Annotated in this window: 45 protein-coding genes, 1 tRNA gene and 1 pseudogene; 24 read left to right on the top strand and 23 right to left on the bottom strand. The window is 60.3% G+C overall.

Features of this window, described 5'->3' with window-relative positions:
• Window positions 1-25 precede the first annotated feature (25 nt).
• Entirely contained in the window at window positions 26-334 is a 309-nt protein-coding gene (locus tag FJ398_04125; protein MBM3837141.1) for a hypothetical protein, read from the top strand.
• Between the two features lie 12 nt (window positions 335-346).
• Window positions 347-781: a DUF4832 domain-containing protein gene (locus FJ398_04120; GenBank protein ID MBM3837140.1), complete on the top strand. Its 435-nt coding sequence runs from the start codon at window positions 347-349 to the stop codon at window positions 779-781.
• A gap of 147 nt (window positions 782-928) precedes the next feature.
• Here the strand turns inward: FJ398_04120 and FJ398_04115 are convergent, their stop codons facing one another.
• Window positions 929-1,837, bottom strand: coding sequence for a LysR family transcriptional regulator (locus tag FJ398_04115; protein MBM3837139.1), 909 nt, complete (start codon window positions 1,835-1,837; stop codon window positions 929-931).
• Between the two features lie 90 nt (window positions 1,838-1,927).
• On the opposite strand from FJ398_04115, the pseudogene FJ398_04110 reads away from it, so the two are divergent.
• The 12 genes and pseudogenes from FJ398_04110 (at window position 1,928) to FJ398_04055 (ending at window position 15,434) form a co-directional block, all read left to right on the top strand.
• Window positions 1,928-4,177, top strand: a pseudogene (locus tag FJ398_04110) (restriction endonuclease subunit R).
• A 175-nt stretch (window positions 4,178-4,352) separates the two neighbouring features.
• Window positions 4,353-6,068: an SAM-dependent DNA methyltransferase gene (locus FJ398_04105; GenBank protein MBM3837138.1), complete on the top strand. Its 1,716-nt coding sequence runs from the start codon at window positions 4,353-4,355 to the stop codon at window positions 6,066-6,068.
• 104 nt (window positions 6,069-6,172) lie between these two features.
• Window positions 6,173-6,454, top strand: coding sequence for a hypothetical protein (locus FJ398_04100; protein MBM3837137.1), 282 nt, complete (start codon window positions 6,173-6,175; stop codon window positions 6,452-6,454).
• Window positions 6,432-6,881, top strand: coding sequence for a VapC toxin family PIN domain ribonuclease (locus FJ398_04095; protein MBM3837136.1), 450 nt, complete (start codon window positions 6,432-6,434; stop codon window positions 6,879-6,881). Before FJ398_04100 ends, FJ398_04095 begins: the two co-directional genes overlap by 23 nt.
• 370 nt (window positions 6,882-7,251) lie before the next feature.
• On the top strand, window positions 7,252-8,544 hold the full coding sequence (locus FJ398_04090) for a hypothetical protein (GenBank protein ID MBM3837135.1): 1,293 nt from the start codon (window positions 7,252-7,254) through the stop codon (window positions 8,542-8,544).
• A gap of 9 nt (window positions 8,545-8,553) precedes the next feature.
• Window positions 8,554-8,769, top strand: coding sequence for a type II toxin-antitoxin system HicB family antitoxin (locus tag FJ398_04085; protein MBM3837134.1), 216 nt, complete (start codon window positions 8,554-8,556; stop codon window positions 8,767-8,769).
• Window positions 8,770-8,819: 50 nt separating this feature from the next.
• Entirely contained in the window at window positions 8,820-10,532 is a 1,713-nt protein-coding gene (locus FJ398_04080; protein MBM3837133.1) for a hypothetical protein, read from the top strand.
• 341 nt (window positions 10,533-10,873) lie between these two features.
• Window positions 10,874-11,476: a hypothetical protein gene (locus FJ398_04075; GenBank protein ID MBM3837132.1), complete on the top strand. Its 603-nt coding sequence runs from the start codon at window positions 10,874-10,876 to the stop codon at window positions 11,474-11,476.
• A 139-nt stretch (window positions 11,477-11,615) separates the two neighbouring features.
• Window positions 11,616-11,798, top strand: a complete 183-nt coding sequence (locus tag FJ398_04070) for a hypothetical protein (protein ID MBM3837131.1) — start codon at window positions 11,616-11,618, stop codon at window positions 11,796-11,798.
• A gap of 262 nt (window positions 11,799-12,060) precedes the next feature.
• Window positions 12,061-13,128, top strand: coding sequence for a right-handed parallel beta-helix repeat-containing protein (locus tag FJ398_04065; GenBank protein MBM3837130.1), 1,068 nt, complete (start codon window positions 12,061-12,063; stop codon window positions 13,126-13,128).
• Entirely contained in the window at window positions 13,043-13,294 is a 252-nt protein-coding gene (locus FJ398_04060) for a hypothetical protein (GenBank protein MBM3837129.1), read from the top strand. The genes FJ398_04065 and FJ398_04060 overlap by 86 nt, the downstream gene beginning before the upstream one ends.
• 457 nt (window positions 13,295-13,751) lie before the next feature.
• Complete coding sequence (locus FJ398_04055) at window positions 13,752-15,434, top strand: amidohydrolase (GenBank protein ID MBM3837128.1); 1,683 nt, start codon at window positions 13,752-13,754, stop codon at window positions 15,432-15,434.
• On the opposite strand, the gene FJ398_04050 is transcribed toward FJ398_04055, so the two are convergent.
• The 8 genes from FJ398_04050 to FJ398_04015 form a co-directional block, all read right to left on the bottom strand.
• Complete coding sequence (locus FJ398_04050) at window positions 15,410-15,895, bottom strand: DUF4058 family protein (protein MBM3837127.1); 486 nt, start codon at window positions 15,893-15,895, stop codon at window positions 15,410-15,412. The genes FJ398_04055 and FJ398_04050 overlap by 25 nt on opposite strands.
• A 95-nt stretch (window positions 15,896-15,990) precedes the next feature.
• Window positions 15,991-16,605: a CDP-alcohol phosphatidyltransferase family protein gene (locus tag FJ398_04045; protein ID MBM3837126.1), complete on the bottom strand. Its 615-nt coding sequence runs from the start codon at window positions 16,603-16,605 to the stop codon at window positions 15,991-15,993.
• Between the two features lie 255 nt (window positions 16,606-16,860).
• Window positions 16,861-18,087: an MFS transporter gene (locus FJ398_04040; protein ID MBM3837125.1), complete on the bottom strand. Its 1,227-nt coding sequence runs from the start codon at window positions 18,085-18,087 to the stop codon at window positions 16,861-16,863.
• Between the two features lie 33 nt (window positions 18,088-18,120).
• Window positions 18,121-18,717, bottom strand: a complete 597-nt coding sequence (locus FJ398_04035) for a sigma-70 family RNA polymerase sigma factor (protein ID MBM3837124.1) — start codon at window positions 18,715-18,717, stop codon at window positions 18,121-18,123.
• Window positions 18,695-19,192, bottom strand: a complete 498-nt coding sequence (locus FJ398_04030; protein MBM3837123.1) for a periplasmic heavy metal sensor — start codon at window positions 19,190-19,192, stop codon at window positions 18,695-18,697. The genes FJ398_04035 and FJ398_04030 overlap by 23 nt, the downstream gene beginning before the upstream one ends.
• A gap of 6 nt (window positions 19,193-19,198) precedes the next feature.
• The gene (locus FJ398_04025; protein ID MBM3837122.1) at window positions 19,199-19,564 is read right to left on the bottom strand and encodes a hypothetical protein; all 366 of its coding nucleotides are present in this window, start codon (window positions 19,562-19,564) and stop codon (window positions 19,199-19,201) included.
• Between the two features lie 18 nt (window positions 19,565-19,582).
• Entirely contained in the window at window positions 19,583-19,918 is a 336-nt protein-coding gene (locus tag FJ398_04020; protein MBM3837121.1) for a hypothetical protein, read from the bottom strand.
• 192 nt (window positions 19,919-20,110) lie between these two features.
• Window positions 20,111-20,992, bottom strand: a complete 882-nt coding sequence (locus tag FJ398_04015) for a hypothetical protein (protein ID MBM3837120.1) — start codon at window positions 20,990-20,992, stop codon at window positions 20,111-20,113.
• 641 nt (window positions 20,993-21,633) lie between these two features.
• Between FJ398_04015 and FJ398_04010 the strand changes: the two genes are divergently transcribed.
• Window positions 21,634-22,635, top strand: a complete 1,002-nt coding sequence (locus FJ398_04010; GenBank protein ID MBM3837119.1) for a hypothetical protein — start codon at window positions 21,634-21,636, stop codon at window positions 22,633-22,635.
• 12 nt (window positions 22,636-22,647) lie between these two features.
• On the opposite strand, the gene FJ398_04005 is transcribed toward FJ398_04010, so the two are convergent.
• Genes FJ398_04005 through FJ398_03995 form a run of 3 tightly spaced genes read right to left on the bottom strand, consistent with a single transcriptional unit; the run spans window position 22,648 to window position 26,793 of the window.
• The gene (locus FJ398_04005) at window positions 22,648-23,580 is read right to left on the bottom strand and encodes an ABC transporter ATP-binding protein (GenBank protein ID MBM3837118.1); all 933 of its coding nucleotides are present in this window, start codon (window positions 23,578-23,580) and stop codon (window positions 22,648-22,650) included.
• On the bottom strand, window positions 23,474-24,919 hold the full coding sequence (locus FJ398_04000; protein ID MBM3837117.1) for an ABC transporter ATP-binding protein: 1,446 nt from the start codon (window positions 24,917-24,919) through the stop codon (window positions 23,474-23,476). Before FJ398_04000 ends, FJ398_04005 begins: the two co-directional genes overlap by 107 nt.
• Window positions 24,916-26,793 carry a hypothetical protein gene (locus tag FJ398_03995; GenBank protein ID MBM3837116.1) on the bottom strand — a complete coding sequence of 626 codons (1,878 nt, stop codon included), beginning with the start codon at window positions 26,791-26,793 and terminating at the stop codon, window positions 24,916-24,918. The genes FJ398_04000 and FJ398_03995 overlap by 4 nt, the downstream gene beginning before the upstream one ends.
• Before the next feature lie 115 nt (window positions 26,794-26,908).
• Between FJ398_03995 and FJ398_03990 the strand changes: the two genes are divergently transcribed.
• The 3 genes from FJ398_03990 (at window position 26,909) to FJ398_03980 (ending at window position 30,431) form a co-directional block, all read left to right on the top strand.
• Window positions 26,909-27,208, top strand: coding sequence for a hypothetical protein (locus FJ398_03990; GenBank protein ID MBM3837115.1), 300 nt, complete (start codon window positions 26,909-26,911; stop codon window positions 27,206-27,208).
• A 1-nt stretch (window position 27,209) separates the two neighbouring features.
• Complete coding sequence (locus FJ398_03985; protein MBM3837114.1) at window positions 27,210-28,724, top strand: amino acid permease; 1,515 nt, start codon at window positions 27,210-27,212, stop codon at window positions 28,722-28,724.
• A gap of 201 nt (window positions 28,725-28,925) precedes the next feature.
• Window positions 28,926-30,431 carry an amino acid permease gene (locus FJ398_03980; GenBank protein MBM3837113.1) on the top strand — a complete coding sequence of 502 codons (1,506 nt, stop codon included), beginning with the start codon at window positions 28,926-28,928 and terminating at the stop codon, window positions 30,429-30,431.
• A 92-nt stretch (window positions 30,432-30,523) separates the two neighbouring features.
• Here FJ398_03980 and FJ398_03975 read toward each other — a convergent pair whose 3' ends face one another.
• The 6 genes from FJ398_03975 to FJ398_03950 all read right to left on the bottom strand — a co-directional run bounded on the left by FJ398_03975 (window position 30,524) and on the right by FJ398_03950 (window position 38,229).
• The gene (locus tag FJ398_03975; protein ID MBM3837112.1) at window positions 30,524-30,739 is read right to left on the bottom strand and encodes a CopG family transcriptional regulator; all 216 of its coding nucleotides are present in this window, start codon (window positions 30,737-30,739) and stop codon (window positions 30,524-30,526) included.
• Window positions 30,740-31,083: 344 nt separating this feature from the next.
• A tRNA-Met gene (locus FJ398_03970) sits at window positions 31,084-31,160 on the bottom strand.
• Between the two features lie 438 nt (window positions 31,161-31,598).
• Window positions 31,599-33,773 (bottom strand): catalase/peroxidase HPI, encoded by a 2,175-nt coding sequence (gene katG / locus FJ398_03965; GenBank protein MBM3837111.1) that lies wholly within the window; start codon window positions 33,771-33,773, stop codon window positions 31,599-31,601.
• Window positions 33,774-34,132: 359 nt separating this feature from the next.
• Window positions 34,133-34,561: a gluconate 2-dehydrogenase subunit 3 family protein gene (locus FJ398_03960; protein MBM3837110.1), complete on the bottom strand. Its 429-nt coding sequence runs from the start codon at window positions 34,559-34,561 to the stop codon at window positions 34,133-34,135.
• Entirely contained in the window at window positions 34,558-36,183 is a 1,626-nt protein-coding gene (locus FJ398_03955) for a GMC family oxidoreductase (protein MBM3837109.1), read from the bottom strand. Before FJ398_03955 ends, FJ398_03960 begins: the two co-directional genes overlap by 4 nt.
• 501 nt (window positions 36,184-36,684) lie before the next feature.
• Window positions 36,685-38,229, bottom strand: coding sequence for a LamG domain-containing protein (locus FJ398_03950; GenBank protein MBM3837108.1), 1,545 nt, complete (start codon window positions 38,227-38,229; stop codon window positions 36,685-36,687).
• A gap of 23 nt (window positions 38,230-38,252) precedes the next feature.
• On the opposite strand from FJ398_03950, the gene FJ398_03945 reads away from it, so the two are divergent.
• Window positions 38,253-39,101 carry a hypothetical protein gene (locus tag FJ398_03945; protein MBM3837107.1) on the top strand — a complete coding sequence of 283 codons (849 nt, stop codon included), beginning with the start codon at window positions 38,253-38,255 and terminating at the stop codon, window positions 39,099-39,101.
• Between the two features lie 104 nt (window positions 39,102-39,205).
• Here the strand turns inward: FJ398_03945 and FJ398_03940 are convergent, their stop codons facing one another.
• Complete coding sequence (locus FJ398_03940) at window positions 39,206-39,703, bottom strand: Crp/Fnr family transcriptional regulator (GenBank protein ID MBM3837106.1); 498 nt, start codon at window positions 39,701-39,703, stop codon at window positions 39,206-39,208.
• 347 nt (window positions 39,704-40,050) lie between these two features.
• Between FJ398_03940 and FJ398_03935 the strand changes: the two genes are divergently transcribed.
• Window positions 40,051-41,175, top strand: coding sequence for a hypothetical protein (locus FJ398_03935; GenBank protein ID MBM3837105.1), 1,125 nt, complete (start codon window positions 40,051-40,053; stop codon window positions 41,173-41,175).
• A 118-nt stretch (window positions 41,176-41,293) separates the two neighbouring features.
• Here FJ398_03935 and FJ398_03930 read toward each other — a convergent pair whose 3' ends face one another.
• The 3 genes from FJ398_03930 to FJ398_03920 all read right to left on the bottom strand — a co-directional run bounded on the left by FJ398_03930 (window position 41,294) and on the right by FJ398_03920 (window position 43,250).
• Window positions 41,294-41,752: a universal stress protein gene (locus tag FJ398_03930; protein MBM3837104.1), complete on the bottom strand. Its 459-nt coding sequence runs from the start codon at window positions 41,750-41,752 to the stop codon at window positions 41,294-41,296.
• 443 nt (window positions 41,753-42,195) lie between these two features.
• The gene (locus FJ398_03925; GenBank protein MBM3837103.1) at window positions 42,196-42,468 is read right to left on the bottom strand and encodes a hypothetical protein; all 273 of its coding nucleotides are present in this window, start codon (window positions 42,466-42,468) and stop codon (window positions 42,196-42,198) included.
• A 263-nt stretch (window positions 42,469-42,731) separates the two neighbouring features.
• A complete protein-coding gene (locus FJ398_03920; protein MBM3837102.1) occupies window positions 42,732-43,250 on the bottom strand; it encodes a hypothetical protein in 519 nt (172 codons plus the stop codon).
• On the opposite strand from FJ398_03920, the gene FJ398_03915 reads away from it, so the two are divergent.
• From FJ398_03915 to FJ398_03900, 4 genes are all read left to right on the top strand, one after another.
• Complete coding sequence (locus FJ398_03915) at window positions 43,249-44,154, top strand: prepilin-type N-terminal cleavage/methylation domain-containing protein (protein MBM3837101.1); 906 nt, start codon at window positions 43,249-43,251, stop codon at window positions 44,152-44,154. The two genes, FJ398_03920 and FJ398_03915, sit on opposite strands and share 2 nt — an antisense overlap.
• A 236-nt stretch (window positions 44,155-44,390) precedes the next feature.
• Window positions 44,391-44,600 (top strand): hypothetical protein, encoded by a 210-nt coding sequence (locus tag FJ398_03910; GenBank protein MBM3837100.1) that lies wholly within the window; start codon window positions 44,391-44,393, stop codon window positions 44,598-44,600.
• Window positions 44,601-44,603: 3 nt separating this feature from the next.
• Complete coding sequence (locus FJ398_03905) at window positions 44,604-44,849, top strand: hypothetical protein (GenBank protein ID MBM3837099.1); 246 nt, start codon at window positions 44,604-44,606, stop codon at window positions 44,847-44,849.
• Window positions 44,850-44,991: 142 nt separating this feature from the next.
• Window positions 44,992-45,666, top strand: a complete 675-nt coding sequence (locus FJ398_03900) for a hypothetical protein (GenBank protein ID MBM3837098.1) — start codon at window positions 44,992-44,994, stop codon at window positions 45,664-45,666.
• Window positions 45,667-46,808: 1,142 nt separating this feature from the next.
• Here the strand turns inward: FJ398_03900 and FJ398_03895 are convergent.
• Window positions 46,809-48,047, bottom strand: coding sequence for a hypothetical protein (locus FJ398_03895; protein MBM3837097.1), 1,239 nt, complete (start codon window positions 48,045-48,047; stop codon window positions 46,809-46,811).
• Window positions 48,048-48,440: the final 393 nt, after the last annotated feature.

The raw sequence follows: 48,440 nt of genomic DNA, 5'->3' as shown, positions 1-48,440 counted from the left end.
TGACGACGATAAGAATCTCCAAGGCTTGCCCAGCGCGAGCGCGTATTTCCGATTTTACTGGCGCGAGATCGAACCGCGCGACGGCGAGATCGATTTCGACAGGTTCGACGAATTACTCGCGCACGCCCGGCGCGCCGGCCAAAAGTTCGCCTTCCGGATCATGTGCACCGGCTCCGGCCAATACAGAGAAAAGGGAATGAAGCGCACGGTGAAGGACAGGCTGGGGTGGCGCGCGGATTGCCTGGGGGACATGGGTGGATTTTCCAAGACCTGGAATCACATGGACCATTTTTATCTGCAACAGTTGGCCAAGACCGGGGCGCAGGAGGCCTAGAAGACCGCGCCCGTGGCTTTCGAGAGTTGTTGGGATATGCGCAAATGGAAGCAGGAAGGTTGGGACATCAGTTACATCTTCGACTACGCCTTGCGCTGTCATGCCAGTTACGTGAACAACAAGTCGGCGCCCATCCCTGAAGGCGCGCGGCCGGAGATTGAGAAATTTCTACGACGGTTGGGTTATCGTCTGGTCGTACGAAGCCTCGAACACCTCGCCACCGTGCGCGTCGGGGACGAACTTCCGCTCACTGTCACTTGGGAAAACATCGGTGTCGCGCCGCCCTACCGCGATTATCGCGTCGCCTTTCGCCTGACGAAGCGCGGCGGGTCCACCACCCGGCTCCTCACGTTCGTTTCTGAGAATTCCATTCGCGGCTGGCTGCCCGGCCCGCGAACCACCGAATCGGCTGTCCAAGTCCCGGCCGGAACTGAGCCTGGCGAATAGGAATTGTCCCTCGGCCTCGTGGACCCGGCAACGCACACGCCCGCCGTGCGCCTGGCCATCGACGGACGCGACGCGGAAGGCTGGTATGCGGTGAGCCATTTGAAAGTGAGGCGTTGACTGTGACCGGCAATCCGGACTCCACAGCCGTCAGAAACGGCATAACTGCGACAACACAGCAGCGACTTGGCCAAGTACCGGCCGGATGCGGATCAACCGCGCATTGGTCGCCAGACACATTGGACGTGAGAAACGCTTCAAGAAGGGGAGCGCGACAGCATTGACTCCCGCCTCGAGCAAATCTTCTTCGGCGATATTCGGAAGGATGGCGGCCACATTTCCTCTGGCGACGAACCGCGCAAGCAGCGGGAAGGACGAACACTCGACCTGAAGGTTGAACGTTATTCCTGCCTTCTTCGCCAAAGCGTTGAGCTCGGTGCGAAAGCTTCCTTCGCCTTCAAGAGTTGCCAGAGGAATTCCTCGGAGTGCCTTGACGTTGACTTCAGGTCCTGCGGCCACGCGCAAACCCGGAGGAAGAAACAGGCGGTACGTTATCTCCCCAAGGGATGTGGTCTGAAGCGGACGGGTGGCGGCGTCCTTGCGCACCAGGGCGAAATCGATCGTTCCATCTCCGAGCCGCTTCACCGCTTCGGTAGTAGGGAGGTTCAGAAACTTGAGCCGAACATTGGGCAATCGCCGGCGGAGTTCCTCAAGGCGGGGCAACAGCAGCCACTGGATGACGCTCTCGCCCGCGCCAATCACGACTTCAACAGGACGTCCTCTACAATCGCTTTTGAAGTCAGACAGAGCCGCAAAACAGTCGCATGCGATGGTGTGCAGCCGCGCGCCGTACTCGGTAAGAGCGATACCCCGTCCTTTCCGCCGGATGAGATCGGTCCCGAAGAACTCCTCCAGTTCTTTAATTTGGCGGCTGAAGAGGCTTTGCCTTGCGGGATCGCCCTTTGCGGCCTTCGTGACGCCACCAGCCTGGGCGACCCGGCAAAAACTCTCCAATCGATCAAGGGACAAACCGCTCTCGCTGAGAAGTTCTGAAAACATGACCGCCAAGTTATGGGCTTTGCGATTTTTAGCCTAGAAGGATTGTCTGGTGGAAGCAATACTGGCGGCAGATTTGAGAATGGCGTTTAGATCAGCAACCAAAACTCGGAGGCGGATGCGCGAATTTTGATCGACGCGTTGCTGCGGCAAGCAGGGTGGGACCCGACGGACAAGTCACAGGTCCGAGCGGAAGTCTCCGTTTCCGGTGCCGAACCACTTCACGATTTTGAGTCTGGCGTTCCTGGAGCGGAGGTCGAACAGTCAAGGCGGACTGACTACGTTCTTCTGGCAACGAACGGCCGTCCGCTTGCCGTTGTCGAGGCCAAGCGAGCCCGGATCGACCCCTACACTGCCAAGCACCAAACGTTGCCGATGGCTAAATACATCGGCGCGCCGTTCATCTTCTTATCGAATGGCGAACTGACCTATTTCTGGGATTACGAAAACGACGACGCCCGGGTCGTCAGTTCATTCTACTCCCGACGGGATTTGGAACGCCTTCTATACTTGCGCAAGGAAGCCAAGCCGCTGGCGACCATTCCGATTCCCGACGATTACCTTCGCGTCGGCGAACCGCGAATTGTGCGCCCATACCAGAAGGAAGTCCTCCGTGCATTGGATCACGCGGTTGAGCTTGGCAAGCGCCGCTTCCTCATCGAACTGCCGACCGGCACCGGGAAGACCGACATCATCTGCCTCCATGCCAGGCGAATGTTCAAGGCGGGGCGCGCCGAGCGGCTTCTCTTCCTGGTTGACCGTGAACAACTGGCCGAGCAAGCCATCGGGGCTTTGCAGGACCTCTGCCCCGAATACAGCAGCTACTGGCTCAAAGCCGGCATGGCCACGCAGCAGAAGCAAATCACCGTTTGCCTGCTGCAAACGATGATCTGCCGCTACCACGAGTTTACCAGTGGTTACTTTGATATCGTGATCGCTGACGAATGCCACCGCTCGATTTATGGAGCCTGGCAAGCAGCATTCACGCACTTCGACGCCCTCCATATTGGCCTCACCGCAACGCCTGCGGCCTACATCGACCGTAACACGTACCGGTTCTATCAGTGCAAAACGGGGTAGCCGGATTTCGCCTACTCGATCGTGAAGGCGTTTGAGGATGGCCACCTGGTCCCTTACCGGTTTGCCAAGCGCATCACACAACTGATCGCGGCCGGCACGACGATTAACGGCGAGAACTACGATCCGGCCGAATTTGAGCGCGCGTGGACCAATGAGGACACGAACCGCAAGATGATGCAGGAGTTCGACCGGCTCGCGTGGGAAAGTTACAAGGAACTTGCGCCAGCGCAGCAGGATGACCCTGGCAAGGCGATCGTGTTCGCCCTTACGAAGCATCATGCCTCACGGTTGGCTTACTATCTCAACCAGCTTCATCCCGAACACGCCGGACATTACGCTGAGGTGATTACCTCGGACATTCACGCCGCCGACGCCGCCATTCGGCGCTTCAAGAAGGAGACCTACCCAATGGTGGCTGTGAGCGTGGACATGCTCACGACCGGCTTCGATTGCCGCGAAGTCCTACACGTTGTTCTTTGCCGCAGGATTTTCAGCCCGATCCTCTATCAGCAGATTCGCGGACGCGGCACGCGCACTTGCCCGAAAATCGGCAAAAAACGCTTCGTCATCTACGACTTCTTCCGCAACCACGAGTATTTCAACGACAGTGAGACCGACATTTTTGAAGGTCCTGCGGGCGGCAGCGGAAGTAGCGGTGGCACACGCCCGCCCGGCCCGGCTGGCGAATTGGTCGAGCTCGGCATCCAGGATGATTGGTTGGACGCCCTCACGTATGTCGAAGTCGGCCCTGCGGGCGAACGCGTTGACAAGAAGGTCTATGTCACGAACTGGGAGGAGTCCATCCGCGCCGCGGCGCAGAACGATCCGCTGATCCAGAAAATCAAAGACGGACAACCGTTGACTGAATCCGAAGAGCACGCCCTTGCCGAAAAGCTGAATCGTCCGGAGAACTACTTCAACGAGGAGAATCTCCGTCTGGCGTATCGACGCGCGGCCGGGAACCTCATCGAATTCGTCCGGCACGCGCTCGGTTTGGAGAAGCTCAAGAGCAAAGACGACGAGATCACCGAGAATTTCCATGCCTGGCTGGTCTCAAAGAACGTCACGCCCGAACAGGCCCAATACCTCGCGCTGCTCAAAAACCGCGGCCTCGCCACTGGCAAAGTCGAGTTGGAGGATCTATTCGAACCACCCCTGTCAGTGTTGAACGCCGCCGACGTCGGCATCGAACTCTTCGGCGAGCAAGGCTTGCAGGACATCGTGGCCGATATGAACCAGACGCTTTTCCGGAAGACGGCGTGAACGCAACCATGCGAACGGAGATTTCGCTCAACCTTTTCATGGGCCTTCTGCTTGTAGTCCTGCCTTTAGGCGGCCTTGGTGTGTCGGACCGGCTGAAGCCGGGACTCCATACCTTGTCGTCGGCCGCTCGAATGGGATATCACGTACCCGGTGGAACGCGTCCTTACCACAAACAATGAATCCCGAAATCCGCAGCAAACTCGACCGCATCTGCGACATTCTCTGGTCCGGCGGCCTGGCCGTTCCAACGCTCTTCGTCGAACAAATCTCCTACCTGATTTACCTCAAGCTCCTCGACGAACGCGAAGCCGAACTCGAAGTGAAAGCACGGCTGCTCAAGGGAAAATCGGGCGGCAACGGCAAGCCCCTGTTCCCAGACCAGGCCAGCCGTTACCGCTGGAGCAACTGGCGCTTCAAAAGTGGCAATGACCTCCGGGACTTCCTGCGCGATGAAGTGTTCCCCTATATGGCGTCGCTTCTCAAAGAGGAGCCGCAAGTGGCCATTTACTTCCAGGATGCCAAGCTGGAGATTGACGATGCCCACGTGTTGAAGGAAGTCATCGACGGGCTTGACTCCTTCAACTTCACCAAGCTGGGGCCGGACGTAAAAGGCGACATCTTCGAGTATCTGCTCCAGTACCTCTCGCGTCAGCCGCAGTCGGACATGGGACAGTTCCGCACGCCCCGCCAGATTCGCAAAGCCATGGTGGAAATGCTCGACCCGGACCTGGGCGATTCCATTTTTGATCCCGCCTGCGGTACGGCGGGATTCCTGATTGATGCGCTCGAGCACATCCTCTCCAAGTATTCCACCGAACCGAGCGAGGTGCCGATTTACGGCGAGGAATGGCTGGAAAAACGCGGCCTGACGCTCCCCCAGGCGAAGAAGGACATGCCCAACCTCCAGACCTACCGCAAAGGCCCCGGCGAGAAGGTTCCCGATTGGGAACTGCTCGAACGTTCCATCTACGGCATCGAAGTGTCGCGTCAGATGATGCGTATCTCGATGATGAATCTTGTCCTGCACGGCATCCGCAACGCCCGCGTGAAGCGCGCCAATGTGCTGTCCGAAATGGGCGGCCTGAGCGACGAGGACGTGAACCGCCGTTACCGAGTCGTCCTCTCGAATCCGCCGTTTGCCGGAATGTTGCCGACGGAATCCATTCGCAAGGACCTCCCGACGCAATCGAAGAAGAGCGAACTGCTGTTCCTCGGCCTGGCGATGGAATCACTCGCGCCCGGCGGGCGCTGCGCGATCATCGTGCCGGAGGGCGCCCTCTTCGGCTCCACCAGCGCGCACGTCGAACTGCGCCAAAAGCTGGTCGAGGATTTCGATTTGCTGGCGGTGATTTCGCTCCCGGCCGGCGTCTTCAAACCCTACGCCGGCGTGAAGACCGGCATCCTGGTTTTCCGAAAAGCGTCCGAGTCTTCTCCCTCGCCCCTCAGAGGGGCGAGGGCCGGAGTGAGGGGTGAAAAGGCCGACGCGACTACGAAAGCGCGCAAAACCTGGTTCTACGAAATCAAGAACGACGGTTACGACCCGGACAAAATCACCGGCGGCGGACGTCCGGAGACACCGGAGCGAAATGATATCCCGGCGATGCTCCGGCAATGGCGCATCTACAAGGACTCCGGTTTCAAGAAGCCGCCCGGCGTCGAGGCCGGGACGCTGCTTCCTCCGGAAAGCGACGAACCGAAGTGCTGGTGGGCCTCGTTGAAGTCGGTCGCAGAGAATGATCACAATCTCGCCGCCGGCCGGTACAAGCCGCAGGTTGGCGAGAAACCTCCGGAAGAAGACCCGGCGGAGCTCATCACCAGGACCTTGAAGCTGGAGCGCGATATTGCCGCGGGTCTGGAGAAACTGCTGAAGGAAATCGAAGCGGACAGGTGAGCGATGCCGATTAGTCGAGCAACTCCCGCGGCCATCAAGCAGATCGCAAACACACAAGGAGCATCGAATTGACACAGAGTGGGCAAACCGAGAAGCTGGAAAACATGAAGACGACCATCGAGTTGCCGGATCAGGTGTTCCAACAAGCCCGCGAGCAAGCTGAGCAGCGTGGAGTCGATGTGAACGAGTTTATTTCAGCGGCGGTGTCGAAACTGATTCAATCCGGCACTCCGACCGCTTCCCTCGCCGTTGAGCGCCGCGTAGAATTCCCGATCATCCAGGGCAAACCGGACGCACCAACGCTTACGCAAGAAGCAGTGAACCGAGCCGAGGAGCAGATTCTGAAGGAGGAGGCGGAATACTATGCCAAGTTTATGCGACGTTAACTTCCTCTTGTCGCTCTGTCATGGACAGCACCAGCACCATTCGATTGCGAAGACGCGGCTGTCCGAAATCACGCCGCCCGGACAGTTGGTGGTCTGTCGCGCCAGCCAGTTGGGCTTGCTGCGCTTGCTCTCTAATCCAGCCGTGATGAAAGAAAGTGTCTGCACAACCGATAGCGTTTGGCAGGTTTACGACACGATGATGAGCGACGACCGGTTCATCTATCGCGACGAACCGGCGGGTCTGCAGGCCAAGTTGCGGGAGTTCACCAAAGGCTTTCCCTTTTCGCCGAAGCTCTGGCAGGACGCCTATCTGGCGGCGTTTGCTGTCTGTTCGGGTCAGAGCTTTCTGACGTTTGATCACGGCTTCGACAAGTTTCCGGGATTGCGGCCCGAAATCCTGGAAGTCCCGCAGGACCGGGCACGATGAATCCAATAGGACAATGCCGGCAGCTTAAAAGACGACGCGGTGCGACGATTGCCCTCGTCACGGCGCGCGAGTCCCAAATCGATTATGCGAATCCCGATGGGATTCCGGCCCTCAGCCCAGGGTTGGCGTGGTGCGCCTACCCTGGGAAGCCTGTCCCGCAGACCCGCCAACCCCGAAGGGGTTGCGTCCCGACCGGCGTTCTCTGTGGCGCAACGCCGTTGGGGTTGAGAACGTTTTCGACCCGATTACCCAGGGTAGCTCGTGCCTCGCAACCCTGGGCTTTGTTGCGGAATCCCTTCGGGATTCTGCCAATCGAGCCGCTGACATCCATTGAAGCCCTGCAGGCGCGCCCGCTGGCGGAGGTGGTGCTATGAAGTGGTATCCAGTCGCTATCGCCCAAATCTGCGTCAAGACCGAGCAACGCGACCCGACGCTTTCTCCGGACATTCCTTTTCACTACATCGACATCTCTGCCATTGACAAAGACGCAAAGCGAATTGTCGCCGCCCCCGAGGTAATGGGGGCCGATGCTCCCAGCCGCGCTCGTAAGGCGGTCCGTTCCGGCGACGTGCTTGTGTCCACGGTGCGTCCGAACCTGAACGCCGTTGCGATCGTACCACCGGAGCTTGACGGGCAAATCGCATCCACCGGCTTCTGCGTCCTGCGTGCCAATTCAGCTTTGGCTGAAGCGAAGTTCATCTTTTTTCGCTGCATGACACCGGATTTCGTCAACGGCCTTGTTTCGCACATGCGGGGTGCGAATTATCCAGCCGTAAGCGATGAAATGGTGAAACGGCACAAGACGCTCCTCCCGCCACTCAGAGAGCAGCGGCGGATCGTGGAGTTGTTGGAGCAAGCAGATGAGTTGCGGCGGCAGCGCGCGGAAGCGGACAAACTGGCCGACCGCATTCTCCCCGCCCTTTTCCTCAAAATGTTCGGCGACCCGGCCGCTAACCCAAAGCGGTGGACCCGCGAGAAGCTGGGGCTCTTGCTGGACGGGATTGAGAGCGGGTGGAGTCCGGTCTGTGAGAATCGCCAGGTACGGCCCAATGAGTGGGGAATCTTGAAGCTTGGCGCTGTCACCACAAACCGCTATCTCGATCGCGAAAACAAGGCGCTTCCGGATGACGAAGAACCACAACCGGAACTTGAGGTCAAACCGGGCGATTTGCTTTTCAGTCGAAAGAATACTCGGGAACTTGTCGGCGCATGTGTTTACGTGAGGATGACACGCCCCAAGCTGATGTTAAGTGATCTGATCTTCCGGCTTCGTTTGAAGACCGACGCGGAAGTAAATCCACTTTATCTGTGGGCGCTTTTGACTAATCCAGGGAAACGGCCTGCAATCGAGGCGCTCGCGGGCGGCTCCGCCGGATCAATGCCAAACATCTCCAAGTCTAGGCTTGAATGCATGGAGGTCGAGAAACCGCCCAAAAGCCTCCAAGACCAATTCGCGCACTCAGTCGTTGAGTTGGACTCGCTTCGTGGGAACATGGGCACAGTGCATGAGAATCTCGAAAGTCTCTTCTCAGTAGTCCTGCATCGCGCGTTCACCGGCGAGTTGACGGCAAAATGGCGTGAAGCGCACCTGAAGGAATTGCTGGCCGAGATGGAGCAGCAGGCGCGGCTGCTCAAAGTTTCTCCTGACTCGGACGCCGATTGAATGTCACGTATGAAGAACACGAACTATGAGCTGATCATTTGGTGGAGCAAAGAAGACGAGGCGTTCATCGTGGATGTGCCGGAGCTTCCCGGCTGCATGGCCCACGGCAAGACGCGCGCTGACGCAGTGGCGAACGCTGAGGAGGCCATTCGGTTCTGGATCAAAACCGCGAGGGAAGACGGAATCTCCGTTCCCCTGCCGAAAGGTCGGCTCATGCTTGCGTGAACTGACCGCGATTGGCGGCGATTCAAAATTCGGGATACAACCTCTCATCAATGCTCACCTCTCTCCAGATGGGCGGCTTTAAGGCATTCTTGGAGCCTCAGCTATTGCCCATCAAACCGCTGACCCTGATTTTCGGCGCCAACAGTTCAGGCAAGTCGAGCTTGATTCATGGGTTGCTGCTGGCCCGGCACGCAATGGACACGGGCGAATTGAACACATTTAAGACTGAAGTCGGTGGCAGTTCAGTTGACCTTGGGGGATTCGCCCAGTACGTCCATCGCAGAAACCTTGAGAACCGAGTCCATTTTCGGTTTGAAATCGACACAGGTGATTTCAGCAAGCGGTTAGCGGATCTGCTGACTCCCGCCACGAAGCTGGCTCTTGAACTATCGATCGGGTCTGAAGTGGATGATCTGGGCAGGGTGGTTCGGGACGGACGGCCTCACGTCGTCACCGCAGCTTTGTTCGCGGGTAACGAGGAAATCCTCCAGTTAAGCCATCGAAAGCCGCGATCGACAGCAGCGCTCGCCGAGGAACTGAAACGTCTGCAAGCGTTGCCAAAAGAAGCGCTGCCGCGAGAGTTCCCATTTCGTGAGTACAGGATGGACCGAGTCAACCTGCAGCACGCCGCCATCAGACGGGCCGTGGAAGCTGTGGTCTTGTCCTCCACCACGGCGAGGGAAGCCTCGGAAGCTGATCTCAAACTGGCCGACGATGTTCTAGCAGAAGTCTTGCCTCGACTCGTAGTGGAGCGTATTCGGCTTTTGCCAGCAAGGGTCGTTGATGCCGCGTCGAAATCCTCTTCCTGGCCAGCTTTAACACCGATCAGCCGGGGCCGGCGCGTGGAGGAATTGAGAGCTGCGCTGCGCTTAGTCCTTCCTCGTATCTTGGGCGAACTTCTTCAACACGCCGAAGCCGCGTTGGCCGGAGCCATGAGGCAAATGCAGTACCTCGGCCCATTGCGCTCCTATCCACCCAGACACCTTGTCGCGGTCGAGGAACGTGATCAGAATTGGATTGCTGGCGGCGCGTATGCGTGGGACATCGTCCGACGGAACGAGGATGTAAGAGGGCGCGTAAATGCGTGGCTTTCTTCGCCTCAAAGGCTGCAAACCCCCTACCGCTTCCGAGTGGAACGATTTATTTCTCCGTCGCAAGCGGAGTCTATCCTTGCTGATAAGCTGGATGAAGAGGTCGAAGCCACTGAACTGAGCGACATCTCACACGATGAATACGATAGTGAAGCCGAAGCGAAAGAATTGGTCGAGAGACTCCTGAAGAATCAGGATTTGGATCACCTGGACGAACTTGTTTTGATCGACCAACGTACCGAGACTGCGGTTTCACACCGCGATGTCGGAATTGGCATCAGCCAGGTTCTGCCGGTGTTGGTGCACGCGTACGCCGACCGGAATCAGATGATTGCCATTGAACAGCCGGAGATTCACCTGCATCCCGCGCTTCAAGCCGAACTTGGGGAGGTTTTCATCGAGTCCGCTCTCGGTGACAACAAGAATACCTTTCTCCTGGAGACCCACAGTGAACACTTGATTCTGCGGATTCTCCGGCGCGTTCGCGAAACGACGGAGGGAAAACTGGAATCGGGAAAAGTCCCCGTGCGTCCTGAGGACATCAGCGTCGTGTTTGTTGAGCCGACCGCGAAAGGGTCGGTGGTCCGGCTTCTCCCGGTCACGCCGGACGGTGACTTCGGCGCGCCGTGGCCGGGCGGGTTCTTTGCGGAGCGCTTGAGCGACTTGCCATGATCAAGGAGATCGCTGTCGAACCCGAAGTCATGGCGAACTGGAGCCACTTCCGCGAGTTGTAGGAAGACTGCGGAGTGAGCCGTGGACGTTTGATCTCTGAGTTTCCTTCAGACTGGCGCGAGATCGTATGCCGCCGTGCCTACGACGTGAGTTCGACGAAGGCGGCCAGTATCGCGGCGCGGTTGAAGCCGTCGCCGGGCCTTGCATCGGTGAAGAAATGGATTCCAACAAGCCGCGCTTTCGACAGAGGCAAGGACTGGCTGTCCAACGCTGAGAGGCACGAATCGTCACGACCTTTTGACGTAATTGTGGCGCGCAAAAATCCGCGGGATAAAGGCTCTGTGCTTGTCGCGGGAGAGTTCGCCAAGGACCAGCCGCCTTGGAAAACCAACACGCAGAAAGAAGTGCCTCGCACGGCTGAAAGCTTGTTGGATTGCGTGAGACTTTTGTTTCAAGCGTCGAACGAACTCATGTTGGTGGATCAGAACTTCGACGCCGCAGAGCCTCGGTTTCGGGACCCGTTTGCTGCCTTGGTCGGCGCAAGGGACGGAGCCAAGCCGTGGCAACGGTGCGAACTGCACGTGGGCCATCCGCTCACCAAACAAGGATCGCTCGACAAGGCGGTTTTGGGGAACCGAATTCACCACATGCGATACCACCTTGCCGCGCTGGTGCCAAAGGGCAGCACGCTTCGCGTGTGTTTCTGGTATCGGAAGTCGGGCGGGAAGAAACTGCATCCTCGGTTCATTTTGACTGAGTACGGCGGGGTCCAAGTTGACTACGGCCTGGATGAAGGCGACAGCGGCGGTGATACGACGATCGTCAGCCTGATGGACCACGATCTCTGGCAGGTCGTGCGCGGGGATTACGGCCTTGGTCCTGGGCGCGCCCCGGCGTTCGAAACGGCTTCGGACTGTATTTGCGAAATCGCCGGGGAAGGGTGACGTCGATCTCGAGTTGATCTTCATCAAGGCCACAACCGGCGGACGGAAAGAAGGTGGCTGTGGCGCATGCAGCCTCCACTGTACAACTGAATGCCGTAGCAACACAGCGATCCTCAGCTCGAATGAAAGGAACTTCGCAATGTCAGATCTGAACCTGCAATCTGGTTGTCTCGTCCGCCGCCTTTTGTGCGTCGCCGCAGCCTTCTGGCCCAATCTCGGTTGGACTCAGACGGCGGTGCCGACGTTTGAGTGCATCGGACTGTATTGGAAGCCCGGTGACGTGGAGGGACGCGCCGCGAGTGGCGTTTTGCCGGAAGCCTAAGTTCGCTACCGCGCGCCTGGAGACAGCAATTGGCGACAAGGCTACCCGTTGTGTTATGACGAACGCGACCAGGAATTCCGCGGGAGTTTGGTTCAGCTTCAGCCCGGCACGAGCTATGAAATCGAACTGACGGCGCCGTCGGGCAAAAAGGCTTCGCTCATGGCCGCCACGCGCAACGAGCGGTTCCCGATCGGTCAGACAACCCATCTCCCAGGTGGCGAACTGGACAAGCCGCTGCGGATTGTCCAGTCGGGTACGGCAGATGCGTGTGCATTTGGTGACGCCGGCGCCAGGTTCGAAGACTGTGATCGATGTTTTCAACCTGCACGACAATTGCATCGAGGTCACCGCGAACTATGTCGTCGTTCGCGGGTTGGAATTGAAGAACGCCGGGCAACACGCGGTCCTCATTCGCAAGGGCGTGCAGAATGTGGTCGTCGAAGATTGCCGCATCACCGGATGGGGCCGGGTGGGCGGCGCGCGGGTCTGGGGCGTTTTTCACGGATCGGACAGCGCGGTCTATGGCGAATCAGGAAGCGGCGGGATCGTGATTCAGGGCAACCTGATCGAACATCCACGCAGCGGCTCGAACGATTGGGAATCGGGCCACCCGGACGGCCCACAGTCAATCTCCCTGGTTAATTCGTCAGGAGGAAACATCATTCGGTACAACACGATTCGTTCGACGGAGGATCATGGGTACAACGATGGCATCGGCGGCGCGAGCAACTTCAGCTTCGAGGGCAGCCCCAATCGCGATTCTGATATCTACGGCAACATCGTCGCCAATTGCTGGGACGACGCCATCGAGAGCGAGGGCGCGAACATGAACGTGCGCATCTGGAGCAATTACCTGGACAAGACTTTCGTGTTTGTCGCCACCGCCAGCACCTCGAAAGGGCCGATCTACATTTTCCGAAATTTATTCGGCACCAGCCGGGTTTCGCACCAAGATGCCAGCGGCGGGATGATCATCAAAACCGCCGGCCCCCGAAGATTCCTGACGCTCAACGGCGAGCAGGTCCCCGGCGATCAGGGGCGGCGCGTTGAACGTGTTCAGCGATCACGGGCTCGCGAATGCCATCTCGCGGAACAATATCTTCCGGGTTCGCGGGCGTGTTTATCCCTCGGCGAAAAACGACGGTCCGCCGAACGACCTGCGCGGCGACCTGACGAGCGGTTACCTCGCCGGCGGATTTGTCAGGTCGATGTTCGTGCCCTCCGAGCGGCTCGAATGGTTCTTGATGCCGACGGTGCCAACGATCAAGTGGGGCCGAGTCGAGTACTCGCGAAGCGGAAAGAATTTCGCGATTACGGACCCCGTCGTTGAGGCGCCGAATCCTGCGCTCGACAAAGGCGCGCGTCTGCCGGGTTTCAACGACGATTTCCAGGGCGCCGCGCCGGACATTGGCGCGTTCGAGAACGGCAATCCGCCGCTGCGATTTGGCCGCGAGGCCGCCCCCGGCTTTACCCGCGCGCCGTGGGAGACGCATTGATCAAGAGTAGGGCAGGCGTCCTGCCTGCCCCAACAGTTAGGAAGGTAATCCACCGCTCGTATCGAGTGTCGTAAACCAATCGTAAACTTGATCGAAGGCCGCACGTAGTCCCGGCTTCAGCCGGCCCGGGCGGGAAAACCGCCAGAAAGCCGGTTAAAACCGGGACTACGTGCGGGTCATTTTTCAACGCCAGGGCCAAAATGAGACTGCCCCGAACATTTTTGCGCGCATTGCGCCCATGAACCGAAGTTGTGCGCGCCAGCGTCTTGGAGTGCGGCAGTCCTCTACCGCATTTGCAGGGTCCGGCGGTTCCGAAAGCGCCAGAGGACTGGCGCACTCCAAACCTGACGGCGATTTCGCCGGTTCATGGGCAGAATTGCTGTCAAAGGGCGCGCTCGTCTTGGCTGGCTCGCTTCATCAGGATACGCGCGTGAAGCATTTACGATTGCACTTACCAATGACTCTCGCTTTCGCCGGCACATTCCTCTCCATTTCTTTTGGCGCCGATGCGCCGTCGCTCAAGCCGACGCTGGTCATTGTCAACGCCAACGTCCGCACGATGGACGCCAATCGCCCTCGAGCCGAAGCGGTGGCGGTTTATGGCAATCGCATTGCCGCGGTGGGGTCGTCGGCAGAAATTCGCAAGCTGACGGCGGCAGACACACGCATCATTGACGCGGCCGGGCGATTGCTCCTTCCCGGATTCAACGATGCGCACGTCCACTTCCTCAGCGGCGGTTCCCAGTTGTCGAACATCGATTTGCGGGACGCAAAAACGCCGGCGGAATTCGCGCAGCGGATCAAAGACTTTGCGCGGAACGTTCCTCGCGGCCGGTGGATCACGGGCGGCACCTGGGACCACGAGAGCTGGCCAGGCGCCCCGCTGCCCACGAAGAAGTTGATCGATGCGGACACGCCGGAAACGCCGGTCTTCGTCAGTCGCCTGGACGGCCACATGGCGCTGGCGAACAGTTACGCTCTCCAGTTAGCGGGGGTGACTCGCGAGACGAAGGATCCTCCCGGCGGCCTCATCGTGCGCGATCCACAGACCGGCGAACCGACGGGCATCTTGAAAGATGCAGCCATGGACTTCGTGAGTCGCGTCATCCCGCCGAAATCCTTTGAAGAAAAGCTCGCCGCCGCGCGCGCCGCCACGGATCACGCGGCCAGTCTTGGCGTCACCAGTGTGCAAGACATGTCCGGCAACACCGACCTCGCGGTGTATCAGGAACTCGCCCGGAGGGGTGAGTTGAAAACTCGCGTCTATGCCATCGCGCCGCTTCCGTCCTGGGATCGGCTGGCCGAAGTGGGATTCCACGCGCCGTTTGGGGACGATTTGATTCGGATTGGCGGGCTGAAAGGATTCGCGGACGGCAGCCTGGGATCGAGCACCGCTTATTTCTTCGAGCCTTACCAGGACGCGCCGCACACGCATGGTTTGCCCGGGGATCAAATGTTTCCCGAAGGCGCGATGTTGCGCCGAGTGCAGGAAGCGGATCGCGCCGGCTTGCACGTCATGGTCCACGCCATTGGCGACCGGGCGAATCACGAGATGCTGACAATTTTCGAGCAGGTCACGCAAACGAACGGTGCCCGCGACCGCCGATTCCGCATCGAACACGCTCAGCATTTGCGGTTGCGGGATATCGCGCGCTTTGCCCAAGCAAAAGTCATCGCGTCGATGCAACCGTATCACGCGGCCGACGACGGACGCTGGGCGGAGAAGCGTATCGGATCGGAGCGCGCGAAAGGGACCTACGCGTTCCGCTCGCTCCTCGATGCCGGCGTAACGCTGGCTTTCGGTTCGGATTGGCCGGTCGCGCCGCTGGATCCGCTTCAAGGAATTGCCGCCGCGGTCACGCGACGGACTCTGGATGGCAAGCATCCGAACGGTTGGGTGCCCGAACAGAAGATTCCAGCCGAGGAAACGGTGCGCGCGTTTACCGCGGGTTCGGCTTACGCGGAGTTTTCGGAGAACGCCAAGGGCACGATCACGCCGGGCAAATTGGCGGATCTCGTGATCCTGAGCCACGACATTCTGAGTTCTGATTTTGATTGGGCCAAATCGGGGCAGGTTCGTGTGGTCCTGACCCTCTTTGACGGGCGCGCGGTTTATCAAGCGACCGACTCCGGACGCTGACGCCAGACCGACAGGATTGAGGAACGGACCGCCACCAAATCTGCAATCTGTTTCTGCAAATAGAGTTTTTGCCCTTCGCCACCGGCCTTCTTGGCCGGGCTGAGAAGTTCAATGACCGTGATCACTTTGCCGCCGCCACGCTCGCGGATTTCGATGTAACCTTCGGTGACCGCTTCGTCTTCGAGGAGGAAAAGCAACGGTTCAGCAACGGCCACCCCGCTGTCATGGAGCACTGAGGAAGCAGGGTGCCTCGGAGGGTATTGAGCGACGTGCAGGTCGGGAACGATTCGGCGGATTGGCTCCACCTGGGTCTCGACGAAGACGCGTTCTTCGACGCGCGCGCGAAGGTCGGGTGGAAGCTGGGATTGCAGTGCATCCCGGGCATACGTGATCAGGCTTTGATGCACGTCACCCCAGCGGGTTTCCAGGTACGGGTCCATTCCGGGAAACGGGCTTCTCATGGCGACAGTGTAGGACAGCGTTGCGGGCTTGTCACGACACAGACGGACCTGGACTGAGCATCTGCTCCCGAGAACAGAGATCCATAAGTACACTTTCAGGAGGGCGGGTCGTGCGAAATGCGGCTCGGGGATTGATTGGGGGAAGCGGCGCTGATCGGGCTGACGCTCAATTGCCGGATGCCCTCCCACACATAAACCAGCCCGGAAATCGCCGTGCAAACGCCGGCGCCCCACAGCCAGACGGGCAGCCACGCCTCGGGCCACTTGAGCAAAATCCAACCCACGGTGATCATCTGGAAGACCGTCGCCGCCTTGCCGATCAGAATCGGGCGCACTACCACCTTGCCGCACGTGTAGTGAATCACTCCCAGGCCGATGGTGAGAATCACATCGCGCCCGAGGATGGTCGCAGTCAGCCAGAGTGGAATGCGATCGAGACGGTGTTCGTTGGGGAAGCTCAACAGCACGATCGCGGACACCAGCAAGAGTTTGTCCGCGAGCGGGTCGAGGATCGCGCCCAGTTCACTCCGCTGATTGCACCGCCGCGCGATATACCCGTCCACGCCATCGCAAAGAGCCGCGACGACAAACGTGGCGAACGCCAGCATCCGATGATTCTCGCTCCCCCTGTCGATATAGTACAACACCTGGACGATGAAAAAGGGGATGAAGAGGATGCGAAGGATGGTGATTTTGTTCGCCGTTGTCATGCCTGCCGCAAACCAGTCTCCCTGTTCCCTTCGCAGGCGTCAATCTCGGCGGGTCGCGGGTCAACTGCAGAGGTGCATCCACAAGTTGGCGGTGAAGCGTAGCGCAGATTTTCAATCTGCTGTATCGCTGACTTGCAGTCAGCTACGCGACAAACTCACCCGACCGCGCCGGCTTGGCCGGCGTGCCGCAGATTCCAAATCTGCGGTACGGCAGAGTGCAACTCTGCGCTACAAGTTGGCGCGACCTGTCCCCATTCAGAGAAGCGCCTGGGAAGTAGCTTCGTTCCGCCGCTTGCGGCACACGAACCACCCAAACCACACCGTGCCCAGCACGCCGCAGAACGCAGCTCCAACGAAATTCGCCTGCGGGCTGAGGCTCCAAAGCCAGGCGCCGATCAAGGATCCTGATGTGACGACACAGTCGCGAATCAGATAGTACGCGCCAAAGGCCCGCGCGCGAAATTCGATCGGAGCTTTGCCAATGATCAGCGCCTTGCGGGCGGGCTCGCCGAATTCCTTCAAGCCACGAATCACAAACGCCACACACAGCGCTGCGAAATCCGTGGCCCAGAGCAGCATCAAGGGAAAGCAGGTGAAGAAGACAAACGTAATCAAAACGAACGGGCGCCGTCCGTATTTGTCGGCGAGATGCGCCACCGGCACGTAGCACAACATGGCGGCCGCCATCTCGATCGCGACGAGGATGCCGAATTGTTGAGCGGTGACGCCGCCGTGGTTCAGCGCCCACAAAATGACGAAGGCGGAAGGAATGCGTTCGCAAAAGCGAATCAGGATGTCGCTGACCAACAATTCCCGCAGCGCCGGACTGAAGGATCTCACGACGCCGACGAAATTTGCGGACGGGTTCGGAGTTGCTTTGGACGCGGTTGGCTTGGGATCGACCATGAACCACTGGAACACCGTAGCGCACAACGTCAGCGCGATGCATCCCAGCAAGGCGCAACGCACGCCATCGCCCCATCCGTAATGTGTCACCAGCCAGCCGCCGGCCAGCGGGCCGAGCATCATGGGCACGCGCCGGACCAGCGACTGGACGCCAATACCCATGGTGTGCTGGTTTGACGCCAACGAACTGGCGACGACGGTGAACGTCGCTGGCAGGGAAAGGCCGCTCCAGGCCAGGAACAGCACGGAGCCCAAAACCAGCGCCAGCCAGTGTTGCCAGAGCAAAACCAGGACGTAGCCCGCGAGCGCGATGACATTGAAGAACAGGAGCGAACGCCGTTGCCCCCAACGATCTGTCAGCCAACCGCCTGGATACGCGTAGAGGGCGCCCAGCAGCGTTTGGAGTCCGTCGAACAGGCCGATGATGGCGACGCTCGCGCCGAGGGTTTGGAGATACTTTGGAGCAAAGTTCAGCCAGAGACGCTCGCCCATGAGCGCCAGCAGGAGCGTCACTAACAAGAGTGAAGTGTTCCTCCGCAGGGCCAGGAAGCTTGCGACCGATCGCAGCCAATTCATCGCCCGCCGTTTAGCAATTCCTTGGCGGAATGGCTACTCCGAAGCTTGCAGCAGTTTGCTGAGTTTGTTCTTCAACTGCTGCCGCGCCCGGTAAAGTCGCATCTCGACTGCCTTCGCGGAACAATCGAGGATCGCGGCGATTTCCGATTGCGACTTCCGCTCGTACTCGAAGAGAATCAACGGCACGCGCAGATCGTCCGGCAAGCTCCTCACGGCACTGCGCACCAGCTCAGCCCGCTCGTCCGCCAGAATGGACTCGCTCGGCGATGCGCGCCCATCGGCAATGGTCTCCCGAAAGTCATGCCCGGTTTCCGGGTTTTCCGCTTCGAGAGAAACGTGCGGTCGCCGTTTGCGCCAACGGTATTCCGAGCGAACCAAGTTCGTGGCGATGGTGTAGAGCCAGGTGGAAAAGCGGGCCTGGGGGTTGAATCGGGTCCGGTGCTGATAGACGCGGACGAAAGTCTCCTGAGCCAGGTCGCTCGCGTCATCTTCGTTTTGCAGGAGGCGAATGAGGTAGTGGAAAAGCCGCTCGCCATGCCGCGCCATCAATCCATCGAGCGCGGCGTCTCGACCGGCCGCCAGGCTTGCCATGTCCGCGGCATCCTCCTCATCGCTCGGCCGCGTGCTCATGGACTTGCCCCGCCTCTTGCTCGCCCGCCATGCCGTGATCCGGCAGAAAAGTCTTTTCCTGAACCCAGGCCAGGTAGCGTTTGCCCTGATCCGGCTTCATCGTTCGGCTGACCTCGTAGAAATGCTTGAGCATGTTCTTCTGACATTCGAGCCGAAGCTGGGAAGCTTCGGTGAGCTTGGCTTCAATCTCGGCGGTCAGCACATTGGTCTGGCTCAGCAGCGCTTTCAGTTCCGCGTCCTTGGCCGCGATGCGAGCGCACATCTGGGTGCATTGCGGAAGGTAGCCGTCGTGGAGGCGGGAGACGCGCTCGAATTCCGCATCGCTCAAGTTGAATTCGTTTTTCAACCAGAGCAATTCGGGAGTCTGGCTGTGGAGCATTTCCCGGCGCGACGACGTGCCGGCAAAATATAAACCCAGGTACGCGCCGACTCCCACAACCAAACCCGCCGCCAAAACGGTGATGCTCCGGATCATGGCTGGCTAACGCGTTCTTTGGTACGGATCGATCCGTTGGACGTAACGCTGACCGAGTAGCTCGTGCGTTTGGCTCTTGTCCCGCTGGGCTTGAAACCAGCCGAGAACCGAACCGCCGACCAGGAGCGCCATCAAATAGGTCAGCGCGACTGAAGGCTTGATCAAGGCGTGGTCCAAAAGATTCGTCAGCCAGTGGATGGCAGTCTGATCCTGCGGTCTTTGCGTGCGTTCGATGCGACGCCAGACTTCGCTGCTGAAACCGGCTGGCAATGGCCCCTTCACTTCCCAGCGTTGCAACACCTGGCGCAGCGCCTCGTCGTTGTTGTCAGGTTTGCCGGTGTTCATGGTTCGATGCCACCCCATATCACTCATTGAAGAGTTTCGCCACAACTACTTGAGCGGGGCGATTTCAAACTTCTCAGTCTTCGCGCCGAAGACGGCGAGATGTTTGGGAGTGAACAACGGTTGCGGCTTGTGTGCCAGGTCCACGTCATTCCGGAAACCGGCCACCCCCGGATGCCGGATCGCCAAGCTCCGTGGTGATGCGATGGGGAGCGCATTGGCGTGGACAAAATCCACATCGCTGCCAATGCCGCTGACGCGTTTGATCTGATTGGCCTTCGCCCGGGGCGAGGCGAGAGGTTCATCTGCGGCACGCGCGGTAGGCACGGCTGCGAGCGTGGTGAGGAGAGTTGCGGCCAGTAAGAATCGGTGAATGGTTTTCATAAACTTGTTTGTTCGAGTGGGATTGCCCACGTGGTTTTTGTTTTATCCACCTCCTTACTACGCCACGGATGTCCGAATCCCTCCGATTTCCATGTTCAAAGTTTCAGGTTTGAAAGTTCAAGGCGTTCCAAGGCGTTCCTCACGGGACAAAATCGAACATCGAACTTTGAACCCGAAACTTGAAACTCGCTCTTATTGCTCTTCGTCCAGAGGCCGCCTCTCCAGGATCAGACGGCCACCCTTTGCGTCCACCGTGACCCGCGCGAATCGGGAAAGGAATCCTGTTCCCAACAGTCCGCGTTCCGAAGGAAACAACTCGCGTTCGTGCAGTCCGGCCAGCACCGAATGCTTGCGGCTCCCCAGCCGGACGTTGAGCAAAGATTCCGGAATGCGAATCTCAGCCAGGCCAATAGACATTTTGAATGACTCGGCACGGGGCGGATGGTGCGAAACAACCCACTCCAACGAAGACGCGCAGCCGGTGTCCAACCGCACCCATCCCGGCGCCGCGTTGTTGACTTCGACCTGGAGCTGAAGCACGCCGCGGCGAATCTCCAGCGGGAGGATTTCGCCGTTTGTTGAGGCAACGGCGCGCTCGAACAGCCGAATCGTTTTCTTGTCAAAGTCGATCTGCACGACGCGCTCCAGGAAGAAATCCGCGCCCAACAAGCCATCGACGGAGCACACGCAGCTCTGGCTCAGGCGGCTCAAATCCACGGCGAGAAAGTTGTCCGGGAGCGCCGCGCCGGCTGCGGCAGCCGACAATGCGACTGGCCAATATCCTTCGGCCCGGGCATTGACGCCCCGAACTTCCACGCGGCGGCCAAGCTTCAAGCCGAGCCGCCGGGCCAACGAGAGATCCACGACGCTGACGTTGGCGCCGGAATCGACCAGGAAATTCAGAAGATTGGTCGATTGCGGGACGGCGACCTTGACCCAGAGCAGGCCGTCACGCCAATCGAATGGAATTTCGACCGCGGCTGGCGGCTGAGCACGCGGGATAGCAGAACTCAGCGCCAGAACAGCGACGATGAGGCAACGCAGCAGCACCGCGCTTTGCTGAGCACAGCCTATGCCGACACCTTGAAATGCCCGTCACCGACAACGGCGTGGCGGTTTCTGGACGATTCCCTTTCGCCTCAAGGAGCGTGACTGGTCCTTTTTGCGCGCGGAAGGCAAAACGCGGCAGACGCAAAGCGCCTGCCTTTCTTTGCCTGCTCCAACCGTTCATGTCTTTGCATTGAACAATTGTCTCCACTCGTTGGCTTGCGCATAGCCAGGACCAGAGGCAGACAGAGTAACTCCCACAGCAACGAGAATCCGGTGAATGAGCGATGAGGTCTTCATGATGAGAAGAGGTGTATCAGTTCCCGCGCCAACAGGCCGACGATTGGGACGAACATACGACGAGAACCTATAACACCGGTGCCGCGCACATGACGCCAGCAGAGTTCAAAAAGAAATGGTCTCGCTGCACCGGCAAAGAATCCTCCGCTTACCAGGAGAGAACGCCGCTGTCGCTGCCGCCGCGGGTGGGTTGAAGGATGGCGGTGAAACCGCTGACGGAGTGCCGGTGCAAGCGCCCATCCTGGCACATTCTCAGTTCGAGCGGCTCGAGGCCGAAGGTCAAGCGCGCGGCTATGCCTCACGCCTGCGCTGCTGAGCTGAGAACGACTTCTATTGACCGCCGCCTTTTCTGTCTCTTCACTGTTCTCATGCGCACCGCCTCTCTGATCATTCTCCTCACTCTTGATTTGACGGCATCCGCTGCCGAACTTCCCGAAGGCGTGCGGCGCGTCAAAGTCCTGAGCTACCCCGACTGCTTTAAGCTTTCGAACGCCGAGACGCGGGTCACCCTTTGCCATCAAGTCGGCGGGCGCGTGCTGGAGTATTCGTTCAAGGGGATTAATGCGCTTTACCTCGATCCGGCGGAAGCGAAATGGGGCACGCCCGGCGGGCCGCGCGCGCCGGACAGCGCGGGTCGCTTCGACATCGGGCCGGAGTATTTGATTCCACGGCGCGACAAGCTGTGGAGCGGGGAATGGAAAGCCGAGGCCATCGGGCCGCGCGCCGTCCGGTTGACGAGCCAGCCGGAGGAATCCACCGGGGTGCAGCTCATTCGTGAGTTTCGCCTCGACGCAAAAACCACGCACCTGGCCTGCACGCAAATCATCCGTAACGTGTCGAAGGAGACGAAGCGCTGGACGCATTGGAGCCGCACGTTTGCCGTGCATGGCGGAATTGGCGTGGTTCCGCTCACACCGGAAACACAGCGTTTTCCCAACGGCTGGGTGATGTACGATTTCAAAGGGGAGAGTGCGATCCTCGTGGCGCCCACGGATCCAAGCGTCCGCCGCCGCGGCAACTTTCTCGAAGTGCTCGGCCCGACGCGCCAGCCGAAGCTGGGCTTCGATTCGAACGCCGGCTGGTTTGCGTATGTGATGCCGCACCATCAGGCGTTCGTGAAACGATACCCTTCGCCGCCGGACGGCGTTTATCCTGAAATCGCCGGGCTGACGCTTTGCTTTTATTATCCGAAGGCCGAACAACTCCCCGTCTGCGAATTGGAGCCGCACGGCCCGCGCAATAACATTGCGCCGGGAGGTTCGGCTTCGTTCACCGAGGATTGGTATCTGCTGCCGCACCCGTTCCCCGCGCCTGGGACGGAGATTGACCTGGAAAAACTCGCCGCTCAGGTTGTCCGCGACGCGCGATGATTTGCATCCCGTTCAACGGTAAGCCGCCGCCTGGAGGCCGTAAAGTTCCGCGTACTGTCCGCGGTTGGCCACGAGCTCGTCGTGCGTGCCGGCTTCCACAAGACGGGCGCCGTCGAGCACGACAATGAGATCGGCCATTCGAACCGTGGAGAATCGGTGCGAGACCAGAATGGTGATGCGACCGTTGTTCGGCACCGCGCTGCCTTTGGCTGGACAGGCATTGGCGCCGCGACGGGCCGCGGCTGCGTAGCGCTCGAACAACGCGTGCTCGGTCTCGGCGTCGAGCGCGGCGGTGGGCTCGTCCAGCACCAGAAGCAACGGCTCATTGCGCATGAAACCGCGCGCCAGCGAGAGCTTCTGCCATTGACCGAAGGACACTTCCACGCCCCCAGGCCAGGTTGGACCAAGTTGCGTGTCCAGTCCCGTCTTCAGCCGCGACACGACGTCGCTCGCGCCCGCCCGATCAACGGCGGCGACCACGGCCGGTTCATCGTTGAAGCGAGGCACATCGCCCAACCCCACGGTGTGGCGCGCGCGGAATTCGAACCGGAAGAAATCCTGAAACGCCCCCGCCATTCGCGAGCGCCATTCGCGCGCCGGCATCCTCGCGAGCAGCGCGCCGTCCACCAGAATAAAACCGGACGTTGGTTCGTACAGCTTGGCCAGCAGCTTGACCAAAGTCGTTTTCCCCGCGCCATTCTCTCCGACCACGGCCACGACCGCGCCTGCGGGCAACGAAAGCGACACATTGTCGAGAACGCGCTTCGACGTGCCCGGATAGATAAACGATACTTGTTCGAGGCGAATTCCTTGGTTCAGCTTTGCCGGCACGGGCACGTCAGCCGACTCCAGGGTCGAGGCCGCATAATCCTCGAGCCAGGATCGTGTCGAAGTCGGCGAGGCTTGCGGCGCCGGCGGATTCGAGCGCGGCTCGCACCGCTTTATCCGGCGCGCCCGCGGGCGCCACGTTCTCCCGGAGAGGCAGCTCGAAACGCGTGAAATCCTGGAAAACCGCGGACAGACGCGCCCGCCAGGAAGCCAGGTCGAAGGCGCGCAAATCCACACCATCAATTTCAATCGCGCCGGATTGCGGGTCGTAAAATCGGCACAACAATTTGGCGAATGTGGTTTTGCCGGCGCCATTTTGGCCGACAATGGCCAGCGACGTGCCGGCCGGGATGACCAGATTGAAGCGCTCCAGCACTGCCTCGCCTTCCGGATACGCGAACGTCAAATCGCGAAAACGAATTTCTCGGGCCGGCAACCCCGACGCGGAGCGATTGCCGCACGTCAGCGCGCCCGCCGGCGCCATGGCGGATTCGAGGCGCAACACCGCGGCCACGGGCGCGGACGATCCGTCGAGCGCCCAACTGAGTCCGCCAAACGCGACCAGCGAAGTGCCGACCGCGCATTGAGCGAAGACGACCGCTTGCGCCAGAGTCACGTTTCCGGCAGCGACCCCATTGGCCAGCGTCCAGAAGAAAACAATGTTGGCGCCGCTGACAATCAGAAGGCTCCACAGCACCGGCTTCTCGCGGAGCCGCGTGGCTTCGTACTGCAGCGCGTGCAGGCGGGTCCGGCATTTGACAAAGCGGTCGATTGTCCAACTCGCAAGGCCAAACAAGCGCAGTTCCTTGGCCGCCGGTGGATCGACGGCCAGTTTGTAGGCGTAATCGGAATCGCGTTGCGCGCCGCGAACCTCCTCGGTGTTGCGATCCCGCCAGACCGCGCTCTCGCGCAGCAGCCAGTGCGTCCCCAGCCAGGCCCCGGCCAGAAGAATCGGCGCCCACCACGCGTATGTGGCGAGCACGATAGCGGACGCGAGGCCGGCGATCATTTCCACCAGCCCGCCCGCGATGAAGTCCATGGAAATGCTCAGCGGCGGACCGGTCATGCCGAGATCGAAGTCGCGCGCGACGGTGAGGTCGCCGGTGAGCTTCGGATTCTCGAGGTGTCCCAGGCCGGGCGGGCGAACGCAGGCTTCGGTAAGCCGATCGTAAAGCCACGCCGCCGTGCGGTCTCCGAGGTTGCTGCTGACCGCTTGATGAATGGGCGTGAGCACTTGAAGCACGACGAAGATGGCCCCAGCCACGCTGAGAGGGCCGGTCAGGTTTTCGCCGCTTTCCACGGCGCCCACGAGCGCGCCCATCGCAAAGGCGAACGCAGCAGGCAGCGCGCCCCGAAGAATTAGAATGGCCCACCAGAGGATGGCCAGAGCACAATCCGCTTTAGGCAGGACGCCGAAGAACTTCCACTCGTTTCGCTCGCGCAATCGCTGGATCAGCACACGTCGTGACGTTCAGGGAGATGGTCTCTGGCCGCGCGGAAAGCTACGATTTGCTCAGAGCGCCGGGCAAGCTCAAACGCTTGGAGCGTTACAACGAATTCGCCGAATCCGTTCGGCACGCGCAACCCGGAGCAGAAGCCTTCGGTCATGTATTGGGCAGTCGAATCCGCTGGGGAGCGCACGCGCCCCGCGTGCATCAAACCGGCGACCTCGCCGGTTCGCTTTGGAGCATCGGCTGCCGTTGGGGCATGAAGGGGTCCTCGCTCGTGAGAAGCGGCAGACGAGGCGTCTGCCGCGGCACGCGAGGCGCGTGCGCTCCCCGGAAAGGGTGAAACGCGAACGCACCAACCCATGAACGGCACATCGTAGATGGGGCGGTGGCCCGTGATCATGACGTGGAAATTCCCGGCCCCATCGAGCGCGGGACCCGTGGCGTAAGAATGGTAATTGCCGGTGTAACCCCAGCCGTCGCTAATGCACTCGAAAAAGTCAGCCTCGCCATTGGCGTCGGTATCCACGAGGCGCGTCAGTTCGCATTTCTGCGTGACATAGATGTTGCCCTGGACGACGCGCAGGCCGCCCGGCTCGTTTAACCCGCGCGCAAAGCGGCGCCACCGCGCTTGCCCGGGAGCGCCTGTGGCGCCTTCGACAATCCAGACTTCGCCTGCGTACGTGCAAATGGCCAAATCGCCGTTCGGCAGGAAATCCATGCCGCCGACCAACAGTTTGATGTCCTTCGGCACCGGCAAATGTTCGATGACGAAAGACTCGTCGGCTCCGGAAACGCGGACCACTCCATCCCGGACGTTACTCGGATAAGCCAGTGGAGGGGGACGGTGGGGCGAGGCTCTCGCCGAGCCGTTCGCCGAGGGCCATCGGCTCGTGAGGACGCTCGCCCCACCTTCACCGAAGCTATCTGGCGCAGCGGCGAGTTCTTTTGCCAGCGCGAGCGCCTCATCCCGATCGGCGCACACGGCGGTGGCGACCTCCACGACTTGCTCGACGGCGCTTGGCGGCAGCGTGAGAGTGATTTGCACTTGCGGGCCGGAGACCAGGTTGGTCACCACCGCGCTGTAAGGACCTTTGCCGCCGCGTTCACTTTGCAGGAGCACGACATGATCGGCGTCATCGCGGCGGGCGGCGAGCGCGCGCGAAGGCAACCCGCGCGCTGTGACCAGCAGGAAATCTCGCGCGCGCCGGATGGCGATGGCGTTTTGCAGGTCGGGCAACAGCACCGATTCGCCGGGACCGTGAAACGGCGACCAGCGGACTGGCTCACGGTGCGGGGAAATGCGGACGCGCCGGATGACGGCGTCGCGCGACTGAACGCGCTCGCATCGCGGCATTTCTTGCACTTGCGCTGGCGCATCCGAAGCAGGGAGGAGTTCGTAAAGGAAACTCGTCGGGCCGTTCCGCGTGCTCACGCCGAGAAAACGGGACTCCGCCACTTCGAAACGACCGCCGTCCGGGCGACCGGTTTCCCATGGCTGCCGCGGGAGGCTCGCCCAAAGCGGCGAGCCGGTAATGTCGCAGATGAACCGCGTGGCGGTATTGTTGAACGGCGGGCCGTAAAGATTCAACGGCACACCCTCCCAAACTGTGTGCGTGCGGAGCAGATGCGCGTCGAAAGCCAGGTGCAGGTTCGTCGTCAGCGAAACGACGATGCTCCGGCTGGAAGGCCCCATCGGTGCGCGCCGGAACGGGATGTCCGGCGCATCGTGCACCGGCGTCACGTTCGAGGGTCTGGCTGCCTGGAATTGTGCGACGACAGCCGTATCGAGCCCCGTCACCGCGACAAAAAACATCAAGCCGGCCAATCCGTGACGATTCCCTTCGAACAGGAGGCAACGAAGTGAACAGAGGTCGGGCATGTCTGGCCGAGGATACTCGTTGCTGATCCTGAAACAAGGCCTGCGAAGTGAACTTGCAATCGGCAATTGCTCTGGGGCAACATCCGCGCGTGCCACCTCCCTTGATCTGATTACCATGATGACTCGCCATGAACCCGGTAGGGCGAGTCCGTCCCGTCGAGCCGTTCGACGTGCGTTGAACACGTCCGACTCGGCTCGCTGGGGACAGGCTCTCCCTACCATGAGGTTCGTGGGAAGCTTTCTTGGCCCCAGGGCCATGCCCATGGCCGATGAACCGAAAACCGTGCGGACCGCAGCCTTCAGGCTGCTTCCGCGCACTCTCCGGAGTCCAGCGCTGAAGCGGCCTAAAGGTCACGGTCCGGAGGAACGGTTCATGGGAAGCCTGCTTGATGGGACGACTGGAAATTCATTTTGAAATGAGTCTCTTCCGCGTCAAGTCTCTCGATGAGCTGAACGCCGAGGCGGTGCGTCCGGAACAGCAGCTCCGGCGCGCGCTCGGTCCGGTTCAACTGACGCTGCTTGGCATTGGCGCGATCATCGGCGCGGGGCTGTTCTCGACCGTCGGAACGGCGGCTGCCGGGGGAAGCGGACACATCGGCGCCGGACCGGCGCTGGTGGTTTCGTTTGTGTTGGTCGCGATTGCCTGCGGTTTCGCGGCGCTTTGTTATGCAGAATTCGCTTCGATGGTTCCCGTGTCCGGGTCGGCTTACACCTACGCTTACGCGACGCTCGGCCAGCTCATGGCCTGGATCATCGGTTGGGATTTGATTCTCGAATATGCCGTGGGCAACGTGGCCGTCGCGATTTCCTGGTCGGAATATTTCCAAACCTTGCTGCGCGGGCTGCAGGTGAATTGGCCCGCGTGGCTCGGCGTGGATTATCGAACGGCGTTGGATGCGGCCAAAACCGCGGCGGACAACACGGATCCAGGCACGTTGTCGGATTCGTTGCTGCGCGCGGCTCGGGCTTGGAAGGAAGCGCCGCGGCTGGCTGGCGTTCCGCTCGTCTTCAATCTGCCGGCGGTGCTCATCACGGCGTTGCTCACGTGGATTCTCGTGCGCGGCATCCGGGAAAGTTCCGCGTTCAACACGATCATGGTCGTGTTGAAACTGACGGTCGTCGGACTGTTCATCGGCGTCGGGACGTTTTACATCCGTCCGGAGAATTGGAGTCCATTTTCGCCGAATGGATTTCAAGGCATCTCCAGCGCCGCCGGCGTGATTTTCTTCGCCTACATCGGATTCGATGCGGTTTCGACCGCGGCCGAGGAAACCCGCGATCCGCAACGAAATCTGCCGATCGGGATCATCGCCAGTTTGATCGTGTGCACGGTGTTTTATGTTGCGGCGGCGCTCGTGCTGACGGGCATGGTGCCCTGGAAGGAATTCACCGGGGCCGCGGATCCTTTGGCCAAGGCCTTTTCCGAACGCGGCATGAACTGGACGGCGGGCCTGATTTCCCTGGGCGCAGTGTTCGCGACCACTTCCGTGCTGCTGGTCTATCAGTTGGGCCAGCCGCGAATCTTGTTTTCGATGGCGCGCGATGGCTTGCTGCCCGCCTGGGCCGCGCGTGTGCATCCGCGCTACCGGACCCCGCACATACCCACGATCCTGACGGGCGTTTTCGTGGCCGGGCTTTCAGCGGTCGCGAACATCAATGAGATGGCGGACGTGTGCAGCATCGGGACGCTGTTCGCGTTCGTGCTCGTGGCGGCGGGAATCATTGTGTTGCGGCGAATCGATCCGAATCGGCCCCGGCCTTTTCGCACGCCGTGGGTGCCGTGGGTGCCGCTCGGCGCCATCCTGAGCTGTGGCTATTTGATGATGGCGCTGCCCAAGGAAGCCTGGGTTCGCTTCGCTGTGTGGCTCGCGATTGGAATGGTGATTTATTTTGCCTACAGCCACCGAAATGCGCAGCGCCAGAGGCAATGACGAAGCCCTGTGCATTCTGTTTCGATGGGGAGCGCACGCGCCCTCGCGTGCAGGGGTCGGCGCCCTCGCCGACCACAAGGATTCGGTCGAATCTGCTACCATTGAATGACCGTCTGACGCGTCGATTCCGACCGGCGAGGCGCCGGTCGGAACACGCGAGTGCGCGTGTGCTCCCCAGTCCATTCGTCACCTGAAGGTCCTATGCCAGAGCCCACGCCCCACGCCCCCGTGACCGAAGGCCAATTCGTCCGCGGCCTTGGCCTGCTCGACTCGACGATGATGGTCGCAGGTTCGATGATCGGGTCCGGCATTTTCATCGTCTCGGCGGACATTGCGCGCCAGGTCGGGTCAAGCGGCTGGCTGCTGGTGGTCTGGCTGATCACGGGCGTGCTCACGGTGATCGCGGCGCTGAGTTACGGCGAGCTGGCGGCCATGATGCCGCGCGCGGGCGGTCAATACGTCTATTTGCGCGAGGCTTATAGCCCGCTCTGGGGGTTCCTGTACGGCTGGACGTTTTATCTGGTGATTCAAACCGGCACGATCGCCGCTGTAGCGGTGGCGTTCGCGCGTTTTCTCGGCGTCCTGGTTCCTGCGATCTCAGAAAGCCACGTCTATTTCGAGTTCGGTCGATTCGCATTGACCCCGACAAAACTGGTGGCGATTGCCGTCCTAATTCTGCTCACGTGGTCCAACTCGACCGGCCTCCGCACAGGGAAGATCGTGCAAAACATCTTCACGATCACGAAAATTGCGGCGCTCCTGGGATTGGTGCTCCTGGGTTTGTTGGTTGGGGCCAATTCGATGGCGATCAGCGCTAATTTTCAAGACTGGTGGTCGGCGTCCTTCACGCAGCCGTCCGCCCGCGGCGGAAACGAATTTACGACCACAGCGCTCCAGGGCCAGGGCCTGCTCCTGGTATTAGGCACGGCGATGGTCGGCTCGCTGTTTTCAGCCGACGCGTGGCACTGTGTCACCTTCACCGCTGCCGAGGTGAAAAATCCGAAACGCAACTTGCCGCTCAGCCTCTTTCTTGGAGTCAGTTTGGTTTGCGCACTCTATTTCCTGGCGAACATCGCTTATCTCCTCACCTTGCCGCTCCACGGATCGCCTGCCGGAACCACCGCTCTGGAACGCGGCATCCAATTCGCCCTCAACGATCGCGTGGGCACGGCGGCAATGGAGGTGATCTTTGGACAAAACGCCGCCGCGATCATGGCGCTGCTGATCATGATTTCCACGTTCGGGTGCATCAACGGGCTGGTCCTGGTGGGCGCGCGGGTCTATTACGCGATGGCGCGGGACGGGCTTTTCTTTGCCAGGATCGGCCAACTCAACCGCCAGGGCGTCCCCGGCAACGCGCTCCTTATCCAATGTGTGTGGGCGTGCTTGTTGACGTTGTCCGGCACCTACAGCGAACTGCTCGACTACGTGGTTTTCGCGGTGCTGATTTTCTACGTCCTGACCATGGCCGGCCTGTTTGTGCTTCGTCGAAAACGCCCCGACGTCGAGCGGCCCTACCGGGCGTTTGGGTATCCGGTGGTTCCGGCCATTTACGTCGTAGCCGCCTCGCTGATTGCGCTGGACCTGTTGATCAGTCCGAAGACGAGCGGCAATGCCTGGCCCGGCTTGTTGATCGTGCTGGCGGGTGTCCCGGCGTATTTCTTCTGGAAACGAGGCCGCGCCCGCGGTGCGGCATTACAAGAGTGAAATGGCGAACGGAGTCAAGTTCGTCGCCCATTCGTGATGCGCATCGCGACGGTTGAGAAAGGCCACCAACAGGCCGGTGTCGGCGATTAACTTCATTGCTTTCCGAAACCCTCTCTTTGGGAGAGATCACTGGCTCCCGAAAGCGAACCGGCCAAAGCCAACGCGCGCTGCCTGCGGATGTCCGACTTGCCGGAGCGAGATTGCCGAAACGCGTCTCGCAAGATTTCACTTTTCGAACGGCCGGTCTTGCGGGCGAGAGCGGCCAATTCCCGCGCTTCTTCCGGACTCAAGCGGATGCTGATTGTCATACGAACGGTACAACATTGTCGTACAAACACCCGACGCGCAAGCCGGTTTTTACCCATTGCGGCAGCCTTTCAGTTAACGACGGTGCGGCGCCGCTCCTGCGGGGCTTTTCTTCGATGGCATTGGCTCGGCAGGAGTCTCGCCGGGCCAGCCGCAGGAAACGGCGAGCGAAGGAGTGGATTAAGGCGGCAGCGAGAGGGAACTGCACGCCAATTCACGCCAATTCTAGGGTTGGCCCCCGGCAACAAAGGAATGTCCTGCTGTTATGCCACAGCACCGCTTCGTCAGAAGTGCGGCAGTTTGAAGGGCGTGGTTCCCGGAGTTGAAGGTCAAAAGCGTGTCGGTTTGGTGGGCCTGCCCGGACTTGAACCGAGAACCAAAGCATTATGAGTGCTCTGCTCTAACCAATTGAGCTACAGGCCCGCTGCGTTAAGGTTGCAAAAACGATGCTGACTTTCAATAGCGAACCTGGAGCGCGGACGGTCTGCTCATCGGTGCCAATCAAGCCTCGCTCCTTGAGGGCGGCGCGGATCTGCTGATTGACGCGATGCACTTCTGACCAAGTCTGCGACACGGCGACCGTCGAGCGTCCTTGTTCCGGGTCGCGGTAGTAATGACCAATCCATCCCGCGCGTTGGCTATTGGCGATTGGTCATTGGCCATTCGCGCGCAGCGCGCTGTCCCTGTGGTGTAGTCCAGCAACATGCCTGCCTCTTATTCACGGAGTCGAAACCACAGCATGCTGGTGCTCAACCGCAACTGGCAGGCGATCAACATCCGCACGCCCGCCGAAGCGTCGCAACTCACGTCCCATCCTCCATTATCTCGGCAATGACGAGTCGTCAGAACTTGGATCAGAACTCACGCCAGATCGAAGCGGTCGAGGTTCATCACTTTGTTCCAGGCCGAAACAAAGTCGTGAACAAACTTCGCCTGGGCGTCGGAGCTTCCGTAAACTTCAGCCAGTGCCCGGAGTTGGGAATTGGAACCGAAGACTAGGTCCACACGCGTGCCGGTCCACTTGACCGCGCCGGTCTTGCCATCGCGGCCTTCAAACACGTCTGCGTCCTTCGAGACCGGCTTCCACTCCGTGCTCATGTCGAGCAAGTTCACGTAGAAGTCATTGGTCAATGCCTCCGGTCGCCTGGTGAAAACGCCGTGCGGCGCGCCACCGAAGTTGGTCTTCAGGACGCGCATGCCGCCCACGAGCGCGGTCATTTCCGGCGCGGTCAAGGTCAGCAATTGCGCCTTGTCCACGAGCAACGCCTCGGATGGCACGGTGTAATTGCCCTTGAGGTAATTGCGGAAGCCGTCCGCGATGGGTTCGAGCACGGCGAAGGACGCCGCATCGGTTTGCTCTGAGGAGGCGTCCGTGCGTCCCGGCGTGAAGGGAACCGTGATCGTGTGACCGGCGTTCTTCGCCGCTTGCTCGACGCCGGCGCAACCGGCCAGCACGATCAGGTCAGCCAGCGAAACTTTCGTGCCGCACGACTGCGCGCTGTTGAACGCGCTCTGGATGCCTTCCAGGGTCTTGAGCACCCTGGCCAGTTGGGCGGGCTGGTTGACTTCCCAATCGTTCTGCGGCGCGAGGCGAATGCGGGCGCCGTTCGCGCCGCCGCGCTTGTCGGAGCCACGGAATGTGGACGCTGATGACCAGGCGGTATAAACCAGCTCAGAGACCGACAGACCGGAAGCCAGGATTTTGCCCTTGAGAACGGCGATGTCCTGCGCATCGATCAATTTGTGATTCACCTCGGGAACCGGGTCCTGCCAGATGAGTTCTTCCGCGGGAACCTCCGGGCCAAGATAACGCGCGCGCGGGCCCATGTCGCGGTGCGTCAGCTTGAACCACGCGCGGGCGAAAGCGTCGGCAAACTGAGCGGGATTCTCCAGGAAACGCCGCGCGATTTTTTCGTAAGCCGGATCGAAGCGCAGCGAAAGGTCCGTGGTGAGCATGGTGGGCTTGCGCTTTTGGGACGGATGGTGCGCGTCCGGGATGATTTCGGGAGCGTCTTTGGCAACCCACTGATGCGCGCCGGCCGGGCTCTTGGTCAGTTCCCATTCGTATTTGAAGAGGTTTTCCAGGTAGTAATTGCTCCAGCGCGCCGGCGTTTGTGTCCAGGTAACTTCCAGGCCGCTGGTGATCGTGTCACCGCCTTTGCCGGCGCCGAAGGTGTTTTTCCAGCCCAGGCCCTGCTCTTCGAGTCCGGCCGCTTCCGGATCAGGCCCAACATGCAACGCGGGGCCGGCGCCGTGAGTTTTGCCGAAGGTGTGGCCGCCGGCGATGAGCGCCACCGTCTCTTCGTCGTTCATCGCCATGCGGGCGAAGGTCTCGCGAATGTCCCGCGCCGCGGCCACCGGGTCGGGATTGCCGTTCGGTCCCTCCGGGTTGACGTAAATGAGGCCCATCTGCACGGCCCCGAGCGGGTTTTCAAGATTCCGGTCGCCGGAGTAGCGTTCGTCACCCAGCCACTTTTCCTCGGAGCCCCAATAGACGTCCTGGTCGGGCTCCCAGACATCCTCGCGGCCGCCGCCGAAACCGAACGTTTTGAAGCCCATCGTTTCCGAGGCAACATTGCCGGCCAGGATCATCAAGTCGGCCCACGAAATCTTCCGGCCATACTTCTGCTTGATCGGCCAAAGGAGCCGGCGCGCCTTATCGAGGCTGACGTTGTCCGGCCAACTGTTGAGTGGCGCGAAGCGTTGCTGGCCCCTGCCGCCGCCGCCGCGGCCGTCGCCGATGCGGTAGGTGCCGGCGCTGTGCCATGCCATGCGGATGAACAAAGGCCCGTAGTGCCCGAAGTCCGCCGGCCACCAGTCCTGCGAGTCGGTCATCAAAGCTGCGAGATCCTTTTTCAGAGCTGCAAAGTCGAGGCTCTTGAACTCTTTGGCGTAGTCGAAGTCCTCGCCCATCGGGTTGGACTTGGCGGAATGCTGGTGCAGCAGTTCGAGCTTCAACTGGTTCGGCCACCAGTCGCGGTTCGTGGTGCCGCCGCCGGCGGCTTGATGGAATGGGCATTTGGTTTCAGTGGACATATGTTTTCTCTTTTGGTCGGTTATGATTCGTTCTTGCCCCAATGAAGCACTCAGTGAGGTATTGTTGAAATACTTTTTTCCATACCTGCTTGCCATGACGCCGAACGCATCCACGGTAGGGCGAGCCCGTCCCGGCGAGCCGTGGCCGACGTATAGACGGGTTCAAGATCGAGTGCATGGCACCTTGGCCATGGAAACTTCCCAAGAACCGTCTCCTCGGACCGTGGCCTTTAGGCGCCTTCAGGCCGCTTCCACGCCGAACTCCAAATTGGGCGCGGAAGCAGCCTGAAGGCTGCGGTCCGCCCGGTTCATGGGCGCCGAGTGCATGATTCTGAAGCCAAAGGAGCAGATTTCGAAGATCACCGCGGCGTCGGGCGGAAGATGGGACCGCGGTCGATTACCGATTGCAGCAGGCCGTCGTCGCAGTAGTCGGGTCTGGGATCGATGGGACGCGCGCTTTGGCCGTCGTATCCGAGGGCCGCGCGCACGCGCGAATTCAAGAAGTAAGCCCCAGGCACGAGTTCAGCCAGGAGACCGAAGCCAGCCGGGTCATTGATTTGAAGCTCGGCCAAGAATTCCGCGGCGTTCCTCCCCTGGGCTTGCGCGAGAATCTTCTTCAAACCTTCGGCCAGGTCCGGACGCACCGCGAGGATCTGGTCCAGGCCGTCCTGCGCCACGCCCGCCTCGCTCGCGGAAGGGAAACCATCGCCCGCGGGGATCAGCACATCCGCCAGGTTGGCCAGGACGGATCTCTCAGATGTGTCGGAGTTCATTGGCCAGGTGTTCACAGCGGGACTCTTTGATTGCGCCGCTCTTCGACAAGATGTTCGGCGCAGCGCAGGGCCAAGGCGGCGATGGTCGCCGTCGGGTTCATGCCGCTCGACGTGGGCCAGATGCTGCCGTCGAGGATGAACAGATTGGGCACATCGTGACAACGTCCGCACGCATCCACGACGGACGTTGCGGGATCCGCGCCCATTCGGGCGGTGCCGAGCAGGTGCCAGCCGGTTTCGCGGATGAGCGGCGCGATCACGGTCGCGTATGCCCCGGCAGCGTCGAGCGATTCCCGCGCGCGCGCCAGATGAAACTGCAGAAGCCGCCGTGAGTTTTCCGACATCCGATAAATCAACTTCGGCGCGGGAATGCCGTCGGCGTCCTTGAGAACAGGATCGAGCACGACGCGATTGTCGTCCTCCGGCAAGTCCTCCGCAATGATTCCCCACATCGCCGAATGACCGAGCCGCTGGCGGAGTTGTTGGTGAAAGCTCGGTCCCCAGATCGGATTGTCGCCCCACGGATAACTGCGCGTCATGGAGAGCGGACCGCCCGTGGGCTGCAATCCCCACTTGGCGCCGCGCACGAATCCGCGCGCGGCATCCGTCTCGTAAAATTCGAGGCAATGAATGTGTTGGCCCCACAAACCGTGGGTGCTGCCCAGATCCTCTTCAAACAAACCCACCACGGTGCCGAACGGATGCATCATCAGGCGCCGCCCCACCAAACCCGATGAATTGGCGAGTCCGCTCGGAGACTTGTTGGTCGCGGAAAGCAACAGGATTCTCGGCGTGCCAATCCCGTTGGCGCCCAGAACCGTGACCGCGGCTTTCTGAAACTGTTCCTTCCCCGTTCGATCCACATACAGCGCGCCGGTGGCCAGCCCTCCGGGACTGACTTCAAGCCGGCGCACGCGCGCGCCGGTGACGAGGCGCGCGCCGCGTTTCACCAGTTGCGGCCAGTGGGTGCGATCGACGGACGCCTTGGCGCCTTCGACGCAGCCCCACATGCAGGTCGCGCGCTGCGTGCACTCGCGAAGCGAACCGTAAGGCCGGGTCGCAATGGCATTGGGCGCGGGCCACCAGTGCCAGCCGAGTTGGTTGTGCGCGCGGGCCACGCGCCGGCCCATGGGCGCGAGCGGAGCCGGCGGCAACGGCAGCGGTTTGCCCGGCGGAAACGCGGTGTCTCCAGCCAGGCCCGAAACGCCAAAGTCGCGCTCGACTCTTTCGTAAAACGGTTCCAGGTCCTCGTAAGTGAGCGGCCAATCGTCCGCCACGCCATCGAGCGTGCGCACCCGAAAATCAGATGGCATGTTGCGCTGCCAGTGCGCGGCGTAGATCACCGTGCCGCCACCCACGGCATTGTAGAGCACGGCGGAAATGTCGGAGTCCTGGTCGTCGATCGGGTAATCGGCCGGGGCCTGGCGGCGATTCGGGTTGCCCGACCAGTAACGGCCCGCGGTCAGTTCAAAGTCCGGATGCTCCGCGCGGGCTTTGGAGTAGTCCGGCCAATCGCCTTGTTCGAGCACGACGACGCGCAGGCGGGCTTCGATGAATCGTTTCGCGGCTACAGCGCCGGTGGGGCCGGCCCCGATGATCAGAACGTCGGGGTCAGGCTCGGAGGCGTGGACGGGCATAGCTCAAATCTGGAATCGATTCTCCCCTCCCCACGAACCTGATTCAACCACGGATTACGCGGATCACACGGATAAAATCACTTCTCGATCCGCGAATCCGCGAAATCCGTGGTCAAGAAATCGGCTCAGAGGTTCAGGCCTCCTCTTCTTCCTCTCCCTGCGAGGAACGAGCGGGGAGAGGACCGAGGAGAGGGGAAACACAGTGAAAACGGCCCTCCTCTCCCCGTCCCTCTCCTCCCTTCGCAGGGAAGAGAGGGCGAAATCCATGGCGCCGGTTTATTGTTTGGCGCGATAAAACCGCATCGCTGCATCCGGTTTGACCTTAGAGCGTGTCCGAAAATTGCGCGGGGTCCTGCGGCGAGGGATTTTGGCTGTGGCCAAGGCGGCGAGGTCCGAGCATCCCCAACGCGGGCTGTAAGGACCGAGCCAACGCAGGCCACGGACAAAAGACCCGCCGCCCGGAGGGTTTTCGCGCCAAAGGCCGCCTGGCTTCGTTGCTCCTCAGTCGAAGATCCAGGGAGGATATTCTCCTTCGTCGCGCCTCGCCATCCGGCCTTTGGCGCGAAAACAGGACCCCGCGGAATTTTCGGACACGCTCTTAAGCGGCGACACCGCGTTCGCCACGGCGGTCCAACCGCTCGCCAGCGCCGTGGAGGATTCGAGGGTCCCGGCGCTCCAGGTGATTTCCAGTTCCGCGCCGACTCGTTTGATGGCCAGCGTGGGCGGCTTGACCGTCTCCGCCACAGGCACGGTGAACCCAAACGCGCGCGGCACGGTGGTGTTGTAGCCTGTCTTGCTCAGATAGATGTCGTCGAAGAACAGATTCGTGGATGTGCTGTGCCCGCCCAGGCCGCCGAGAATGATCTTGTCCAAATCCTTGGTCGTAAAACCGACATCAGCTTGCCCGATCGGATTTCGGGCGGAGATATAATCCGAAACGACCTTGGTGCGCTGGGTTGTCCCATCCTTTTGGACGTAGATCGAGTAAGTGTCGCCCGTGGAGCTTTGGTCCGCCGGGAACGGGCCGTTCTTAAAGTCCACCCAAATATTGTAGGCGGCCTTCGTTGCGACCACCGGTTCAGGACCAAAATCGACCGTTGCGCCGTTGCCGTTGGCGCCGCCCACTTGCACGCCGGTCCCGAGTTCGTTGCTGATGACTGCTCCGGGGCCAATGTTATCGCCCATCGCGCCGACGTCGCTGCCGAAGCGCACGCTGCGATCCGTGATGCCGACCGTTCCTTTGACTGGTTCGGATTCGTCGCCGGAGGTGTAAACGCGGAAGAACAGAGTTCGCTGTTCGCCTTCCTTCAAGGTCAGCGGGCCGAGCCGCAAGGAGGCCGTGGCATTGCCGCCTCGGGGGGCGACGAGTTTGTTGCCGCTGATATCGACGACCACGAAATCGTTCCCGTCCAGGTCGGCCCACCCGCCCTGACCGTTCAATCCTCCAACCGTGTAACGGTCGAAATTGTCGATCAAGGTCCACCCTGCTGAAACGCCATCGATGGCGGCGACACTCACGGTTTGGGAAGCCGTTTCCACGCCGCGTTTCAGCGTCAACTTGAAGGTCCGGCTGGCGGTGAGCGTTACATCGGTCGAACCCAGGTCCGAGACAGTTTTCGCGGTGACATCCCCGACTCCCTGGTCGATTTCCACCTGGGCGTTTTTGGTCACATCCCAGGTCAAGGTCATCTTGTCGCCCACGGCGGCGGCGGGCAGGCTGGACTTGAAGGTGCGGATCGCCAGCGGTTGGGGTTTGCTGGACGGCACGGGCGTGCCCGTGGTCACGACGGCCTTAACTTCGTCCGCGGAAAGCGCGCGATTCCACAAAGCCACGTCATCGATCAACCCGGTGACCCAGTGCGTGGGATTGGCGCGCAGGATGCCGCCGACGGTTGTCGTGTTGATGCGCCAGGCGCCGGCTTCCTTGGCGGGGATTTCGAGCGCGTCTTTTGTGCCGTCGATGTACAACGCACGAGTTCCGTCATCCTGCTGCACAAAGGCCAGATGATGCCAGGCGCCGCTGAGCGGTTCGCCTTCGCTCTTGATGTGATTGACCGGCGCTCGTCAAGCTGAATCGCCGGGACGAAGCGGGCGCGACGATTCAGGCGACCCTCGCGCGCGATCCGGAGAATTCCGCGACCCACGCCAACCAGGGCTGGGCTTGTCTGGAAAACGGCGAACGCGAAAAGGCGCTCGAACATTTTCGCGAAGCGCTGCGGCTCGACGCGGAGAACGAATGGGCGCGAGCGGGGATTGTCGAGGCCCTGAAAGCCGGCAACCCGATCTACGCGGTGATGCTGAAATACTTTCTGTTCATGTCGAAGCTCAGCCCGGGCGTGCAATGGGCCATCATCATCGGGGGCTACCTCGGGAACCGGGTGCTGGGCTCCGTCGCGCAATCCAACCCTGGCCTGGCGCCGTGGGTCCTGCCGGCGCGCATTGCGTATATCGCGTTTGCCGTGCTCACGTGGACGGCGTACCCGATGTTCAACTTGATGCTGCGGCTGAATCGATTTGGCCGGTTGGCGTTGACTCCGGAACAGACCGTGGAGTCCAACTGGGTCGGGGGAGTTTTTCTTCTGGGCCTGGCGTCCTTGATCTGGTGCCTCGCGACGGGCTTCAACAGTCCTTTCGGGATCATGGCGCTGACGGTCTTTGGGCTGCTGCTGTTGCCCCTGGCGGGACTATTCCGTTGTTCGGAAGGCTGGCCGCGCCGGACCATGCTGGCCGTGGTGGTCGGGCTCACGTTGGTGGGGTTGGCCGCGATGTGGCTGCTGTGGCAATCGTACTTTGGCGACGGCCGATTCCTTAAGGCGAAGGCGGAGAGCGCCTTCGAGGTATTGGGCCTGTTCAGCCTGGGAATCCTCGCCTCGACATTCCTCGGCAACTACCTCGCCTCCCAGCGGCCGAAGCACTGACAGCTCCCTCCCAGCCCATGAACCACGCCCGGATGTAGTCCCGGCTTGAGCCGGTCGAGCGCCCCAGAAGCCGCACAACGTGACCGTGTCGCGGGTTCTGCTCCCTAACTCCCTCTCAACTGCTTTCGCGTTGCCTGGAGCCTCTGGATCACGACGGAGGTGACGCGCGTCATCAGTTCGTAGCCGAGGTCGTGGTCGTCTTCGCATTGTTCGCGAAGGCGCGTGCCGTAGAAAAAAATCGCGGCGGCCGGTTGGATGGCTCGCGCGTCGAAATGCCAATAGTAAGGAGGGAAAAGCCACGACCATCCGAGCACTTCGCCGAGGCCGATGGTTTGAATCACCAGGGAAGGTTCCTCGGCGGTGCGCGATTCGAGCGCGATCTGGCCCGATTCGATCAGGTAAAAGCGGTTGGCCGGGTCGCCCTCTCGGAAAATGAAGTCGCCTTCCTCGAACTGCACGCGCATAGCATTGTCGGCCAGCACGCGCAGGTGATCCGGGGAAAGGCCTTTGAGAAACGGATGCCCGGCAATGGCGGCGGCCAGAGTCTTGCCTGTCGCCAGTTCCACTTCGGCTTTGCGCAGTGAATTCGGAAGTGCACTCATGTCGTGTCGAGAGCAAATGGGTACTTCTGAATCCGCGCGCGAACCACACTCCGCTTGCCAATTGTTCACTGTTTCTTGGCGGCCGATCAAGGATCGACCTTCCAGGCACATCCGCAGACTGCACCGGAGCGCGGCCTTGAGGCCGCTTCGGCGTCAAGCGTATCACGGAGTAAGCGGCGTAAACGCCGCGCTCCGGCCCTGGCAATCCGGAGCAGTGTACGGATACGTCCAGTGTTTCAGATTTGCACAGTCACCGCTGAGTTAGCAATCGATTCACCAATTCTTGTTCAACGAAAGCCAAAGAAGGTTTGGCGCCATTTTCAGCGTTCTGTCAAAACGGTGTTTCGATGAAGTTGCCTGATCAGAAGACGGCCACACCTCGGCTGCGAGTGAGCCGGCTCCCATTTCTGGGCCTGGGCATTCTCTCGCTTCTGGCGGGCCTCTGGGGCGGCTTGATTCGGCTGCCCTTGAATTTGCCCGTGCCAGCCGACCATGCCAACTGGATCACGTTTCATGGGCCTTTGATGATTTGCGGATTCCTGGGAACGGTGATCGGCCTGGAGCGCGCCGTCGGACTGCAAGCGGCGTGGACTTATGCGGCGCCGCTTTTGACGGGCGCGGGAGCGTTGATCTTCATTCTCGGATTTCTGGGACCGGGTGGGCCGGCTTTGTTTGCGCTCGGCAGCGCGGCGTTTCTGGCGGTGACCTTCCGCGTCGTGCAACTGCAACGCGCGCTCTTCACCGTCACGATGAGCCTGGGCGCGGCGGCGTGGTTGACCGGAAACATCCTCTGGCTCGCTGGTCAGCCTGTGAACCGCGTCGTCCTGTGGTGGGCCGCGTTTCTGGTGCTGACGATCCTGGGCGAGCGGCTGGATCTCTCGCGGTTTCAACGCCAGGTGCGGTGGGCGCCGCCGCTCCTGATCGCCTCACTCGCGGTGTTCCTCGGTGGAATCATCCTGAGCGTCTTCGCGCAAACGGCGGGTGAACGAGCGACCGGCTTCGGAATCCTCGCGCTGTCGCTCTGGCTGGGCCGCTTCGACATTGCGCGACGCACAGTGCGGCAGACAGGGCTGCCGCGTTTCATGGCCATTTGTCTGCTCGCGGGTTACGTGTGGCTCGGCGTCGCGGGACTTTTGCTCTTGCGTTTCGCGCCGCTGGCATTCGGCCCAGGCTACGCCGCCGCGCTCCATTCGCTGTTCCTGGGATTCGTGTTTTCGATGATCTTCGGCCACGCGCCGGTGATTTTTCCGGCGGTGTTGAATTTGCCGGTGGCGTTCCGGAACCGGTTTTATCTGCACGCCGGATTGCTCCACTTCTCCCTGTTGCTCAGAGTGCTGGCAGATTTGAGCGGTTGGGGTGAAGGCCGCCAACTGGGCGGCCTGCTGAACGCCGCCGCGATCTTGCTCTTTCTGGCCAACACGGTCACGTCCCTGAACCGAAGGAGTGGCCGCGGCCCCACCTGCTTACCATGAACCGTCTTTTCGGACCGCGGCCTTGAGGCCGCTTCAACGCTCGACTGCGGAGAGTGCGCGGAAGCAGCCTAAAGGCTGCGGTCCGCACGGTCTTCGGTTCATGGCCCAGGAGCAGGTCTTACTCGACCACGAACTCGCGCTCGTACTCGCGGACGACGAGCACCGGGCAAGGCGCGTGACGCACCACATACTCGGCGGCGCTGCCCAACAGCACATGCTTCAGGCCGGTGCGTCCGTGGGTGGAAATCACGATCAGATCCGCCGGCATGCCCCGCGCGACGGCGACGATTTCTGCGGCGGGCGAGCCGCATTGCACCAGCGGGTCAACCGGAACCTGGTCCCCGATTTCATCCACAATCAGCGAGGCGAGTTGCCGTTCCCCGCTCGCGCGCATCTCCGCTTCCAGGGAGCCATAGTCGATGCCGCCGTATTCACCGACCGCGTAATTGGCGGGCACCACGTAAAGCAAGGTCAAGGCGGCCCGGTGCTGGCTGGCTAACGGGATGGCATAGCGCAGTGCCTTCTTCGCGCAGTCCGAGAAGTCGATCGGGACGAGAATCCGTTTTAATCGGAACAGAGAGTCTGCGCTGACACGGCCTGCGGCGGCCAGCAGGGGTTCATCGCCGGTGTCGAATTCGAGGATCACGTCTCCGTGACGTTTGGTTGGTTTAGCTTTCATGGTTTGTGTCCGTTGATTGCTCAGGGAAAACGTCTGACGCGGGGGCGTCCTCGCCTACACCTGGCTTGGCAATCCCCGGTCATTTCTTGAGTCGTGGTTAGAGGCATGAGGCGGTCGGTCTATCTGGGGTGATTGGTCGCCTATTCCGCTTCTCCACGAACCTGATTCAACCACGGATTACAGGGATAACACGGATCAGAACACTTCTGCATCCGCGAAATCCGCGAAATCCGTGGTCCAAAAATCTGTTCGAGGGTTCAATGCGCGAAGCTTTGCTTGGGAGAATTCTCGCCCTTGCCACAGGACACAAAAATGGGGGGATGTTCGCCCCACGAAGAGGCTCACTTTCCAACCGCGGGATCGACCTTTCTCAAGGCACTGGCCGCGGCTCGACGAACGATGTCGGCTTTGTCGTTAAGAGCCGCCTTCAACGCAGGAATCGCCGCTCCTGCCGCCGGTCCGGCTTGCCTGAGCAGGTAGGCCGCAAAGGCGCGCTGGCCCGGTTCTGGGTCGGAACGGAGTGTCTCGATGATCACTTCCAGGCCGTGGGACTCGGCCGGGTCAAACCGGACTAACCAGGCGGGCACGTTCAAATCGATCAAGTCCCCGCGCATGCGGGAGCTTTTCCTGGAGCTTGGCAATTCTCTGGTGGCTGGGGCGCTCGGCGATTGCACGACAACGGTGCGCAAGCTCGCCTTCCTCCCCCTCACCCTGGCCCTCTCCCTCAGGGAGAGGCGAATCGTTTCCCGCGCTGGAGCATGCCTTGACGCGTTGGGCTTGCCGGACTCAGGCACTACGCTGCTCCCTCTCCCCGAGGGAGAGGGCAGGGTGAGGGGGAGCGGAGCGTTCGTTCGCGGATGAAAACAGCGACTGAACTCTACGCGGACCAGGGCCGGTTTCGGATTCGGGATTTCTCCAGCGCCGCTTGCGCGAGTTCGACGTCCTCCGTGACGTGGAAATCGAACATGCCGACGCAGAGAAAATCCGCGCCGTTCTGGAACGCGTATTGAAATCCTTCGCGCGGATGAATCGAGCCCGCGCCGAGCACTTTGTAAGCGATCCAGGGCACTTCGACCTCCTGCATGAACGCCAGGGTCTCTTGCGGCGTTTCCTCCCACACACTGTCGAGCCGGTTCGGCGGGCCGGCCGACCAATCTTGTTTGCTGTTGAAAGTCTTCATGTAGAAGTCGGGTTTGACTCCGGCCTTCTCGCACGCCATCGACACTTCGATGGAGTGGCCTGCGACTCCTGCAATCACCTTCCGTTGCTTGATCAAGTCCACCGCCCGGGCCAGCACCTCGACCTTTTTCTTCGTGATCAAATCGTCCCCGATGCCGCCGTGCGTGAAGGCTCCGACGGCCCCGTTGTCCACGGCCTGTTGAATCTGGCCGGCCATGTCTTTCTCCGAGATTTCGATCTGCGCGATCGTCGCGTCTCGCCATACAGCCCTTTCCGCGAAAACAGGACCCCACGGAATTTTCAGACAGGCTCTCAGCCTGCCCCGCGGTCCCGGAGGGCTTCGACAGACCCTCGCTTTCACGTTGATCGAGCTGCTGGTCGTCATCGCCGTTCTTGGAATTCTCGCGGCGATTTTGCTTCCAGCGTTGAGTCGGGCGAAGGCCAAAGCAAACGGAATTACCTGCCTCAACCATACCCGCCAGTTGACCCTGGCCTGGCGGCTTTACGCGGATGCGAATGAGGATCGATGCGTCAACAACCACGGCGCGGATCAGACCCGGAAGGAGCGAAACACCTGGGCCAATCAGAACCTGTCCTGGGGAGCGGATCCCGACAACACCAACGCGGTCCTGCTCACGCAAGCGTTGCTCGGTGAATACGCCGGAAAATCCGTCAAGGCATTCAAGTGTCCGGCGGACCGCGCCCTGGCCGACAACGGCCCGCGGCTGCGCAGCTATTCGTTGAACTTGATGGTCGGCGATCCGGGCGCGCTGCTCGATGAGTTCAATCGGGATTTCCGGCAGTTCTTCAAGACGGCTGATATTCGTAATCCGGCATCGACTTTTCTGTTTCTCGACGAACATCCGGACACGCTCAACGACGGATTCTTCATGCTTCGGCTGGGGCGCTATGAGTGGGCGAACCTGCCGGCCTCGTTTCATAATGGCGGGGCCAATTTCTCGTTTGCAGACGGCCACACCGAGCTTCATCGCTGGTCCGTCACCGGACCCAACGGGACCGTTCGCCCTGGTGTTCGCGGCGCGGTGGCCGGGGATTTTCCGGCTGAACCGCGGACGGACTACTTGTGGGTCATGGAGCGGATGAGCGAACTGAAACGCTAGCCAACAACTCCATTGAGGCGGTCTTCGAGGCTGGTTACGCGTGGGAGAATGGAGCCGGTCCAGAGCGTGCCGAACGTTGGCGAGACTGTCATCGCCTGCTTGGGGAAGCCTTGGCTAAGGCGGCAAGCTCCGCCGCATCGCGAGAAAGCTCGATCCCGACTCGTAGAAGGCTTTCGCGAGTTCACAGTGCGTTCTTGAGTCTTGTCGGCGAATTCCGAGCAACGTACTCTTAGCCCATGACTGCGGCCAAAGTAATCGAAGAAATTGACGATCTGCCGCCGGACGAGCAGGCAAAAGTTATTCAATATGCGCTGAAGCTCGCTCGAGGCCGCCAGCTCAGCGCCGACGAATTGGGGGAATTGGCCGACCGCCTGGCGAATACTACAGACCCGGCTGAGATCATTCGTCTAAAGTCCGCTATGACCAGGGGATTTTACGGCGAGTGAATCATGCCAAGGATTCGCCGCCAGAATCTACCGCCGCCTCTCTACGCACATCTCCTTGAGCGAATTCAGCAACGAAACATTTCCAGCCTGCAACTCCGGTTGATGCTGCGATGGATGGATACTCACCCCCAGGTGCCAGAGGGCAAGTGGTTCAAGCGATTCCCGGAGATGGTGGTTTGCGGTGAGGGCGAGTTGATCAAGACATTCCTCACCACTGGGCAAGCGCCGAGTGGAGATGAGATCGAATAGGGGCCGGGATTTGACGGCCAGGCCAGGCCGGACCTTGCCGGCAAGAGGCATTTCGCCACGCAGGACGAAGATGATTTCTTGATCTGTTGGGTGCTGGTACGGAAATTGACGCTGAAGGTTATTCGTGATAACCACCGGCCCCATGCTGGGTAAGGTTTCCTTTTGTATCCCGCTTTTCCTCTCAATACTGCCGTGTTTGGGGGCAAGCGTCACCGTGATTACGCATGGATTCCAATTTGGAAACAATTACCCCGATTGGATTGATACGATGGCGAGCAATGTCGCCTTGCGGGCAGGCCGAAATACTTCGGTGTACCGAATGGAGATCCAATGGCCTTCGATTGCGCGCAGTCCGTCCGTGCAAATCTTCAAATTGGAGTCAGGACTTCCAAGCAGTGCGTTTACGACAAACGCCGAGATCGTCGTAAAAGTCTTTTGGCACACAGTTGCTGGATTCACTGACCCTGCGAATTCAACCGATGTGGCTTCACTCGTTGTCCCCTATTTAACGCGAGCCATTGATCTTGGAAACGGTACTACGGTGCGGGCATTTGCAAAGCTGCCAATTCATTTGATTGGGCACAGCCGGGGCGGAGGGGTCGTTTCTGAGATAGCGCGCTTGTTGGGAGAACAAGGAGTCTGGGTCGATCATCTGACAACGCTTGATCCGCATCCGCTCACTGATGCAGATTGCGTTTTCTTTGGTGCTATTTGTCCGGCTGCCCGAGACACAGCAGTCGTAGTTTTGAACAATTTGAACAACGTCATTTTTGCAGACAACTATTACCAAAATGTGGCAATTTGCCCGTCTCCCTAGGGCGAGTCGATCCCTGGAGCGACACAATTGTATTTGGATTCTCGGTTCGCAAATGACGGTTTGAATTTCTTGTGCTTGGAAGACACGCCGCACAGCAAAGTTCACGAATGGTATCAGGGCACTATTCCTGGAATCACGAATTCGCCCGCTGGGTGGTATCGGACAAACGACACCGGTTTCGGATTTTCACTGCTTGCGGACGGTCATGAACTTCGAAAAGGAGTTCGGGCTAATTATTCCGGATTAGGATCTCGATGGGGCGGTGCCGTTCGCAACTCGTGGAAACCATCGAACGCAACCTGGCCGAACATTGAAATCGCGCCATCCAATCCAACGGACGTTTTTCCCGGCCAGAGCATTTCGTTGTTGTGTCGGATTCAGGACTTCACAGAACGCTCCGTCGCATTGATTGGAACTGACGACGATGCTAATCCCTTCAACAGCCAATCCCCCAATGATTTCTTGAGAATCACGAATTCTTTGAAAGGGGCGACAACAAACATCTCCATTAACTGGAAGCCGACGATCGAAGATTCAGGGAAATACGTTTACGCAGCCGTGGCCAATCAAGCTCGGCAAGTGAGACTGTACTACCTGACGCGGCCGATTCAGGTCGTAACGCCGAGGATTACGAGCATCGCTCTACTGAAAGACAAATGGCTCGAGGTCGCAGTATCCGGGACTTTAGGAAGAACGTTTGAAGTCCTTGGATCCCCAGATGTCGCGACAAATACTACGAATTGGGTTTCCCTTGGTTCGATTACGTCTGATCGGTTCACGGTCTCGCCCAATATCGTCACGAATTTCTCGCGAGTGTTCTTCCAGTTGAAGTTTCCTCAGTGAAATCGCGCGAGCCTAAGTGGTCCGTTTCGTAAATACGCTCACGTTCGTTGCGCCCAATTTGGCCTGGGGCAAGGCGCGACGAGCGAGCATCCCCCGCCAGTGGGGCTGTGACCGAGGAGCAACGCAGCCCCAGGCAAAATTCGGCGCAACCCGAAGGGCGGCAGTTCTTTTTCGCCAGACTTCGTTGCTTGCTCCTTACAGATCCACTTCGGGATATGCTCGTCGCTCGCGCCTCGTCTGGCCGAAAAATCCCTTGCCGCGAACGTGATCGTATTTATGAAATGGACCACTAAGTTGCCCTACTTCGCCTCATATCCCGTCGTCGTGGCGGAGCGACGGCCTTGGAACAACATGTAACCGGGGCGCTTCTGCCAGCTCGAGGGACCGGCCAGGATCTTGCCATGGGCCAGCACGGATTTGCGGACGATTTCTTCGCGCGCATTGTAGGTCGGTGAGCCATCGCGGTCGCCGGCCTGGATGCCGAAATCGTTGCTCGCCACCATCACGATATCGATGCCCTCGACCTCATCAAGGATGGTGTCGATCATTCCGACGCCCGCCGGATTCTCGATCTGGATCATGATGAGAATATTGTTGTTGGCGTTGTTGGCATAGCCCGGTCCCCAAATGGCAGTGGCTCGATTGTTCCCCGCGCTCCGATGACCCCACGGCTTGGTGTTCGGGCTCTCGCGATTGCCAATCGGAAATTTGGCGAACTGGACGGCATTGCGGGCTTCCTCCACCGTGGAGACCATAGGGATGACGATTCCCAGCGCGCCGGCATCGACGGCTTTCTGGATGTCGCCGACGTTGGCGGACGGCACGCGCACGAAGGGAATGCAGCCGGCCTTGGCGATCACCTCGATCAGGTTCTGCGTTTCGCGCCAGGTCAGCGTGCTGTGCTGCATTTCGATCCAGATGAAATCCTGCCCTGCGCAAACCTTTTTCGCGGCCTCGAGATCAGGTTCGGTAAGGGTGTTGCTGAATACCTGCTTCCCGGCCTTCAATTTGGTGATCACGGTGTTGAAGGTCAGCGTGCCGGGAGCCGGTATGGGTTCCTGCTTTGCCTGCGCCTGCGCTGGTGGCTTCGCCGGCTGTCCTTGCGGGGCCTGTTTCGGTGGTTGTTGCGCCCGAGCCGCCGGGACGAAAGCCAGCGCAGCCGTGATGATGGCCGCCAATGTCATGAACCGACTGGCGCGACCTGTCACGCGCCAGCATCTTGGAGTGCGGCAGTCCTCTCTGCTCCTTACACGGCTCAGTGGATTGCTGTCGCCAATCCCAAAGGGATTGCGTCCTCCAGCCCAGGGTTGCGAGGCACGAGCTACCCGGGTTAGAGCGCACGAGGAGGAACCAACCCCAAGGGGGTTGCGCCTCTCCGATTGGCCAAAGACGCAACTCCGTTGAGGTTGATCCCGTGTTCCCCCGATTCCCCAGGGTAGCCCGTGCCTCGCAACCCTGGGCTTTGGGGCAGAATCCCGTTGGGATTCTAAACTGGCTCGCTGGTGAAGATTTAGTGGAAAGGTAGCGTTGCTCATCATATCGATCTCCAAGATTTGTCTGTTAGCGCCAACACGGACTGACCAGGGCCTCCGTCATGCGCTCGTAGAGAAGCCGGGGCGCCGCTGGCTATCCGGGAAGCGGAAGGAGGTTACTTCCCGCGCTGCCGAGCGGTCAAGCGTGAGCGCGGGTTGACGCATAACGAATTCCACGTCCTATTTCGGCTCCGGCGGTGTATTATCTGTGAATGGCTCACTCAGGAAAATCAGACCCTCCTCACGCTACGCTGCTCCTGAGCTAAGCTAAGCTAAGTGGTCCATTTCATAAATACGCTCACGTTCGCGGCAAGGGATTTTTCGGCCAGACGAGGCGCGAGCGACGAGCATATCCCGAAGTGGATCTGTAAGGAGCAAGCAACGAAGTCTGGCGAAAAA

The sequence above is a fragment of the Verrucomicrobiota bacterium genome, assembly GCA_016871535.1.
GTDB lineage: Bacteria > Verrucomicrobiota > Verrucomicrobiia > Limisphaerales > SIBE01 > VHCZ01.
The sequence above is the reverse complement of the archived record's forward strand: the minus strand, read 5'-3'. Positions and strand labels throughout refer to the sequence as shown.

What these genes read in the sequence shown, in the direction of transcription:
- FJ398_04025 (MBM3837122.1), bottom strand. Translation starts at nt 19,564, where the DNA reads ATGAGTGATATGGGGTGGCATCGAACCATGAACACCGGCAAACCTGAC.
- FJ398_03985 (MBM3837114.1), top strand. Translation starts at nt 27,210, where the DNA reads ATGAGTCTCTTCCGCGTCAAGTCTCTCGATGAGCTGAACGCCGAGGCG.
- katG (MBM3837111.1), bottom strand. Translation starts at nt 33,773, where the DNA reads ATGTCCACTGAAACCAAATGCCCATTCCATCAAGCCGCCGGCGGCGGC.
- FJ398_04100 (MBM3837137.1), top strand. Translation starts at nt 6,173, where the DNA reads ATGAAGACGACCATCGAGTTGCCGGATCAGGTGTTCCAACAAGCCCGC.
- FJ398_04105 (MBM3837138.1), top strand. Translation starts at nt 4,353, where the DNA reads ATGAATCCCGAAATCCGCAGCAAACTCGACCGCATCTGCGACATTCTC.
- FJ398_04045 (MBM3837126.1), bottom strand. Translation starts at nt 16,605, where the DNA reads ATGACAACGGCGAACAAAATCACCATCCTTCGCATCCTCTTCATCCCC.
- FJ398_03925 (MBM3837103.1), bottom strand. Translation starts at nt 42,468, where the DNA reads ATGCGCGGGGACTTGATCGATTTGAACGTGCCCGCCTGGTTAGTCCGG.
- FJ398_04020 (MBM3837121.1), bottom strand. Translation starts at nt 19,918, where the DNA reads ATGAAAACCATTCACCGATTCTTACTGGCCGCAACTCTCCTCACCACG.
- FJ398_04095 (MBM3837136.1), top strand. Translation starts at nt 6,432, where the DNA reads ATGCCAAGTTTATGCGACGTTAACTTCCTCTTGTCGCTCTGTCATGGA.
- FJ398_04035 (MBM3837124.1), bottom strand. Translation starts at nt 18,717, where the DNA reads ATGAGCACGCGGCCGAGCGATGAGGAGGATGCCGCGGACATGGCAAGC.
- FJ398_04040 (MBM3837125.1), bottom strand. Translation starts at nt 18,087, where the DNA reads ATGAATTGGCTGCGATCGGTCGCAAGCTTCCTGGCCCTGCGGAGGAAC.
- FJ398_04085 (MBM3837134.1), top strand. Translation starts at nt 8,554, where the DNA reads ATGAAGAACACGAACTATGAGCTGATCATTTGGTGGAGCAAAGAAGAC.
- FJ398_03935 (MBM3837105.1), top strand. Translation starts at nt 40,051, where the DNA reads ATGAAGTTGCCTGATCAGAAGACGGCCACACCTCGGCTGCGAGTGAGC.
- FJ398_03955 (MBM3837109.1), bottom strand. Translation starts at nt 36,183, where the DNA reads ATGCCCGTCCACGCCTCCGAGCCTGACCCCGACGTTCTGATCATCGGG.
- FJ398_04090 (MBM3837135.1), top strand. Translation starts at nt 7,252, where the DNA reads ATGAAGTGGTATCCAGTCGCTATCGCCCAAATCTGCGTCAAGACCGAG.
- FJ398_03910 (MBM3837100.1), top strand. Translation starts at nt 44,391, where the DNA reads ATGACTGCGGCCAAAGTAATCGAAGAAATTGACGATCTGCCGCCGGAC.
- FJ398_03940 (MBM3837106.1), bottom strand. Translation starts at nt 39,703, where the DNA reads ATGAGTGCACTTCCGAATTCACTGCGCAAAGCCGAAGTGGAACTGGCG.
- FJ398_04030 (MBM3837123.1), bottom strand. Translation starts at nt 19,192, where the DNA reads ATGATCCGGAGCATCACCGTTTTGGCGGCGGGTTTGGTTGTGGGAGTC.
- FJ398_03975 (MBM3837112.1), bottom strand. Translation starts at nt 30,739, where the DNA reads ATGACAATCAGCATCCGCTTGAGTCCGGAAGAAGCGCGGGAATTGGCC.
- FJ398_03995 (MBM3837116.1), bottom strand. Translation starts at nt 26,793, where the DNA reads ATGCCCGACCTCTGTTCACTTCGTTGCCTCCTGTTCGAAGGGAATCGT.
- FJ398_03915 (MBM3837101.1), top strand. Translation starts at nt 43,249, where the DNA reads ATGTCTTTCTCCGAGATTTCGATCTGCGCGATCGTCGCGTCTCGCCAT.
- FJ398_03895 (MBM3837097.1), bottom strand. Translation starts at nt 48,047, where the DNA reads ATGATGAGCAACGCTACCTTTCCACTAAATCTTCACCAGCGAGCCAGT.
- FJ398_04070 (MBM3837131.1), top strand. Translation starts at nt 11,616, where the DNA reads ATGTCAGATCTGAACCTGCAATCTGGTTGTCTCGTCCGCCGCCTTTTG.
- FJ398_04065 (MBM3837130.1), top strand. Translation starts at nt 12,061, where the DNA reads ATGCGTGTGCATTTGGTGACGCCGGCGCCAGGTTCGAAGACTGTGATC.
- FJ398_04050 (MBM3837127.1), bottom strand. Translation starts at nt 15,895, where the DNA reads ATGAGAAGCCCGTTTCCCGGAATGGACCCGTACCTGGAAACCCGCTGG.
- FJ398_04010 (MBM3837119.1), top strand. Translation starts at nt 21,634, where the DNA reads ATGCGCACCGCCTCTCTGATCATTCTCCTCACTCTTGATTTGACGGCA.
- FJ398_03900 (MBM3837098.1), top strand. Translation starts at nt 44,992, where the DNA reads ATGCTGGGTAAGGTTTCCTTTTGTATCCCGCTTTTCCTCTCAATACTG.
- FJ398_04055 (MBM3837128.1), top strand. Translation starts at nt 13,752, where the DNA reads ATGACTCTCGCTTTCGCCGGCACATTCCTCTCCATTTCTTTTGGCGCC.
- FJ398_04060 (MBM3837129.1), top strand. Translation starts at nt 13,043, where the DNA reads ATGCCGACGGTGCCAACGATCAAGTGGGGCCGAGTCGAGTACTCGCGA.
- FJ398_04080 (MBM3837133.1), top strand. Translation starts at nt 8,820, where the DNA reads ATGCTCACCTCTCTCCAGATGGGCGGCTTTAAGGCATTCTTGGAGCCT.
- FJ398_04115 (MBM3837139.1), bottom strand. Translation starts at nt 1,837, where the DNA reads ATGTTTTCAGAACTTCTCAGCGAGAGCGGTTTGTCCCTTGATCGATTG.
- FJ398_03990 (MBM3837115.1), top strand. Translation starts at nt 26,909, where the DNA reads ATGATGACTCGCCATGAACCCGGTAGGGCGAGTCCGTCCCGTCGAGCC.
- FJ398_03905 (MBM3837099.1), top strand. Translation starts at nt 44,604, where the DNA reads ATGCCAAGGATTCGCCGCCAGAATCTACCGCCGCCTCTCTACGCACAT.
- FJ398_03980 (MBM3837113.1), top strand. Translation starts at nt 28,926, where the DNA reads ATGCCAGAGCCCACGCCCCACGCCCCCGTGACCGAAGGCCAATTCGTC.
- FJ398_03920 (MBM3837102.1), bottom strand. Translation starts at nt 43,250, where the DNA reads ATGGCCGGCCAGATTCAACAGGCCGTGGACAACGGGGCCGTCGGAGCC.